This window comes from Arthrobacter woluwensis, assembly GCF_900105345.1.
GTDB lineage: Bacteria > Actinomycetota > Actinomycetes > Actinomycetales > Micrococcaceae > Arthrobacter_E > Arthrobacter_E woluwensis.
In genome coordinates, this window is the sequence record NZ_FNSN01000002.1 from 1 (window position 1) to 57,187 (window position 57,187).

At 63.5% G+C, this 57,187-nt stretch carries 56 protein-coding genes (1 of these 56 cut by a window edge); 22 read left to right on the forward strand and 34 right to left on the reverse strand.

The window, feature by feature from the left end; translation table 11 throughout:
* Window positions 1–129: 129 nt before the first annotated feature.
* The 5 genes from BLV63_RS00225 to BLV63_RS00245 form a co-directional block, all read right to left on the reverse strand.
* Window positions 130–924 (reverse strand): hypothetical protein, encoded by a 795-nt coding sequence (locus BLV63_RS00225; RefSeq protein ID WP_066217163.1) that lies wholly within the window; start codon window positions 922–924, stop codon window positions 130–132.
* Window positions 925–1,004: 80 nt separating this feature from the next.
* Window positions 1,005–1,643 (reverse strand): class F sortase, encoded by a 639-nt coding sequence (locus BLV63_RS18560; protein ID WP_074783855.1) that lies wholly within the window; start codon window positions 1,641–1,643, stop codon window positions 1,005–1,007.
* Entirely contained in the window at window positions 1,636–1,818 is a 183-nt protein-coding gene (locus tag BLV63_RS00235; protein ID WP_139244585.1) for a hypothetical protein, read from the reverse strand. The genes BLV63_RS18560 and BLV63_RS00235 overlap by 8 nt, the downstream gene beginning before the upstream one ends.
* A 73-nt stretch (window positions 1,819–1,891) precedes the next feature.
* Window positions 1,892–2,464 (reverse strand): hypothetical protein, encoded by a 573-nt coding sequence (locus tag BLV63_RS00240; protein WP_066217158.1) that lies wholly within the window; start codon window positions 2,462–2,464, stop codon window positions 1,892–1,894.
* A 265-nt stretch (window positions 2,465–2,729) separates the two neighbouring features.
* Window positions 2,730–4,988 (reverse strand): hypothetical protein, encoded by a 2,259-nt coding sequence (locus BLV63_RS00245; protein ID WP_157412739.1) that lies wholly within the window; start codon window positions 4,986–4,988, stop codon window positions 2,730–2,732.
* 149 nt (window positions 4,989–5,137) lie between these two features.
* On the opposite strand from BLV63_RS00245, the gene BLV63_RS00250 reads away from it, so the two are divergent.
* Window positions 5,138–5,518, forward strand: a complete 381-nt coding sequence (locus BLV63_RS00250) for a hypothetical protein (protein ID WP_139244587.1) — start codon at window positions 5,138–5,140, stop codon at window positions 5,516–5,518.
* 51 nt (window positions 5,519–5,569) lie between these two features.
* Here the strand turns inward: BLV63_RS00250 and BLV63_RS00255 are convergent, their stop codons facing one another.
* Both BLV63_RS00255 and BLV63_RS00260 read right to left on the reverse strand, forming a co-directional pair.
* Window positions 5,570–6,628: a hypothetical protein gene (locus tag BLV63_RS00255; protein WP_139244588.1), complete on the reverse strand. Its 1,059-nt coding sequence runs from the start codon at window positions 6,626–6,628 to the stop codon at window positions 5,570–5,572.
* Entirely contained in the window at window positions 6,618–7,349 is a 732-nt protein-coding gene (locus BLV63_RS00260) for an SDR family NAD(P)-dependent oxidoreductase (RefSeq protein ID WP_074783857.1), read from the reverse strand. Before BLV63_RS00260 ends, BLV63_RS00255 begins: the two co-directional genes overlap by 11 nt.
* 118 nt (window positions 7,350–7,467) lie before the next feature.
* On the opposite strand from BLV63_RS00260, the gene BLV63_RS00265 reads away from it, so the two are divergent.
* The 5 genes from BLV63_RS00265 (at window position 7,468) to BLV63_RS00285 (ending at window position 12,612) form a co-directional block, all read left to right on the forward strand.
* Window positions 7,468–7,713 carry a hypothetical protein gene (locus BLV63_RS00265; protein ID WP_139244589.1) on the forward strand — a complete coding sequence of 82 codons (246 nt, stop codon included), beginning with the start codon at window positions 7,468–7,470 and terminating at the stop codon, window positions 7,711–7,713.
* A gap of 4 nt (window positions 7,714–7,717) precedes the next feature.
* Complete coding sequence (locus BLV63_RS00270; protein WP_066217148.1) at window positions 7,718–8,452, forward strand: MBL fold metallo-hydrolase; 735 nt, start codon at window positions 7,718–7,720, stop codon at window positions 8,450–8,452.
* A gap of 1,414 nt (window positions 8,453–9,866) precedes the next feature.
* Complete coding sequence (locus tag BLV63_RS00275; RefSeq protein ID WP_254780405.1) at window positions 9,867–11,510, forward strand: hypothetical protein; 1,644 nt, start codon at window positions 9,867–9,869, stop codon at window positions 11,508–11,510.
* Between the two features lie 131 nt (window positions 11,511–11,641).
* The gene (locus BLV63_RS00280) at window positions 11,642–12,274 is read left to right on the forward strand and encodes a division plane positioning ATPase MipZ (RefSeq protein WP_066217144.1); all 633 of its coding nucleotides are present in this window, start codon (window positions 11,642–11,644) and stop codon (window positions 12,272–12,274) included.
* Window positions 12,274–12,612, forward strand: a complete 339-nt coding sequence (locus tag BLV63_RS00285) for a hypothetical protein (RefSeq protein WP_066217142.1) — start codon at window positions 12,274–12,276, stop codon at window positions 12,610–12,612. The genes BLV63_RS00280 and BLV63_RS00285 overlap by 1 nt, the downstream gene beginning before the upstream one ends.
* Window positions 12,613–12,742: 130 nt before the next feature.
* Here the strand turns inward: BLV63_RS00285 and BLV63_RS00290 are convergent, their stop codons facing one another.
* The 5 genes from BLV63_RS00290 to BLV63_RS00310 form a co-directional block, all read right to left on the reverse strand.
* Window positions 12,743–13,300, reverse strand: coding sequence for a hypothetical protein (locus BLV63_RS00290; protein WP_139244590.1), 558 nt, complete (start codon window positions 13,298–13,300; stop codon window positions 12,743–12,745).
* A 254-nt stretch (window positions 13,301–13,554) separates the two neighbouring features.
* Entirely contained in the window at window positions 13,555–14,250 is a 696-nt protein-coding gene (locus BLV63_RS00295; protein WP_066217138.1) for an SOS response-associated peptidase family protein, read from the reverse strand.
* 43 nt (window positions 14,251–14,293) lie between these two features.
* Complete coding sequence (locus BLV63_RS00300) at window positions 14,294–14,485, reverse strand: hypothetical protein (RefSeq protein WP_066217136.1); 192 nt, start codon at window positions 14,483–14,485, stop codon at window positions 14,294–14,296.
* 16 nt (window positions 14,486–14,501) lie between these two features.
* Window positions 14,502–15,797, reverse strand: a complete 1,296-nt coding sequence (locus BLV63_RS00305; protein WP_066217133.1) for a Y-family DNA polymerase — start codon at window positions 15,795–15,797, stop codon at window positions 14,502–14,504.
* Window positions 15,784–16,170, reverse strand: a complete 387-nt coding sequence (locus BLV63_RS00310) for a LexA family protein (protein WP_066217131.1) — start codon at window positions 16,168–16,170, stop codon at window positions 15,784–15,786. The genes BLV63_RS00305 and BLV63_RS00310 overlap by 14 nt, the downstream gene beginning before the upstream one ends.
* A 382-nt stretch (window positions 16,171–16,552) precedes the next feature.
* On the opposite strand from BLV63_RS00310, the gene BLV63_RS00315 reads away from it, so the two are divergent.
* The gene (locus tag BLV63_RS00315) at window positions 16,553–17,479 is read left to right on the forward strand and encodes a hypothetical protein (RefSeq protein ID WP_139244591.1); all 927 of its coding nucleotides are present in this window, start codon (window positions 16,553–16,555) and stop codon (window positions 17,477–17,479) included.
* Window positions 17,480–17,984: 505 nt separating this feature from the next.
* Here BLV63_RS00315 and BLV63_RS00325 read toward each other — a convergent pair.
* A complete protein-coding gene (locus BLV63_RS00325) occupies window positions 17,985–18,197 on the reverse strand; it encodes a hypothetical protein (RefSeq protein WP_066217125.1) in 213 nt (70 codons plus the stop codon).
* Window positions 18,198–18,322: 125 nt separating this feature from the next.
* On the opposite strand from BLV63_RS00325, the gene BLV63_RS00330 reads away from it, so the two are divergent.
* Window positions 18,323–18,811, forward strand: coding sequence for a hypothetical protein (locus BLV63_RS00330; RefSeq protein WP_066217123.1), 489 nt, complete (start codon window positions 18,323–18,325; stop codon window positions 18,809–18,811).
* A 38-nt stretch (window positions 18,812–18,849) separates the two neighbouring features.
* Window positions 18,850–19,083 (forward strand): hypothetical protein, encoded by a 234-nt coding sequence (locus BLV63_RS00335; protein WP_066217121.1) that lies wholly within the window; start codon window positions 18,850–18,852, stop codon window positions 19,081–19,083.
* A 26-nt stretch (window positions 19,084–19,109) separates the two neighbouring features.
* On the opposite strand, the gene BLV63_RS18040 is transcribed toward BLV63_RS00335, so the two are convergent.
* The gene (locus BLV63_RS18040; protein WP_066217119.1) at window positions 19,110–20,018 is read right to left on the reverse strand and encodes a TIR domain-containing protein; all 909 of its coding nucleotides are present in this window, start codon (window positions 20,016–20,018) and stop codon (window positions 19,110–19,112) included.
* Window positions 20,019–20,296: 278 nt separating this feature from the next.
* Here BLV63_RS18040 and BLV63_RS00345 point away from each other — a divergent pair, with 278 nt between their 5' ends.
* The 4 genes from BLV63_RS00345 to BLV63_RS00360 are packed head-to-tail and all read left to right on the forward strand — an operon-like array spanning window position 20,297 to window position 22,169.
* Entirely contained in the window at window positions 20,297–20,494 is a 198-nt protein-coding gene (locus BLV63_RS00345) for an antitoxin VbhA family protein (protein WP_074783859.1), read from the forward strand.
* A 28-nt stretch (window positions 20,495–20,522) separates the two neighbouring features.
* The gene (locus tag BLV63_RS00350; RefSeq protein WP_066217117.1) at window positions 20,523–20,714 is read left to right on the forward strand and encodes an antitoxin VbhA family protein; all 192 of its coding nucleotides are present in this window, start codon (window positions 20,523–20,525) and stop codon (window positions 20,712–20,714) included.
* Window positions 20,714–21,592 carry a Fic/DOC family protein gene (locus BLV63_RS00355; RefSeq protein WP_074783861.1) on the forward strand — a complete coding sequence of 293 codons (879 nt, stop codon included), beginning with the start codon at window positions 20,714–20,716 and terminating at the stop codon, window positions 21,590–21,592. Before BLV63_RS00350 ends, BLV63_RS00355 begins: the two co-directional genes overlap by 1 nt.
* Window positions 21,593–21,602: 10 nt before the next feature.
* Window positions 21,603–22,169, forward strand: coding sequence for a recombinase family protein (locus BLV63_RS00360; RefSeq protein ID WP_066217114.1), 567 nt, complete (start codon window positions 21,603–21,605; stop codon window positions 22,167–22,169).
* A gap of 500 nt (window positions 22,170–22,669) precedes the next feature.
* Here the strand turns inward: BLV63_RS00360 and BLV63_RS00365 are convergent, their stop codons facing one another.
* Window positions 22,670–23,524 carry an IS3 family transposase gene (locus tag BLV63_RS00365; protein WP_254780409.1) on the reverse strand — a complete coding sequence of 285 codons (855 nt, stop codon included), beginning with the start codon at window positions 23,522–23,524 and terminating at the stop codon, window positions 22,670–22,672.
* Between the two features lie 11 nt (window positions 23,525–23,535).
* Window positions 23,536–23,856, reverse strand: coding sequence for a helix-turn-helix domain-containing protein (locus BLV63_RS00370; RefSeq protein ID WP_169795538.1), 321 nt, complete (start codon window positions 23,854–23,856; stop codon window positions 23,536–23,538).
* Between the two features lie 598 nt (window positions 23,857–24,454).
* Between BLV63_RS00370 and nrdH the strand changes: the two genes are divergently transcribed.
* The 8 genes from nrdH (at window position 24,455) to BLV63_RS00415 (ending at window position 33,670) form a co-directional block, all read left to right on the forward strand.
* Window positions 24,455–24,700 (forward strand): glutaredoxin-like protein NrdH, encoded by a 246-nt coding sequence (nrdH, locus tag BLV63_RS00375; RefSeq protein WP_066217107.1) that lies wholly within the window; start codon window positions 24,455–24,457, stop codon window positions 24,698–24,700.
* 21 nt (window positions 24,701–24,721) lie between these two features.
* Window positions 24,722–25,051, forward strand: coding sequence for a hypothetical protein (locus tag BLV63_RS00380; RefSeq protein WP_066217105.1), 330 nt, complete (start codon window positions 24,722–24,724; stop codon window positions 25,049–25,051).
* 4 nt (window positions 25,052–25,055) lie between these two features.
* Window positions 25,056–25,442, forward strand: a complete 387-nt coding sequence (locus BLV63_RS00385; protein ID WP_066217104.1) for a hypothetical protein — start codon at window positions 25,056–25,058, stop codon at window positions 25,440–25,442.
* Window positions 25,443–25,583: 141 nt separating this feature from the next.
* Complete coding sequence (locus BLV63_RS00390; protein ID WP_066217101.1) at window positions 25,584–26,060, forward strand: hypothetical protein; 477 nt, start codon at window positions 25,584–25,586, stop codon at window positions 26,058–26,060.
* A 138-nt stretch (window positions 26,061–26,198) separates the two neighbouring features.
* Window positions 26,199–27,752, forward strand: coding sequence for a MinD/ParA family ATP-binding protein (locus BLV63_RS00400; RefSeq protein WP_066217099.1), 1,554 nt, complete (start codon window positions 26,199–26,201; stop codon window positions 27,750–27,752).
* Window positions 27,753–28,770: 1,018 nt separating this feature from the next.
* The gene (locus tag BLV63_RS00405) at window positions 28,771–29,457 is read left to right on the forward strand and encodes a hypothetical protein (RefSeq protein ID WP_066217237.1); all 687 of its coding nucleotides are present in this window, start codon (window positions 28,771–28,773) and stop codon (window positions 29,455–29,457) included.
* Window positions 29,454–33,152, forward strand: a complete 3,699-nt coding sequence (gene mobF / locus BLV63_RS00410; RefSeq protein ID WP_066217236.1) for a MobF family relaxase — start codon at window positions 29,454–29,456, stop codon at window positions 33,150–33,152. The genes BLV63_RS00405 and mobF overlap by 4 nt, the downstream gene beginning before the upstream one ends.
* A 77-nt stretch (window positions 33,153–33,229) precedes the next feature.
* Window positions 33,230–33,670, forward strand: a complete 441-nt coding sequence (locus tag BLV63_RS00415) for a hypothetical protein (protein ID WP_066217235.1) — start codon at window positions 33,230–33,232, stop codon at window positions 33,668–33,670.
* A 270-nt stretch (window positions 33,671–33,940) separates the two neighbouring features.
* Here BLV63_RS00415 and istB read toward each other — a convergent pair whose 3' ends face one another.
* Window positions 33,941–34,756, reverse strand: coding sequence for an IS21-like element helper ATPase IstB (gene istB / locus BLV63_RS00420; RefSeq protein ID WP_066217233.1), 816 nt, complete (start codon window positions 34,754–34,756; stop codon window positions 33,941–33,943).
* Window positions 34,753–36,432 (reverse strand): IS21 family transposase, encoded by a 1,680-nt coding sequence (istA, locus tag BLV63_RS00425; RefSeq protein ID WP_066217231.1) that lies wholly within the window; start codon window positions 36,430–36,432, stop codon window positions 34,753–34,755. The genes istB and istA overlap by 4 nt, the downstream gene beginning before the upstream one ends.
* Before the next feature lie 211 nt (window positions 36,433–36,643).
* Here istA and BLV63_RS00430 point away from each other — a divergent pair, with 211 nt between their 5' ends.
* Window positions 36,644–37,099 carry a hypothetical protein gene (locus tag BLV63_RS00430; protein ID WP_139244593.1) on the forward strand — a complete coding sequence of 152 codons (456 nt, stop codon included), beginning with the start codon at window positions 36,644–36,646 and terminating at the stop codon, window positions 37,097–37,099.
* Window positions 37,100–37,339: 240 nt separating this feature from the next.
* On the opposite strand, the gene BLV63_RS00435 is transcribed toward BLV63_RS00430, so the two are convergent.
* The 16 genes from BLV63_RS00435 to BLV63_RS00510 form a co-directional block, all read right to left on the reverse strand.
* Window positions 37,340–37,708 carry a hypothetical protein gene (locus tag BLV63_RS00435; protein ID WP_139244594.1) on the reverse strand — a complete coding sequence of 123 codons (369 nt, stop codon included), beginning with the start codon at window positions 37,706–37,708 and terminating at the stop codon, window positions 37,340–37,342.
* A gap of 65 nt (window positions 37,709–37,773) precedes the next feature.
* The gene (locus tag BLV63_RS00440; RefSeq protein ID WP_066217223.1) at window positions 37,774–38,145 is read right to left on the reverse strand and encodes a hypothetical protein; all 372 of its coding nucleotides are present in this window, start codon (window positions 38,143–38,145) and stop codon (window positions 37,774–37,776) included.
* 99 nt (window positions 38,146–38,244) lie between these two features.
* Entirely contained in the window at window positions 38,245–38,964 is a 720-nt protein-coding gene (locus tag BLV63_RS00445) for an ABC transporter permease (RefSeq protein WP_066217220.1), read from the reverse strand.
* Entirely contained in the window at window positions 38,961–39,842 is an 882-nt protein-coding gene (locus BLV63_RS00450) for an ABC transporter ATP-binding protein (protein WP_066217219.1), read from the reverse strand. The genes BLV63_RS00445 and BLV63_RS00450 overlap by 4 nt, the downstream gene beginning before the upstream one ends.
* Window positions 39,839–40,618 carry a SagB/ThcOx family dehydrogenase gene (locus BLV63_RS00455; protein WP_066217217.1) on the reverse strand — a complete coding sequence of 260 codons (780 nt, stop codon included), beginning with the start codon at window positions 40,616–40,618 and terminating at the stop codon, window positions 39,839–39,841. Before BLV63_RS00455 ends, BLV63_RS00450 begins: the two co-directional genes overlap by 4 nt.
* Before the next feature lie 47 nt (window positions 40,619–40,665).
* Window positions 40,666–41,901, reverse strand: coding sequence for a YcaO-like family protein (locus tag BLV63_RS00460; RefSeq protein ID WP_082724316.1), 1,236 nt, complete (start codon window positions 41,899–41,901; stop codon window positions 40,666–40,668).
* Entirely contained in the window at window positions 41,832–42,710 is an 879-nt protein-coding gene (locus BLV63_RS19100; protein ID WP_074783871.1) for a TOMM precursor leader peptide-binding protein, read from the reverse strand. The genes BLV63_RS00460 and BLV63_RS19100 overlap by 70 nt, the downstream gene beginning before the upstream one ends.
* A gap of 19 nt (window positions 42,711–42,729) precedes the next feature.
* The gene (locus tag BLV63_RS18565; protein WP_066217214.1) at window positions 42,730–42,924 is read right to left on the reverse strand and encodes a hypothetical protein; all 195 of its coding nucleotides are present in this window, start codon (window positions 42,922–42,924) and stop codon (window positions 42,730–42,732) included.
* A gap of 317 nt (window positions 42,925–43,241) precedes the next feature.
* A complete protein-coding gene (locus BLV63_RS00475) occupies window positions 43,242–43,829 on the reverse strand; it encodes a hypothetical protein (RefSeq protein WP_066217212.1) in 588 nt (195 codons plus the stop codon).
* 45 nt (window positions 43,830–43,874) lie between these two features.
* Window positions 43,875–44,486 carry a hypothetical protein gene (locus BLV63_RS00480; RefSeq protein ID WP_066217211.1) on the reverse strand — a complete coding sequence of 204 codons (612 nt, stop codon included), beginning with the start codon at window positions 44,484–44,486 and terminating at the stop codon, window positions 43,875–43,877.
* Window positions 44,483–45,307, reverse strand: a complete 825-nt coding sequence (locus BLV63_RS00485) for a CPBP family intramembrane glutamic endopeptidase (RefSeq protein ID WP_139244595.1) — start codon at window positions 45,305–45,307, stop codon at window positions 44,483–44,485. Before BLV63_RS00485 ends, BLV63_RS00480 begins: the two co-directional genes overlap by 4 nt.
* A gap of 8 nt (window positions 45,308–45,315) precedes the next feature.
* Window positions 45,316–46,242 (reverse strand): hypothetical protein, encoded by a 927-nt coding sequence (locus BLV63_RS00490; RefSeq protein WP_066217207.1) that lies wholly within the window; start codon window positions 46,240–46,242, stop codon window positions 45,316–45,318.
* A 164-nt stretch (window positions 46,243–46,406) separates the two neighbouring features.
* The gene (locus tag BLV63_RS00495) at window positions 46,407–46,964 is read right to left on the reverse strand and encodes a hypothetical protein (protein WP_066217204.1); all 558 of its coding nucleotides are present in this window, start codon (window positions 46,962–46,964) and stop codon (window positions 46,407–46,409) included.
* A gap of 43 nt (window positions 46,965–47,007) precedes the next feature.
* Entirely contained in the window at window positions 47,008–47,538 is a 531-nt protein-coding gene (locus BLV63_RS00500) for a hypothetical protein (RefSeq protein ID WP_139244596.1), read from the reverse strand.
* A gap of 6 nt (window positions 47,539–47,544) precedes the next feature.
* On the reverse strand, window positions 47,545–49,635 hold the full coding sequence (locus tag BLV63_RS00505) for a hypothetical protein (protein ID WP_066217200.1): 2,091 nt from the start codon (window positions 49,633–49,635) through the stop codon (window positions 47,545–47,547).
* A gap of 134 nt (window positions 49,636–49,769) precedes the next feature.
* Window positions 49,770–57,187 carry the 3' portion of a helicase-like domain-containing protein gene (locus BLV63_RS00510; RefSeq protein WP_169795540.1) on the reverse strand. Its footprint extends 250 nt past the window's final position, so the window shows 7,418 of its 7,668 coding nt (coding positions 251–7,668); its start codon lies beyond the right edge, outside the window; its stop codon occupies window positions 49,770–49,772.

Sequence of the window (57,187 nt, forward strand, 5' to 3'; positions counted from 1 at the left end):
GGCCTGGACAGCATCCACCTGCTGCTCCCGGAAGGGAGTCTGCGCGACTGCCACACATGAGCTTCCACCGTGTTTTCCTCCTCCTCCTTGCTTGGTGATCAATGACCGGGATTTGCAACACCTGCGGGCTTAGGGGCAGGAGTAGACGGTCAGGGTGCCGGAGCGTCCATTGACCTGGCCGTCGAGGGCGAAGGTGCCGGCGATCTTCATCCCGGCCCGCTGGTACCCGACCACCCCGGGGTGGATCACGTACCCTTCTGCGCCGTCCAGGGTGCTGCCCCAGGCCGAGGCGACCTGGACGCACCCGCCCGTGAAGGGCACGAATCCAGGAGCTCCCAGCCCCATCCGGGCCGCATTGATCGAAGAGAGCGTCTGCGGCGGGTAATGGTTCTCCTGAACCGGCGGCTGCGGCGCCGGAACGGGCGCCGGCGCCGGGGCAGGCTTAGGCGCCGCGGGCTTGGGAGCGGGCGCCGCGGGCGCCGGTGCCGGAACCCAGCCGCCACCGTTGGAACCACTGGTACCGGAGCCTCCGCTACTGCCCTGGGCCGGTGCGCCGGCCTGCGGGATCTGCCCCTCAGCGGTTCCGGTGTCAGGCTGCGACTGCGACGTCGCCGACCCGGCGGCCGGGGCCTGGGCCGCGGATGCCGTGCTCTTCGGGGCGGGCTTGGCCTTCGCTTTGGCCGCGACCGGCTTCTTCGTCGCGGTGGGCTTCGGGGACGGTGACGCCGTCGTGGTCGACGGCGTGGCCACCGGGGCCTGCGATGTCGCCACCGCGGCCGGTTCGGCCGTGGGCTGGTTGGTGGCCACGAGGATCCCGGCGATCGCCCCTGCGATCACCACGGCGGGGATACCGAATGTCACGATCCTCTTGGCGCGGCGGCTGGGCTGCGGTTCCGTTTCTGGGGTTTCTGCCTGGTGCTCCATGGTGAACCTTCCTCCAAAGGTGTTGAGTGAGTGAATCTGTTAGGCCGGGACGGCGGTGATGACGGTGTTGTCCCGGTAGTTCAGGGACCCGTCCGGCAGGGTGATGACCGGTCCCCCGCAGGTGGCCAGGGCCAGGGTGCGGGGGCCGGTGGTGATGAACAGCCCAGTGGGAGCTTGGTCTTGGTGTAGGTGGCGAGGCTTGTCACCCGCCACGAGCGCAAAGCTCCGTCGGCGTCGACCGTGAACACGGCCGCGCCGGGAGCGACGCCGGAGATCTCCGATATCGGGGCCAGGGACCCGTCGGCGTGGTCGACGTGCCCGGCCAAGAACGTGGTCCCCTGCATGGCGGTCAACGGGGAGGTGCTCTTCAGCCAGGCGATCTCCGGGGCTTCCGGGATCACCATGCGCCCCGCGCCCGGGCCGGTGGTGCCGGTCGGCATGAACGGCAGCTCCAAGCCCAGCGACGGGATGCTCACTGTGTTCTTCCCGGGCTTGTTCGCCGGGGCCTTGATCGGCGTCAACGCCGCGCCGGCCGCAACCGTGAACGGTGCCGCCGGTTCGGGGCGGGCCGCCTCTGCAGGGGCCGTGGCCGTCAGGTACGAGTACGCGCCGACGACGGTGCCGACGAGGCCGCCCCCAAGCAGCAGGAGACCGAGAACGCTACGCCGCGACGTCGTTGTCGAGCGGTTCAGGTGCCGGGGAGCGTGCCCGTTACTCATGCTCAGCCCCCAGCTCGGGGACCACATTCAGTCGCCCTGCAATGAGGGCGAGGGCTGACCCGACGAGCTGCAGGACGGCGCCGGCCAGGACCATGCTGAGCAGATAGATGGCGTCGGTGAAGCCCAAGAAGAGGCCTGCGAGACTAACGATGCCGGCGATGACGCTGAAGGTCATTGAAACAATGCAGACAGCCTGGTGAACGCTGGGTGTGACAGTCAATTGCTTTCCTCCTGGTGTGCGGAGCTTGTTAGTCGAGTTCCCACTGGGGTTGTGAATCATCGAAGCGCCAGGCATCCGCAAAGCCGTGTGCGGTGAAGATCGCCTCGACCTCCCGGGCGATCCGAGCGTCTGTGAGCTGCTGGTTGGTGGTGAGACCGAAAGAGGACACAGCGACTTCGATTCGGGCATCGGCAGAGACGAACAGGAACACATCCAGCCAAGGAGCCAGACCTTCACGGGTGCCCCAGTCCCACAGTTGCGTGTACATCGCAGCGTGCTCGGGCTTCCCCCAGACCAATCCCTCCGGGTGCTCCGAGACTAGGGCCGGCCAGTTGATCGGGTCCCAGTACCGGGCGAACTGCGGCCACCCAGCCTCCACACCCCGGATCGGGAACCCTCGAACCGCGGCCAGGAACCAGCCCGGCAAGGGGCTGGACTCGGGCAGAAAGTACGGGCCGTTGTGGAAACCTGTCACGTCCTCCCACAGCCGCTCGGCCAGTCTCAGAGCCGGTACGCTGAACGCCTCAACATAATCCGTGGACTGGTACAGGTACCCCGTCTGCCTCAGCCGGGCAAGCTCAATACTTGTTGCTTCAGTCATGAGGTCCCTCCTTTTTCTGTGGTGGTCATCTGTTGTGATCGGTGGTTTAAGGACGCTTCTATGTCTGTCAACTGGGGATTGGTGTCGCATGGAGGGTGTTCAGTAGGTTCGGGTGCGGAGCGCCTGGAGTGTGGTGCGTGATCTGCCTGGCGTCCGCACCCGGTGTTGGGGGTGGGGAGTCGTTGAAGGGGGTGAAGGAACGCGGGGAGAGTGTTGGTCGAGGGGGCCTCCCCGCGCTCCTTCATGAGCCGATCAGCAGGGAGGACTACTTATCGGCCGTCTTGCGGCGGCGTGCCATGATCAGCACGCCGGTGAGGGCAGCCAGCACGCCCGCGCCGATACCGGCGGCCGGGCCTGCGAGGTTGCTGGTCGGTTCGGCCTGGGCGTGGCCGGTGGGGACCTCGGGCTGCGTCACGACGCTGGCCGGGACCACGGGCTTGGGCGCGTTCGGCAGGACCGGCTTCTCCGGGGTGACGGGCTTGTTCGGGGCGAAACCGATCACGATCTCGTCCTTCTCACCGCACTTACCGGTGTGGAGGATGCTCTCGGTGGCCTTGCCGTCCTTGTCGGTCACGGTGACCTTCAAGGTCTCGACATAGCCGTAGGTGCCCTCGTGCTTGATCTCGTGGCTCGGGTACGTGATGTTCCCGGGACCGGTGACCTTCTGCCATTGGGAGGTGTAGGACGGGTTCAGGCACACGGCCTGAGCGGAACCGTCCGTGGAGTTGTCGAACTTGAACTGATCGACCTTGGTCTCCACGACCACGCCCTCACCCGAAGGCACGGTGCCGGAGAGGACGCCGGTGTCGTGGGCGGTGACCGGCACGGTGCCGTTCTCGGAGGCCTTGGTGACGATCGTGGGCTTGGTCAGCTTCACGGTCTCGTTGGGCAGCTGGTGCTTGCCCGTCCAGCCGGTGGTGGTGGCTGTGGGGGCCACGGTCTCCTGCCAGTAGAGGCAGCCCTCGCCCTTGTTCTCTTCCCAGACCTTGATCACCAGATCCCACGGGACCGAAAGTCCCGGGGTGGTCCAGGTGCCGTTGCCCTTGACGTCGGTCTTGACGGTGCCGACGAGCTGCGCGTCCGCCGGGGCCTTGTCGGTACCGGCAGCGTCAGCCTTGCACTGGGCCGTCAGGTACAGGTTTGAGACCACGGTCAGGGTCTGGCCCTGGTAGTTGCCGGACACGCTCACGGAGTCGGTGACGACGCCGTTCTTGATGTCCGCGGCCTTGGTGACGACCTGCGGGGTGAACTTCTGCAGGGTCTCTTCGCCGTCGGCGTTGAAGGGTGCCTTCCAGTCCCCGATGAAGAACTCCTGCTGATCGGCAGGCTGGTTCTTCTTCGTGAAGGACGCGACCGGGTAGTACCAGCCGGCCTTGTCGGACTTCTTGTCCGCGGTGACGGTGATGTCGCCGGCCTTGGTAGCAGTGCCCTGACCCTTCGCGAACGGGGTCGCACCGGCCGGGACGGTAGCGATGTTCTTCTGCTCCACCTTCGTGGGCGAGTAGTACCAGGTCACGTCGAACTTCGCAGTCACTCCGGGGATCCAGGGGCTCCCGGCGGCGGCCGAGACGTGCAGGACGTCAGTCAGGGTCTCCCCTGCCTTGACCTCGACCACGGCGGTGGAGGTCGCCTGCGGCTGGAAGGACACGGTGGCCTGGACGTCGGCCGAGACTCCCCGGACCTTCGTCACGCCCGGGGAGGCGAGCTGCTTCTGCTTGCCCGGCTGGGAGTAGGTCTCCAACCAGCCGGCCACGAGGTTCTGAGTTTCCTCAGTCACCACGACCGGGCCGGTCTGGGTGGCGTGCCACGCCGGGGAAGACCCCGCCGCGCCCGTCCAGACATTCTTCCCGGTCGAGTCGAACACCGCACCACCGGAGAGGGTGAGGGTCACCTGCGCGGCGACCGTGCCGGTGGCCGAGTTGACCTGGGTGTTCTCCACGGTGCCGGACTTCGCATCCGAGAGCACCAGCTGGGGCTTGACGTTGTACTTGCCCGTGTGACCGGCCGAGGCCGCCCACATCTGATCCGCCAGCGCCTTCGTCGCAGCACCCTCAGGGGTCTGGGCGAGGTAGGTCAGGATCGGGTCCTGGTTGCCCTCGTAGTAGATGTGGCTGGCATACGCCTTAGCCGCATCGTTCTCCGACGTCGAGGCATAGTTCGCGAAGATCCAGGCCATACGGGCCGCGCCCTGCGAACTGTCCTGGCCCCTGCTCCAGGTACCCGAGGCATCGAACGGCACCCCGAACTCACCGCAGAACGTCCGGACGTTGTTCAACCAGTAGGAGCCCAGCACGACGTTCGTGACCGAGGCCCCTCCCCCACTGCCGTTGTAAATCTGGCCCGTCGCTGCATTCTGATCACCATTCGGCAGCGACGCGCCCGGGGCCGGGTTGTTGTAGCTGGACACCGCGGCATTCGCCGCCGGCGCCACCCCCACCAATGCGACACCCGAGAGGACCGCCGCAGCGGCCACCCCCGACATCACACGCCGTGCCCCCAAACGAGGCTTGCTTTGGACTTTCAAGGCTTCTCCTTGGTCGAGCGTTCGGACTCCAGTCGGAGTCTTCATGGGCTGCGAGGCAGCTCCACCGCGTACCCTACCTATATCTAGACGCATAATCAATAAACAGATGTGCGTAGATTGTCTATGTACCCGTCCAGGAAGAGTATGCCGTGTCTGCTAAGTTCTCAGATGTGCCAAAGATCGTCCCCCCTAGTCATGACTCGTGGTCAGCCGAAGCTGAGACCGCGATGGCGCTGCTGTCCACGGGCTTGAGAGTCAGTGTCATGGCTTATCTGAACTCTGCTGAAGGACGCGAGGGTGTCACGAAGGCGATGATCGCGGACGCGACTGGAGTCTCGATGGGGACGATCAACGCGACGCTGATCGAAGCAGAAAAACGCGGTCTGCTGACGGTGAAGGTCGATCGGGTCCCCAGTCAGGGAGGCGTCAATCGGTACTACCTTGACCATGAAAAATATGAATCCGCCGTCCAGGCATGGCTAGATTTCGCGCTAGGCAAGGGATTCACCGACGAGAATTTCCGTCGATAAAGCAACAAAGAGGGGCGGACAGCAACTGCTGTCCGCCCCTCTTTCATGCTCTCAGGCATCTGGTCGCAGGTGAGCCATGATGAATTGCTCTCCTGGGCCAACGTTCGTCAGACGGATCCAGCGGAACCGGAATGGTTTCCAGTCTCCGTTGTCCCCCAACATGAATGCTGGGTCGAGGACGCCTTCCGCGCCGACCTTAGATCCCGCCTGGAGCTCCTGGAAAGACTCAGGTGCCATAACGTCCGCCAGAGACGGCGTCGTTGGACGTTTTAACCCGAAAGTGGCCCAGTTGTCGATAGGGAAGTACAGGTCCCACGTCTTGCTGTCGATTCGGATGAAGAGGCTGTCCTCCGCGGCCAGGCTGGCCGCTCTCTGATAGAGGTCCCCTGTGAGAGTGTCGGTGACGGGCCGGATGATCGGAGTTCCCTTGCGAGCTTCCCGAGCGATCCCCCGTAGCCAGAAGAACGATGACTCATCCGGATCATCAGCTGTCCATCCGGAGAATTCCAGCTGCTTCTCCCGAGACCGGCCACCGCCTGGAAAGATGTAGTACTTGACCAGGAACCTGGTGTCTCGAATGTCCATCCCATCGCGAATCGCACCTTCAAAAACATCTCGGCCTCTCGGCGAAATACTCTGGTTCATCCACTGAGCGATGCTCCCCACCGGCTGGGCGTTCTCATACAAAGCGAACATCCCGGCATCCCACGATTGTTCAAGGAGCCGCTTGGTGTCAGTCTCGACCTTCCACTCAACAACCCCTACTTCCGGGCGGGGTGGTAGTGGCGCGGAAGGATCGGTGATGATACCCATGATCCCCACCGTCGTTCCGGAGATCGGGGCAAGGATTGGATCCACCTTGACGCGGACAGTACCTCCTTCCCATGTGGAAGTCGTATCCAACGGCTCTCGGTTCTCACGGACCTTCTTGGCGGCCTTGATCAGGAGAGCGGCCCCCACCTTGTCCAAGCTGCTTCTGAGGGATTCGCCCCCAAAGTACTGGTCACCGATACTGAGAAGGCCCAGTGGGCTATCGGGAACGCCGTCAGCCACTATCCACTTTCCATGCGTGGCGTGGTACTGCCGGTTGCTTCCCGATTCAGTAGCCATAACCACCGCCTCCTGAGACAGGAACGGAGGCCCCGGAGAGGTACGTAAACTGTGAGACTCCGAAAACAACGTCTGCGATCTCCGCTGGAGTCGCTGGGCGCCCGATAGGGGTGTCTTTGAGCAGAGCTGCTTTCTGTTCATCGTTCAAGGCGTCGTACATCGCCGTATCCGTCGGACCCGGGGCGACGGCATTGGCCCTGATCTTGCGCCCGATCCACTCCTTCGAGAAGGAGCGGACGAAGCCCTCAAGCCCAGCCTTCGCGGCCGTGTAGTTCGTCTGACCAGGCACACCGAAGCGTGCGCTCATGCTCGTCACGAACGTCAGCGAACCGCCCTTCTGCTTCAACATGGGCCTGAGCATCGCCTGCGCAAAGAGCATAGGCGCCACCAGATTTGTCTCAAGTACTGCCCGAATGTCCTCCTCTCTCATTCGGAGCAGGAGGTTATCGCGGGTGATACCCGCGTTGAAGACTGCATGGGAGATTGCGCCTCCCAACAGTTCGGTTGCAGTTTCTACAACCTTTTTGATTGATTCACCATCCGCAGTTCCCTCCGGACTCAGGAGATCTGTCGTGATGGCCAGGGCTCCGTCGGGCACCTCTCCCGACCTCGTCGTCGCTGCGACGGTGAACCCTTCTGACAGGAACTTCTCAGTAATCGCCGCGCCGATTCCTCTGCTGGCCCCCACAACCAGAACCGTTCGGCCGACTTGACTACTCACTGTTTCCCCAATCTGTTACTCTGGCGGCGCTTGTTCTGCCGCTTGAATCCAAGCGGTGGTTCCAGTCCGACCCGCGATGGCGGTCGGGCTGTCCGCTCTTGACCCAAGAGTAAACGACATGACTGAAGTACACGGAACGACCAAGCTCTACACCAAAGACGCAGCAGGGCTCCTACGACATCTCGCCACAACCTGCCCCCACACTGAAGACGAGCTCCGACAAGACATCGAAGCCACCGGTGAAGACGGGCTCAAAGCGGCATTCAACACCTTGCTAGCCGCGGGGATCATCGCAGTCGGCGCCGGCGGCTACCTCGTCATCAACCCGCACCCCCTGCTCAGCCTGGCCGGACTGGGAGCGTAGCCGGATGCCCGAAAATACGAGCCCATCCGTCACCACCGTCCTCCCCGGGTTCGACGTAGTGGAGGGCACCGCGTCGAACTGGGTCATCGTGAGAAATCCCGACTCTCCGGACTGGCTACTCATCGACGGCGGATACCCAGGTGACGCGGACACTGTAAAGAGCAGCCTGGCTCAGCTCGGCTGCGCTCCCGAGCACTGCAAGGGCATTCTGGTCACACACGGGCACGTCGACCACATCGGGGGCATCTCCTGGCTCGCGAACGAGTTCGACGTGCCCGTGTGGTGCCACGAAGAGGAAGTATCCAACCTGCGAGGGCCAAAACGAGAGCAGGTGACCCTCGGAGAGGTACTCCTTCGAATTGCCCGCCCACGCGTGCTCAGGTGGCTCCGCAACATTGTGAAACACGGCGCTCTGGGCGACATCTCCCTCGAGCCGACAGACACCTTCGTTGACTCCGAGGTCCTGGCGCTGCCGCGATCACCGCAAGCAATCCACGTTCCCGGCCACACCTCCGGCTCAGCCGCCTACCTCTTCGTCACCGACAACGGGAAGATCCTGGTCTCCGGAGACGCGCTCGTCACCGACCATGAGCTCCTACCCCGCACAGGGCTCGCTAGGACCCTGCCGAAGTTCTTTGCGCACAACCATCGGCGAGCCAAAGAGAGCCTGAAACGCCTCAAAGACCTCAACGCCGACATCGTGATTCCGGGCCACGGGGGCGTGGTCTGGAACCGATGACGAACCTCTCCCCCGCGGCGTCGGAATCAGCGCCACGCCCCACTTCCCCAGAAACGGTGAACAGATGAGCTGGATCAAAAACGTAACCGCCCGGATCCGCCCGGCTACCCAAGGGTTACCCGCAGTCCCGGAACCACAGGCTTGGGCCAGCCCCGCGCAGATTCGCACGATGCGCGCGAAAGCTGCTGCCGCTGACCCTCACGAAGTAGCAGCCGATCATCCCGAGCTGTTCACAGCCTGGACAGCTGGGACCTTGCGTCCCTGGCGTTGCGCAGCGGCGCTCAATAAGGCCCGGGCGACCGGGGAATGGGTCTCAGAAGCCTGTGGCGCACATGGCCTCGAGGCCGGCTACTGGACAGCTGGGCGCCTCTACCCCACATGGGAGAACATCGTCCGGCTGGCGGCACTAACCGGCGTACCGCTCGCTAGTCTCATGGCGGACGACGACAGAGGCGTCAATTTCGTTGGGTGCGGTCAGGCGGCCTTCCTACGAGACATAGAAACCCGCTACCTCCCCCAACTCGTAACCGGAACTGTCGCGAATCACCCTGCGCCAATGAGCACGAGCGAGGCCGACTCGATCGTCCGAGATGCGTACCACGAGTTCATCTCACCGATTCTCCGGGCCCTTGATCGAGATGTCCCCAAGTCATGAGGGATCGATAGACCAATTGAGGTCGAAGTTAGGGTAGCGGGCGACACGCCGACGGACATGGCTGGTTTTAAACAAAACTCGGTGAAGGATGGACCTATGGCTGAGTTGAAGCGCACCGGACGGCCGAGGGCCGCTGCTGGCACCCGCGTACGCGACTTTCGCACTGTAGCTGTCCAGTTGCCCCCGGCGTACGAAGAAAAACTCGAGAAGATCGCAGAGATCACCGGCACCCGTGCTGGACGCTGGACAACCGACCGTGTCCTGGAGCTCCTTGATCTTATCGACCTGGAAGCTTTGGCCGCAGCCAACCCTCACCAAACCGCAGCTGTGCAACACACATCGAGAGGGGCGCTGCGAGTGGCCTCGTAATGACGAAGGCCCCGGCACGAATGCCGGGGCCTATCGAAGTCTCCCGTTACCGATTCAAGTTTGGCGACTAAGCGGTAACGGTATCGAAACCCTCCCTTGCGGGTGGGTCCCTTTGTAGTTCCCTCGACCAAGAAAGAAACTATGTCTAGTGTACCTACCGGTACCGACAGTGCAAGCACTGATATCGCAGTTGCGGCTACACCGTTACCAACTCCAGAGCAGCTGTGGGTTCTGGCTCCCCTGATTGCAGGTACTCCCAAGTACCGCGCCGGCTTCTGGCGGGGGCCGAAGTTCGAGTACCCGGAGTCCGAGACTCGCCCCCTCGGCGCCCGGCGGCCGGCACGCCCGGCTGCGGTCATGCTCCAAGGACCTGACGGGACCGTCGCAACCTTGGCTCTGGATCTGGATACCTCGAAGGCGTCCCAGGCCGTGGTCGACGCTGACGCGCAGCTGCTCCGTACCCTCCTGACAACCAAGGGGTTGCTGTTCGTGGAGGACTACTCCCCCACCTCCGGCGGCCGGCACTTCTACATCCCTTTGCAGGAACGCATGGACGGCGCCGAGGCCCGCGAACTCGTCGAGGCGATCGGACGTCGCTGCCCGAGCCTGGATGCCGGCCCTCACCAGACCGGCGCCCACGGCTGCATCCGCGTTCCCGGATCCGAACACAAGCGCGGTGGCCACCAGGTCCTCGTCGGCTCCCTGAACACTGCCTACCACTATCTGAAGGTCAGAAACCCAGCCGTCGGGATCCGCGCGCTCCAACGCGCCTTCGCTCCCGAGCTGCACCGCGGCGCCGAGGAAGCACGCCGGCGGGAGACCGCGACTCGGTTGATGACCGCTGAGGTGTCGAGCGCGGCCGCCGGTCACAGCACCGCCCTCCCGGCCGCCGGCGCCTTGTCTCCGCTGCGCCTGCTCGCCAGGAGCGGCCTGTACGACACGGCGCGATACCCCAGTGACTCCGAGGCCCGCATGGCGGTCCTGAACCACCTCGCCGGATCCGGATGGTCCTACACCGACGTCCTGGCCGGCCTCGAGGACCAGTGCAAGGGCCTACCGGGCCTTTACGGCTCTGAGAAGCGCCTGACCAGGCTCCTGCCCACCGAATGGGCCAAAGCCGTGGCGTGGACGTCCGAGAAGAACGCCGGACAAGCACGCCGGCAGAAGCATGGTCATAAATGCAACACAAGCAAGCCGGTAACCACGGGGGGGGCATTAACCTCCGACAGCGAAAAGTCATCCGAAGCGATCCGTCACTTACTCAACGACGTCGAGAACGTCATTGAGAGCTCCGTGGACGACAGGCTGGCCCGACAAGGCCGTGAAGGAACTTCCCTTCGGCTGCTCCTGCGCGCGGTCATTGGTTTCTGCAGAGCCCAAGAGACCCAGGTGATCGACGTCGGAGTGAGAAGCTTGGCCACTGCGATGGGCAAAAGCCACGTCACGATCGCACGACTGCTGCACCGGCTCGCGGCTACCAGCGACGGAGTCCTGACTAAGGTCGCGGACGGCCGCGGGAAGAACGCTGATTTGTACGTGGTGGATCTGCCTGAGAAGCACCAAGAGCTCGCCACCAGCCTCTCGTGGCGCCGCGGCCGATCCTATGGCGTGAGGCCTGTCTTCCGAGTGCTCGGGGACCACGCAGCACTCGTTTTCGAGGCGATTGAGCGCGCCCGCTACTCCCCCACCACCGCCGACCTCATCCGGACCACCAGGATCTCTGCAGGCACAGTCCGCCAAGCCTTGGACACCATGACCGGGCTCGGCATGATCCACCGCCGGGCAGACATGAGCTGGGCCATTACCCACACGACGAACCTTAGGCGCCTGGCCATACAGCTCGGAGCTGACGTTGACGTCGCCGAACAGATCCGGCTCTATCGTCTCCAACGGCGCCGCTGGCACGACTGGTTGGCCCGCCACGACCCCGAAAACGGAGACCTCTCCCCCACCGACCTCTATGACCATGAGAAAGATGAATACTGGCTCCCCCCAGCCGACGATCTCCGGCCAGCATTCTGGGCCGCGGCGTAGAGATAGTTTCCCACAGCTAGCATAATGCTAGCAGTGCGCTAGTATTATGCTAGCGAATAAGTATCGAAGCACTAGCAAAGTACTAGCATGTTGCTATTGCATTGCTACTGTTTCGATAGTAGTTTGATAGCATGATCATCGTCATTGGAAGCGAAAAGGGCGGCGTCGGCAAGTCGACCACCGTCACCAACCTCTCAGTTGAGCTCGCTAACCGCGGCTGGAATGTCGCCGTGGTGGACGCGGATCGTCAACGGTCGACCGCACGATGGGGTGAGGACCGGGAAGAGCAGGGCCACGAGCCGCGGATCTTCGTGGTTGAGAAGCTGAACAGCTTGCACGAGACCCTTAAGGAACTCGACAGCAATTACGACGTCGTTCTGGTCGACGTCGCCGGCAAGGACTCCAAGGAGATGCGCACGGCCATGACGGCAGCTCACCAGCTGCTCGTTTTGACCCAGTCAAGCCAATTCGACCTCGACACCCTCGCCACGGTTGACCGCCTCATCGAGGCCGCACGGGACTTCAACCCCGGCCTGCGCGTGCGCGGCATGCTCACCCGAGTGCCCACCAACGCCTGGGAGACGGAGAGCGACGACGCCCGCGAATACCTCAAAGACTTCCCCGCAATCGAACCGATGCGGACGGTCCTGTATGAGCGCAAGGCGTACCGAGACGTCGTGGGGGAGGGGCTTGGGGTTGTCGAATGGAAGAACGCGAAGGCCAAGAACGAGATCCGCAACCTGGCCGAGGAGCTGATGAGCTGATGGCACTCAAGAAGCGCGGCAGCGCCCTTTCGGAACGTGAACGAAGCGAGGCGATCGAAGCCTTCGGTGATGCAGCCGAACCACAACTAGCGGCAGTGAAGGCGGCTACCGTCGAAAAGTCGGGACCACCCGTCGTCCGACCTCGCGCGACCCCAGGGCGCGCCGACGGACGATCCAAGCCCGACGCCCGCACAATGCTGCTCAGGTTCGACGACGACCCGGCCCTCATGCAGTTGCTCGTGGAAGTAGCCCAACTCGAAGGGCGTATGAAGCATCCCATGGCGCTCCGAGCGCTCCGCATCGGGCTAGAGCAGGTCCGCGACTCCTACGACGGTTAGTAGCAATTTGCTAGCAAAGTGCTACTTTTGCGCTACCAAATTGGTAGTGATTTGATAGCACTTTGCTAGTGCGGTTATCCTCACGGCCACGGCCCCACACCTCCAGCGGGGGTGTGGGGCTTTTAACGCCTTATCCCATCAGCGCTTTGAAGCGCTCTTTGAAGGCGGCCTCGATGATGGCGGATGCTGCACTCATCGAGGCGTGGCCAGGATCTGCGGCGACCGTGAGCTCGACAAGGGCAGGATGGAAGCTTTGTCGGAGCTCCTTGCCAAACAAGGAGTTGCCGCACCTGGCGAATGATGTGTCTGGCCCCATCGGCTCGCGGCTCAGAAGAACTTCCAACGGGGTTCCGGTCAGGGCGGCGAGTCGGACGGTGTTCTCCCAGGACGGGTAGAGGTGGCCGGCCTCCCACAGATCGACCTCGGGTTCAGCGGCACCGCACGCAGCGTCTACCCATGCGCCTTCAGCCTGGACGGCGTCCAGGACCAGAGTGCACCGGCGGGGGAGTAGCGCGCCGGCCTTCCATTCCTCGAACAACTCAGGACGCTCCTGACGCACCCGGTCGGGGTCGACCTCAGCGGCGCGTGCTTGCATCTGTTCGATCGCTTTGGGTCCAGCTTTCCTCACCACAAAGCCCACACCGGCCTTCTGACGCGCCCCAAAAATCGTCCTTAACCAATTCGCCATGCCAGAACCCTATCGCCCCTCAAATCCCCAGCCATAGCCAGTCGACTACGACGGCCGGCGAGGATCCGCGCACGTGTCGGGACGGACACCCGGCCGCCCGCACGAAGGGACCACCCTTACTCGTTGTCCTCCCGGCCACAGCTGCGGTGGCGGTCAGGACTTGGCCCTCTTCGCGGCAGCGCGTTCCTTCGGACTGAGGGCTGGCGTGAACTGCTCGGTGTCGATGATGTGCTGCATTTCCGGATCCGGAGCGATCAACTCAGGATCCGAGAGGCGCCGGCCGAGCTTCGCCGGGCTGTTGTAGTCCCTGGAGATCGCATGGAACTGCAGCCGCTCTGTCTCGGTGCGCGAGAAGTCTTGGAGCGCGGCCAGCAGCTCCTTCCAGGGGTCCTTCTCGCCCTTGCCCGGGTCGGGCCGGCACCGATCGTCAAGAAGTCCTGACGCAGATCCTCCGGGATGAAAATCGGCTGCCTGGTGTGGACCTCGCCGGCGGCGAGGGAGGCATCCATCGTCACTATCACGAACCCCTCGTCGGGGTCGACAAGGCCGGCCGCAGTCAGCAGCGGGGCGCCGTCGTCATGGATGAACACCGGAACCTTGAAACCCTTACGTGGTTCCACGAATTCAACGTATCCACTCATCGGAATCAAGGCCGTATGCCCGCCCCGGTACAGCTCACGCCAGCGCTGGACCCTGAAAACCGAGTCCGCGCGGGCGTTGATCGACATCACTTCCGGCTTCTGGAACACGGCGCCCTTGATACCCCACGGCGTCAGGGACAGCTCCCGGGCGGCACCGTCGGAGTCTCCGCCGGCGGCGGTCAGCGCTGGAGCTGAGAAACCCCGCACAAAGCTGTACGTGGGCCTCCACCGGTCCGCTTCGACAAATGTTGCGTCTAGTTCGTCTTCCAGCTGCTGGGCCGTGAACCCGCGTCCGTATCGCCCGCACATGCCTCAGAGCCTATGCCTGCCCCGTAGGGCCAGGAAAGGCCCCTCAGGATCCCGTGCGGGGATCCTTGGAGGTGTTGCTGGTGCGGATGGAGATCACCACGGAGCCGGACGGCACGGCCGCCCGGGCGGCCTCCAGCGCCGAGGAGTAGTCGGGCCCTTCGCCCTCGACGTACTGGAAGACCTCGGGGGAGGCCTCCCGGCCTTCCTGGTCCTTAATCGTAAGCCACACCTGCATGGTCTCTATTCTCCCTTCAGCTGGCCTTCACGACGGCGAGCTCGTCCCAATGCGTGGTGGCTCTCGGTGTGAGCATGTCGCGTTTCATTCGCCAGGCTGGTCCCGGTCTCATGCCGGCCCAGCCGAGCCCTACGGCCTCGGTGCCGTGGCGTTTCTGGATCTTGTCGACAAGATCAGCGATCCCGCGTTCCTCGTGGACGAACCGGAACGGTTCTAGAGCGCCTTGCCCGGTGGCCGGGCGCAGGTCGGTGAGCATCACGCCGGCGCGAACGAACTTCGCCCTGGGCTGGATCCTGGACAGGAGCCGGTGCGCGGCCCGGGTGAGCTCCACTGGGTCCGATGTTGGCGCCGGCAGCGGCACCGTGACCGAGGGCCACTGCACCGGAGCGGACGCGAACGGAGACGTCCCCGCCCAGGCCGTGAGGACCTTCGCGACCTGCTCGTGCTTGACCAGGCGCGCCGCGGCCTGGGAAGCGTAGACGGAGAGGACCTGGCGCATGTCCTTGGTTGTGGTCACCGGATCCGAGAACGACCGGCTGAAGATCAACTGGTCCTTGCCCTTGCGCTCCTCCTCGAGCTGCACGGCCTGCACCCCCTGCAGATCCAGCACGGTCCGCATCACCACCACATTGAACCGCTCCCGGATCCTCACCGGGTTCGCTGCGGCCAGGTCGCCGGCGGTGTAGATTCCGAGGGCGTTCATGCGCTTCTCCAGCCGCCCGGCCACGCCCCAGAGCTGGGAGACGGGCAGGCGTTCGAGCAGCTGCTCACGCCAGCGCGGGGGAGTGTCCTGCCAGACACACACGCCACCGAACGTGGCCGACTTTTTGGCCCATTTGTTCGCCAGCTTCGCCAGCGTGAGCGTCGGTGCGATTCCCACGCACACGGGGACGCCGACCAGGCGGCGGACCTCGTCCTTCACCTGCCGGCCGAACGCTTCTAGGTCCTGTTCCGCAGCGCGTTTCCCGAGTAGGAGAAACGCCTCGTCGATGCTGTATTGGCTCGTGGGAGCGTGTCTGTTCAGGACCTCCATGCAGCGCTGGCTCAAACTCCCATACAGTTCGTAATTGCTGGAAACGGCGGCCAGGCCGATCTTCTGAGCGATCGGGCGCAGCTGGAACCAGGGCGTGCCCAGCTCGATCCCGCGAGCCTTCGCCAAGGCATCCGCAGCCACCACACACCCGTCATTGTTGGACAGCACCGCCAACGGCACGCCCTCCAGCTGAGGCGAGAGAACCCGCTCGAAGCTCGCATAGGCACTGTTGACGTCAACGTGCGCGTAGAGGGCCGGGTGGGGGTCAACGGGGGACACTGAGGACCCTCCGGTTCCCGAGCTGGTGCAGGACCACCGGCGCCACACCGAAGATCGACAGCTCACGATCGGGTGTCACCGGGATCGCCGGAACCCCGGGAGAAGCGGACTGCAGAAGCACTAGACCAGGTCGCGGGACGATCAAGCGCTTCATCATGAACTCACCGTCGAGGGCGGCCACGACGATGTCCCTGTGAGCCGGACGGAGAGAGCGGTCGACTACCAGGACGTCGTCATCAGAGATCCCTGCCGCCTCCATCGCCTCGCCCCTGACCCGCATGAAATGCGTCGCCGCAGGATCCCGCACCAGGATCCGACCGATGGTGTGATCCCCATGAAAGTAGTCCTGGCTGGGCAGAGGGAAGACGCTCATGCGGTGCTCCAATAATCGAAACTTAGTTCTAACGTTCCGCCTATCTGCCCCACATGACCGAACGTAGATTCGATTCTACGCGGCGCGGTCTGACATCGAATCACCCAGCCCGGCCCCACTCGGTCGCGCCCAACGACAGTGGATGGGGACCCAATTCCCGAGCGGAGGCACCGCGCGGCGGCGACGCCCCCAGGAACCCGCAGGGTTCTGGTGCGACGGCAACTAGACCCGGAGTGGGAACGTGCCGTCCCTTAGGCTGGGCGGCACGTTCCTGTCCGCTTCGCGGCTGACAGTTCAGCCGACGATAATGTTCGCGAACGTCTTGACCGTGAATATCCATAGAATGCCTCGCACGCCGCCACCACCTACTGAGGGAGAAAGCATGAGCACAGAGAAGCAACCGGGCCAGACGTATCGTGCCGTGTGCCATCAGCACCCGGAGCTGGACTTTCCTGTCCGCGCGGACCGCATCGATGCAGTCGAAGACAAGAACTCGCATCTGCGGCAGCCTGGAAGTCACCACGTCGCCGTTCTCACTGTTGATCTTCCCCCGTCTGAGGTTGAGGGTTTCCCTCCGGCGGGGTACGCTCGTCAACTTTTTAGCGAGCTGGAGCGGTACCTGCATCCAGAGCCTAGACTCCATGACGGTGGTGAACCAGCCTCGCATCCTGTGCTGGAGTGGAGCCCTATAGGGATTGTTCCCACCTTCACTGACGGCAAGTCGTACTCGTGGATCATCGATGGGCGGATCCACTTGGAGGCCAGCAGGAACATGCCCTACGAGGCGTGGGCGGAATTCGAAAGCCCAAGATCGCGTAACCGGGCGAGGTATTTGGCGACCTTCGCGCCCTGTGCCAACCGAGAGCCGTGGTTCGAGATCTGGCGACTCTCGGAACCCGATGCGGCGGGGAATCGCACCGCCAGCAAACTGGATTCCGCGGTGGCAGGGAGAGCCGTTTCCACCACTGGTGGGTCCGCGGGGCTACTTGAATTTTGGGACCGTGAAGCACGCTCGCCGCTGATCATCATGCTGCAGGCTCGGGAGCAGGCGCGATCAGATGCACGGGCTGAAGCTGACCGGCAGGCACGATCGGCGGATCCGCTGATCGATGTCGTGGACCGGCTCGCAGAGGCAGCGACCGATTACGCTGCTGCGGCGGAAGTAAACGATGAGGAGGTTCTGGGTAGTGAAGCTCAGCGCATTCGGAAACTCATTGGCGAAATCTCCCCTGGAGATCTCGCCGAAGTCCTCTTTCGAATCACGGTCAGTTACGGCGAAACGTGCATGCTGATCCCCGAGGATGACTGAATTAGTCCGCCGTTCCTGACCCAAGCTCCCTAATCGGTCGTTTGCGGCCACCGCTCCATCGCTGCTGGTCGCCGCTGTCATGAAGTCCAGGCGGCAGCCCACTCGTCGAGGTCGCTGATCCAGAGCCGAAGGGGTTGATTAGCCATGACGATGGGGCTAAGGCCCCCATCCTGTCTCACAGCCGCTTCGATGTCCTCCCTCGTAATGCCGAGGTGACGAACTCGCTTCGCAGCATCTTCCAAGGTGACGCTTACTACCGGGTGGTGCATCGTGGGTCCTCTCGATACGTGGAGCCATCAGTGTGGCAGCCGTAGGCGCGCGATTTCAGGACCTCACGGACCACCCGCGACAGGGCGACCCCACTTTGTTCTCGTTTATGAGGGCTTGCCGAGGTAAAGAATTGCCCGGTCTGAATTGTCCGCCCGGGCGCGTCGTTATCGGTCGAATGCGTGGTGGCCGTCAGGATCTCCTGACGGCCACCACGCATAGGGGTTTCGGCTAAGTGTTAGCGGATCCCGAATTCGGTGGACTCGCTCTCCGGGGCCCGGTACCGCGCCTCGGTTTCGACCCGGTGCCCATCTTCGCAGGTGCGGACCTCAATCACGCCATCCTCAGTCAGGTCGCCGGGGCCAAGATCGACCTGGCACTTGCATCCTTCGCACCATTCCAGCACCCAGCGCTTCAAGTGTCCGCCGTAGTTTGACTCGATGTTGTTCATTGCAGACCTCCTCGTCCCTACTCCTTGGAACCATTATCGGGACGACACTATCGGTCTATGAAGCCGCTTCGGACAATAGCTATTGTTGCCACCAGCGACAACACCTGTTGTCGAAAGGACTGGTCATGGCCGAGGAAGTGCCCGTAGCTCACGCGTTTGCCGGGGGAGAGATTGACTGGCGCAAGTGGGGCAGGGGGTGGGAGGCGGCGGACCTGCCGGAGGGGACGCATCAGCAGTGGCAGGCGGTCATGCGCTACCGGACTCAGCTTCCCGATGACGCCGTGGTCCTGGCCCGTCATGGTTGGACTCCACAGGATGTCGTGGCCGCGCGGACAGACTGGTTCGGGCGCTTCCCGGAGATGTTGCGGGGCGGAGTGAAGGAGCTGTATCGAACGGAGGAAGAGGCTGTGGCCTGGGCGTTGCTGGCGGATGAGACTGCCAAGTATCACGAGAGTCAGCGGCGTTTGGTCTTGGGAGAGCGGGCGCAGTTCATCTCGGATTTGGCGGAGCGTCTGCCGGCGGGCCGGCGGTGGTCGCAGGCCCGAGTGGCGGAGTTGCTGGGATTGAAGAAGCAGCGGGTACAGGCGATCCTCAAACGAAAGTCGCTGGACTGAACCGCGCCGTGATCGATCGATTCAGACAGGACCTGCGAATGAGCGATGACCTGGTATTCCAAGCTCGCCGGGACTATGGCGAGCTGATAGCGAAGATCGTGGTGTGGCCGAAGGGTCTCGGGATCGACGTGCACCTCATCGGCGGAAACGTCGTCCAGCTTTACCCTGGCGGGCGTAAGCACCTGCTCGAACAACCGACCGGGCACGTGAAGTTTCGTCGCGGCCTGGCCGCGTTGCGTGGCTCGGTCCGCCGCTTGCTGAGGCGTTCATAAACGGTCGTTTCTGACTCATTGCGGGGTCAGAACTTCACGGTGAACCCAAGTTTGGCAAGTTCCTTACCGAGGCTGAGTTCCCACTGGTCCTTTCCGATGTACACCAGTCCTTTGATATCTCCGGGCAGCTCCACCCCGAAGTTCATCACGATGACATTCTGTCGACGGAGCTTCCCGCAAAAGTACCCAAGCTCAAAAACAACGTTCTGACGAGCTCGTTCCTCCGAGACGCCGGGGGTGCGTTTGGCATGAGCTATGTCGTCGGGGGTCATGAGGACGACCGCGCAGGCTGCATCAGCTGAGTACGACTCGAACTTCTCAATCAACGTCAGGCCCGAATTGAGTTGTTGACTCAGGATGATTGGTTTGACTTCAGCATGTTCGATGATCCAGTGCGCGACTTCATACTTGAGCGCTTCATTGTGTCCGTGCACCAGGAAGATCTCTCTCGGAACCTCATTCGGCTTCCGTTCGCCGCGTTCCAGTTTTGCTGGCACTAGGGCCTCTCTCGTGTTGGGCGAGGACTTAGGCGCTTGATCTGTTGCCGGGGAAGGCGTGATAGCCGGGAAGGCCGAGAGTTTGAAGTTCTCATCTAGCGCGAATCCTGCGGACTCTATTGCTTCGCGTAGGCTGTTCCACGCTGTTCCCTCGCCGATCGGACCCTCGGAATACCGGCCCATGGCGTGCTTTCGCAGCGCTTCAAGTAAGCCCCGCATGAGTCTCTCCGCTTGCTTGTCGTTTGCTCTCGTGAAGGCGTCGATGATCTTCTGTTCCTTGGTCATGCCCTCAGGCTGAGCAAGCCCGGCCGCAGTGATCTTGCGATCAATAGCGGAATGGTTCGGTCCGGCGCCCTGCTCCCAGAACTCGGCAAAGGCGTCTACTAGTAGCGCGCCGAGAGTGTTTGTCGTGGGGCCATCGTCAAGGGTAAAACTCATTTGTCCATTATTCACGGGTCCGGGAGTCTCGTGGTTCATATTCGAGGTCTTCGCCCGACAACCTGCGACTCGCATGTTTGGCCGGGGGTGTGAGTTCGAGTCGAGCCGTAATCGTTCGTTTCTGGCGCACCGGTTCCCTCCGCGCCGAAGGGCGCGCCAAGCGGCCCGAGTAATGCGTCAGAAACGTGCGTCATTCAGACTTTGCGTCAGAACATTGAATCTATCGTTTTTGACTCATTTTTGATAGAATGGAGTGTCGAGCAACGAGAGGGCATCGCATGCACACTCCGGGCATTACCGAGGGTGAACGGCGGCGCCGGATCGCGGAAGCACGCCATAGTGTGGAGATGGAAGGTCTCACTGTGAGTGCCGCTGGCCTGGCGGATGCTGAAGAGTATGTTGCTGGCGGCATTGACTCGGACGAGCTGGTAGCTCGAGCTCGTGCCCGCTATGGGCTTGGCGGAGTCGCTGAATAGACTTAGAGGCAAGGAAAGGGGTTCGGCTATGGCACGCACGTTGGCCACGACCAAGGAGCAGGTCGAGGAACGCATGGCTTTTGCCGATGCGGGCCTGGCCCTGGCTGGGCATGCTCTGACGGATCCGCGACTGCGCGAACTCTCGCGCCGCGTCGCCGCCCACGAGATCACCGCTGAGGAAGCTATCCGACAGGGACGCGAACTGATCCAGCACCCGTAATGACCACCTCGAGCTACCGTGCCTGGGATGACTACTTCATCCCGGGCACGGATACGTTAAGGAACAAGTTCACCACGGCGGAGGCACCCTACGGGGAACCGGACAAGAACCGGCTGGAGCTCCTGGAGACCTTGGCGACTCACGCCCGCATGGTCGAGCTCGCAGAGCACCCGATCGAGGGCGCCTTCGATTACGAGCACCTCAAAGCAATCCACCACCACCTGTTCCAGGACGTCTACGACTGGGCCGGCACCGAGCGTGAGGTGCCTGTGGGGGAGTGGATGACTAAGAGCGGCCCCGATGTGGTGCACTACGCCCCCGGAGATCTCCGCGCACCTGAAGTCGCTTATGCCTACTACCCGGCCGGGGAACCACTGGCCAGCGCCGCGGCGCAACAGTTCCGGCAGCTGGAATCCAAAGACTTCCTGCGCGGCCTGGATCACGGATCGTTCACGGTGGAGCTCGCGGAGATCTGGGGCGAGCTGAACGTGGTGCACCCCTTCCGGGAAGGTAACACCCGAACCCAGTTCGTGTTCTTCGCCCAGCTGGCCGAGAACGCCGGGTACCGCCTGGATGCCGGCGCGTTCGTGCCCGGGGCGCCGCTTCGAGATGAGTTCGTGTGGGCGCGGTTCTACAGCCAGGCCACCGGAAGCAACGACCGCTTGGCCGAAGTCCTCCTGAAGGGCACCACGGCGATCACGCCGGCGCCGCTGGATCCAGAGCTGCAGAAGATGCGGGATCTGGCCCGGCTCTCGTTCCCCAAGACGCCGGCCTGGAACAAGCCTGCCGGCCACGAGATCTCAGACAGTGGACCGGCCCCGGAGAGCCGGTCGACCGAGCGGGGCCTTGAAGGCCCCGGGCAGGGGAGGACACGATGAGGAGCACACCATGGCGTTGATCGGTCTGGTGCGGGTCAGCGCCGACGCACAGGACACCCGTCGTCAGCACGATGTCCTGGATCCGATCTGCTGGCGGGTCTTTGAGGAAAAGGTGTCCGGCAAGCTCGCCGTCGAGGACCGGCCCGGTCTGGTCGCCGCGCTGGCGGAGCTGCGCGAGGGTGACATGCTCGCCGTCGTGGAGGTCGACCGGCTCTCCCGCAACCTCCTGGAGGGTCTGATCATGCTGCAGGAGCTCTTCGCCCGCGGCGTGCGAGTGAAGGTCCTGGAGGGCATCGCCGCTGGCGAGCACACCGAACGTAGCTTCCTGCTGGACATGGCCCTGGCCCTGGCCGAGGACCGGCGCCGCGACATCTCCCGCAAGACCCGCGACGGCCTGGCCGCCGCCGCTCGGCGCGGCCGCAAGGGCGGCCGGCCTTCCGTCATCACCACAGACCGGCAGGACCAGGCCCGGCAGATGCGAGAGGCCGGCCTGAGCTACCGCCGTATTGGAGAAGCCCTCGGCATCAGCGACGCCTCCGTGCGCCGGGCGATCGGGCAGGAGCAGCCGGCGAGCTAGCCGGCGGTCCCCTCGGCGCCGGCTAGCTCGCCGTCCGCGACGGCGCCCTAAGGTGTCGCCACCTGGTGCGCGCGACGCGTCCACCACGTCGCGACACGACAGATCCGGCGGAAACGTCGGCGCCGGATCCACGCGACACGTAGCGTGCGGCCGCCAGCGACACGTCCGGGCGCCCTGGCTGAGGTTCGCCGGCAGGGGAGCCAGCTTTCGGTGGAGATCTCGCCGGCCGCTACGGCGCCCCGGCTCCGACCAGGAGCCCGGCCCGCCGGCAGGCCCCTGCCTCCAAAGAGCCGGCGCCTGCTCGACAGGTCCTTGTCGGAGACCCCGCCTACACTGGATCCTGGCGGCACCACCTACCCCCCAAGAGACGGTGCCGCCACCAAAGATTTCTCCTATGGTTGGAAGATACTGAAGGAAACGTGATTTGTGGTGAATTAACGACCTTCACTGAAATGCCCTCGGAAATAACTGAACTGGTCCCCGAAAGTTGGACTGGTTATTTAGATTCTAGGGGTAAGGGTCTGAGCCCGGTATTGCACCGGGCTCAGGCCCTTTCTGGTGGTTGAGATGCGTTCTGTGTTGTACCAGTGGATGTAGTCATTGATTGGTTTGGTCAGTTCCGCAGGGCTAGTGAAGGTTGTCCCGTGGAACATCTCAGTTTTGAGCTGCCCAAAGAAGTTCTCCATGACGGAGTTGTCGTAGCAGTTGCCTTTGCGAGACATGGACTGTTTGGCGCCCACTGAAGCGAGGGCCGTCTGCCAGGCTCGACTTTGGTACTGGACGCCTTGGTCGGAATGCACGAGCAGATCCTTGCTTGTCGGCACGACCTGTAGAGCTTTCCTGAGGGGTCTGAGCGTCAGCGCAAGCGAAGGCGATGTTGCCATCGCGTGGGCCACGATCGAGCGATCGAATAGATCTAGGATGGGCGAGAGGTAGACCTTCTGGTTTCCGACTGCGAACTCAGTGATGTCAGTAACCCACTTCTGGTTCGGGGCGTCAGCACTGAACTCTCGGTTCAGATGGTTCGGGGCAACGTTCCCAACTTGGCCCTTCCAGGAGAGGTGCGGACGACGTCTTCGTACTTTGCAGAACAGCCCGAGAGCTCGCATGAGCTTCAGCACCGTCTTCTTCGCCACGGCCCAGCCCCGACGCATCAGAACCGCATGGATGCGCCGATGCCCATACCTGCCATGTGCTTGGGAGAATGCGCTCCTGATCGCGTCCTTGAGCTCCGCATCCGGATCCGGCAACGCCAGACGGGCTTGGTGGTAGAAGAACGTTGAGCGCGCCAGCCCAGAAGCTTCCAACAGGGAAGACAACGATAGTTCCGGGTGCTCGGCCTTGAGAGAGGCCACGACCTGCGCTTTCAGCCGTGATTTGGTCCTCTCAAGGCCCGCAATTTTCCCAAGTAGGCGACCTTTGCCCGCAACTGAGCATTCTCGTGCCGAAGCTGCTCGAGCTCTGATAGAGCAGGCCGATCCGGATCCTTCGGCGGCCGGCCTCGCCGCTTCATCCCCAACCCGTCCTCACCTTCGGCACGATACTGCCGGAGCCACTTACCAATCATCACCGTGCCCGGGATCTTGAACTCCGCCGCCAGGTCCGCCTTAGACTCGCCGGCAAGAACCCGGCTAACCACCTCGAGCTTGACCTCGAACGGATATGACTGATTCTTCGTCAGACGCACTAGAGCTCCTCTGCCGTTGACCCTCCAACGACGATACAGATCTCGCACGGGACTCAGGGGGATCCCGAGCCGCGAAGCAGTGCTCGTATACGACGCCCCTTCCTCGAACATCGTCACCGCTTGTTCACGCTGCATGACTGTCAGCGAGCTATCAATCCGCATAGAAACCACTCCCCAGACCTTGAACCGAATTTCACAGTCCAAGTTCTGGGGAGCAGTTCAAACAATTTCCGAGGGCATTTCTTTGCCCACTACATACGCCAGAACGCAAAGGTGTAGGCTGCACCTTCCAGCGCATCAAAAATCGGCTTAAGACAAGGCACTGCGCAGGAGCCGGCCACAGCGAGAGCCTCAAGAACCAAAGGATCCCGAGCGGCTTCGCATGCGCTTCATTCCGAGAACTCCCAGCTGCTGCGCCATGCGGTGCGGAGCTGACGGCCTCACCTAACGTGCACAATAATTCCCGAAAAATACCTTAAAAATTACCTCAGGAATGGAAGAAAAGTGTTCCAATTATGGCGGTATTCCGGTAGAATTAAAGCATCAGGAAGAGCAGTTGAGAACACCAAAGAATATACGCAACGAAGGACTGATTCCCATGACTTTCGCTCTTTACACCAAGGCCAACTGCGTTCAGTGCGACGCCACCAAGAGGGCGCTGGAGAAGAAGGGTCTCGTTGAAGGCGTCGACTACCAGGCCGTGCACGTCGACCAGGACGCCGCCGCGCTGGAACAGCTCAAGGAGCTCGGCTTCCTCCAGGCCCCCGTCGTGATCACCGAGACCGATTCCTGGTCCGGGTTCCGCCCCGACAAGATCGCCGCCCTGGCCCCCATCGCCGCCTAAGCCCGCGAAAGGACCCCGATCATGGACACCACCACCGCCCTCACGATCGAGGACGTCGACCAGCTGGTCCGCATCGTCGCCGAGCTCCTGCCGATCCCCACCGCCCTGGATGCCGACATGGACTACGGAGCGTTGCAGATCTACCTGGGGGAGGAGACCGACGAATCCACCGGACGGCCCTTCACTCGGGCCGGGATCGACCCCGAAGACCCGACCACCGTGTGGTGGCTCGACTTCGAGGCCGGGGGACGCCAGAAGTTCTCCACCCTCGACGCGACCGCCTCTCCGCAGGAGGTCGCCGAGTGGATCACGGCCAATGCCGAGATCCCCGTCCAGGCCAAGGCCGTGTAGGGCGATGGGCACCATGATCTACGACGACGCCGCCTGGTTCGAAGCTACCGAGATCCCGCCCATCGCCGGACACGAAACCAACCCCGCAGCCCCCGAGATCCACGCCTTGGCCACGGCGGCCGCGCAGCTGCACGAAGCTCGCTACTGGTCCACTGTCCAGCCCGGCGCCCGTGGCGCCTACCTCACCGCCCTGGCCAACGTCGCCCAGGAGCTCGCCTGGCACCTCGACCAGGTCCATGCCCTCCTTCCCGCCGGCGTGCAGGCCTACCGGGCCGCCACCGGCACTGCCGCGACCGGCCTGGCCGGCGCCCAACCACCCACCGCGACGCTGCTGCTCACCGCAGCCCTGCAAGAAGTCATCAACGACGGAATAGAGCAAAGCGGGACGTGAGAAAATCGCTGTGACAAGAGGGGCAGGTGTTCAGTTTTGAACACCTGCCCCTCTTGTGTGTCAGGCGTGCCGACACGTGGGGGAGAGGGGCTGGTGGGAACACTCAATGTTCCCGTCGCCGATCACTCCCAGGAGGTTCCCTTGGCCAGTTCAGTCATTTCGATCAAGTACAAGTGCGGTCACACGCAGAACACGGATCTGTCCGCGGTCCCGGCTGGGAAGCGGAAGGCCCACGCCTACGGCCTGGGTAAGCACCGGGTTTGTTTGCGCTGTTTCAAGGCTGGCAATGATGCCGAGCGCCAGGCGTTCCTGGAGAAGAAGAACGCCGAGACCCTGGCCGAGTCTGAGGTCTTTGAGGAGACTCACCAGCTGCCGCCTCTTGTCGGTGGGGTCAAACAGGTCTCGTGGGCCACCCGGATCCGGTACGAGCTCTTCTCATCGGCGTTGGAAGAACTCGCCGAGGATGACTTCGCCGCCCTGCTGCAGGAGGCACAGAGCGTAACGCGTGCCGGGTGGTGGATCGATAACAACGACATGGACGTCGAGGATCTGCTCGAGTTCGTCTCCACGGCAGGAGATGCGGGGAGGCCGCGTGAAGAATCCGAAAACCCGTTCTGAGACGGCCGCCTACACCCGCTACGGGGTCCCGACAGTTCCCAGCCCTAACGGTAGGACCACCGTGATCTGGCCTGACATTCCGCAGCCCGTGGTACGGGCCGCGACCATCCCAGCTACTTCCAACGAAAGCGAAAACTCGTGAGCACACACCTGCTCAGGGCCTCCATGATGACCCTGACCGATACCCACGGCACGGAACTCCAAGCCACCACCTCCAAAGAGCTCGGCGAACTCCTGGCCGAGCTTGAGCAGTCCGCCGGCGCCGGCGGACTGCTCGTGGACCTGACCGGTTCGATGGTCCCTGACAGCGACGGTCCCTTTCCCCTGACCCCCGCGCAGCAGGGGACCACCGCCAAGCCGACCCGGCTGCAGCTGCACCTGGCAGATTGGGTCCTGGACGATGGCACGCGCGTCGACCGGCTGGAAACTGCCCTCGCGATCGCCAGGTCTGTTCCTGGTTCCACCCATCTGACGGTCATGAACCCCCGCGCCGAGAACGGGTTCACCACGGTGGAGATCCCCGAGCTCGTAGTAGTTGGCCCCCGCAGGGGCACCAGCCCTGCCCTCACTGAAAGCGCTCACTCGCGGCCAGTCGCAGAGCATGCCCCTGAGTCGGTAGTTCTGCATAGCACTCCTGAGGAGGCAGTGGCAGCTGCGCAAGAGGATCAGCTCGTGTTCGTCGCTCCCGGATCCGCCACGGGTTCCCCGGAGAGGGACCCTGAGCTGTTCTACGTGCTGGGTCGGGGGTTCTCGCTGGACCCGTTCCTGGATGATTCGCCGGCTACGCAGGGCCTTCCGGCGTTCTGGAACCGTTTGGATAAGGGCAGCCGGGGCCCGGGACCCGTCGAAGCCGCGGCTCGTCGTGAAGCAGCAGAGCTTGCCGTGTGCGAGATGATCATCCGTCAGGCCACCTGGCCCAGCGGCGCAGCAGCGTGGACGACAGCGAACAAGAAGGGAAACTCGGCCAAGACCCCGGCAACGATTGCCGTAGGCGGGAAGATCGCCTCGGTGCGCGGCGGGGGAGTGGCGCTGGTGGAAGCCTCGGATGACCCCGGCCAGCTCGCAGGACGCTCCGAGGGTGAGCAGCGCCGCGGCATCGGCGAGCTCATCCTGTCCGCCCCAACCATCGGCACGAAAGCACAGCTGGAAGGCTTCGCCGTCCCCCAGACGTCCTTTGCTCACACCTTCGGATCCTCGGCGTCCCGCCGGGCACCGCTGGACCAGGGGAGCGTCCGGCAAATGGCGGAGCTGGTCGACCAGTACTACAGCCTGAGGGCCATGGACTCCGGGAACGTCTACACGAGCTCAGCATTCACCGGCGCCATGGAAACCTCCGACGCGCTGCTGGTTCCGATGATGAACGCTACCGACTCGATGGGGGAGGCAGTGGAACTGTTCGACTACCTGCGCCAGCACCCGGATCCTCACTTCCAGAACCTGGCCGAAAAGGCCATCGTCGTGCGGGTCTCTGACGGACGCCCGGAGGTCAAGGTCGAACGACTGGTCAAGGACTTCCAGCACCGCACCGGGATCAGCGAGGACCGGATGTTCGTCCTGCCCTTCGACGCGCACCTGGCAGAGCGGGGTCCCATCACCCTGGCCAAGCTCTCTCCGGCCACCCACGCAGCGCTCCTGCGGATCTCCGCTGCACTGATCCTGCAACTGCAGGACGCCACCGATTCACGAACCTGACCACACCGCACCACATGGAGGGTGGGTAGCAGATCGGCTGCTACCCACCCTCCTTTCATGTCCCCGGCCACTACGGGGCCGGTCACGGCCCACGGTGGTCAGGGGGCGGGGCATCGGAGAGTTGAGAAGGGTGGCTGGCTTCTTAACCGGTCAGGGTGCTCGCCTCACTGGGCGGTTCAGTGGCCGTCCCGACTCGTGCGGGCTCGTTCACCGGCTGTCGTGCTCGCCTGGCTGTGTGCAGGTTCTCAGGCACGGCTTCGCCACGGACAGCAGCGGATGGGCTGTCCCTCATGGTCAGCCCCACAGGCTCTGTGGTGGTGGACGTCCTGGCACCGGGGGTGCTGCTGTGCTCACCTGAGGATTCCACGCTCACCTCATCCGAAACGACGGCCAGATCGCCCACGCTGCGCGCGGCCAACCTGACCGGAAAATTATGGCCACCGGTCACGAGGGCGGTCACGGCCATGACCGCGGCCACGGGTCACCAGGACACTCCGGTGACCGCACCCCGGCAAGATCTGGCCACCGGCCACCCCCATGGCCAACCTCTTTGGCCGGCCACTGGCCGGCTGGCCACCATGGCCACCACCACGCCCCGGGTCAACCGCGCCACGGATCGCTCAGCGGCCCAGACGGGGCATCCCTCGACTGGCCGTGCACCTTCCGTGTCGCTGGTTCCCTGCACCGCGTCCTTCGGTGCCGGGGGCAGCTCCCGCAGCAACCCCAGGACACCGGTTCGGCTCGATGAGCTGCACGGTGTCTCCGGTACGACACCGTGGTTCCAACGTCACTCAACCACCCACCAATCACCCCACTCAACCACCCACAACACCCACCACTCCAAGCCCTAAGAAACACCTCAAACCACCACCCCTAAAACCCCACCACCAAGCCCCAAGAAACACCTACCCCCAAAAGCACCAAAAACCTCTCACACGTCTGGCACCAAGGTGCACCTGACGGGGGACAAATCGGACCACAGACATACGCCGGCCTACCCCGTCAGGGAAGACCAGGCATGAGCGAGAACAACGCCGCCAGCGTGAAGGCAGGCCGGTGTGGCAAATGCCTGGGCCCCCTCCCTGAAGGGGCCCGGAGCACGCAGAAGTACTGCACACCTCAGTGCAGGGCCACCGCGAAGAAGCGCCGCCAGCGAGGCCAGCTCGAAGCCGACGTGCCGGAGAAGGCCCTGGCTGCAGCAATCCACCGGACCGCCACCTCAGTCCGGCAGCTCGACGCGATCGAGGGACGACTGCGCCGCAACCTGAACAGCCGGCAGGAACTGGCCGCCAAGATCCGGCAGCTCGAGACGGCCCTGGAAGCTGAACGGACACACGCGGCCAAGGTCATCGAGGAGCAAGCGGCCAAGACCGCGAACATGCGTGGCCAGATGGCCGCGGCCGCCCAGGGGGCGGCCACACTCGTGGCCACCCAACAGGAGCTCGAGAAGCTGCGTGACCGCCTGGCCGCCGGGAACAACGCCTACACCAAAGTGGTGGCCGAGAATGACCGGCTCCGGGCCGAACTGAAATCCAGGGCGGCCAGGGAACAACAGCTCGCCCGACTCGTGCACACCGGGACCGTGCTGGCCCGGGCGCTGGCTCGGACAACTCGCGGGGGCGTGACGGGCCTGGCCCCCGAGGAACGAACCGCTCTGGCCAGTTGGGCCGCCTATGCGAAGAAGAGAAACGAGAAGAAGCGATGACCGTTTCCATCGGACGGATCAGTATCGACTACTACCTGGAACAGGCCGCCGGCGACGGCGCCCAGACCGGGACCCGGGATCTGAGCGCCTACTACACCGAGTCCCAAGCCCCAGCAGGGCGGTGGAGAGGCAAGGGCCTGGTCGACGTCCACCTGGAACAGGGCGCTGTGGTGGAGAAGATCCACGCCAAACGCCTCTACGAAGAACTCATCGACCCGATGACCCTTCAGCCACTGGGACGTCGACCGATCAAAGAGCAGAAGGCCGGCGCTGATACGAAGACCCCGGCCGGTGCGCCGGCGAAACCCGAGCGCAAACCTGTTGCCGGTTTTGACCTGACGTTCTCACCGCCCAAAAGCATTTCCGCGCTCTGGGCCCTGGCCGACACCCACACCCAAGCCGAGCTGTACCGGGCGCACCGGGAAGCGATGGACGAAGTTCTGAACTGGGCCGAGGACAACGTGATCCAGACACGGGCCGGACACGGGGGAGTGGCGAAGGTCGCCGCCACCGGGATGATCGCCTCCGAGTTCGATCACTGGGACTCCCGCGCCGGGGACCCGCAGCTCCACACCCACGTGGTGATCGCCAACCGGGTCAAACGCGTCTCCGACGGCGGGTGGGGGACCCTGGACTCCTACACCCTGCACCGCAACGTCGTAGCCCTGTCAGAGATGTACAACTCTCGCCTCTTCGACCGGGTGGGCGCCCGGGTCGGGGCCGTGGCCGAACTGCGGCTCAAAGACCCCGAGACCGGCTCAGAATTCGAAACGATCGCCCAAGCGATCGAGGGACTGAACTTCCTGGACGAGGATCCCCGACAGGCCCGTGTGGAGCTGGCCGGAGTACCGCAGATTCTCCTGGAGGAATTCAGCACCCGCATCTCCGAGATCAACCGGCTCACCGAGGAACGCAAAGCCCAGTACCTCGAAGCGACCGGGCGGGAACCGACCGCGGCCATGGTCCTGAAGTGGAGGGGAGAGGCGACCCTGGCCTCCCGGGAACCCAAGGACAAAGACCGCCCGCTGTCCCTGCCCGAGAAAATGGCCGGCTGGCGGGAGCGAGCCCTGAACATTGGGGTGAATCCCTCCGACATGGTCCGGGAAGCCGTCGGCCGTGACGTCACCTTCCTCACAGCAGCAGACCTCACCCCGGACCTGACGCGTCGGCTCGCCGGTCTCGTGCTGCAGGACGCGGCACAGCGGCGCACGACCTTCACCCGGGCGAACCTGATCGCCTCCACCGAACGACTCCTGCGCGGGGTGCGCGTGAACGCGATGGAAGAACGGATCAAGCTGCAGGAACTGATCGTCACCGATGCCACCGAGCAGGCGGTGTCCCTCACACCGGCCCGGATGGGACAGCCAGAAGGGGAGGATGCGTTCCTGATCAAGGACAGCACCAGCGTGTTCCAAACCCCCACGCTCTACACCGCCCAGGAAACCCTGGACACCGAGCAGTACCTGATCAGCCGCCTCCACGCAGAAGCCCACGGGATCGCCGAGGCTCACGAGCTCCTGACCGAGTTCCGGACCAAGGGCGGCCACGCGCTCTCCGGGGACCAGCACCAGGCCGCCGCGGCGGTCCTGTCCTCCAACCGGGCGGTCGATGCGATCATCGGCCCTGCCGGCACCGGAAAGACCACAACCATGCGCGCAGTCAGAGAAGCGTGGGAGAGCGTTCACGGCCGCGTCGTGGGCCTGGCCCCCTCCGCCGTTGCCGCAGCCGTGCTCGCTGAAGAACTCGACACCGGGTGTGAGAACGTCGCCAAATGGCTCTACGAGACCATCGGAGAAGGAGCCCTCCGCCGGATGAAGCGCGTCACCGAGCTGGAAGAGCGCCTGGCCCGCGCCGAAACCCGCGCCGGACGCAAAGGCTCCCGCGCCGCGACCCGGGCTGAGCTGGAGCATCTACGTGGGCGACTGGCCCAGGAGTGCGCTGAACAGGCGAAGTTCACCCTCCGCGACGGTGACCTGTTGATCCTGGACGAGGCCTCCATGATCAGCACCGCGGACCTGCTGTACCTGAACCGGCAGGCCGAAGCGGCCGGGGCGAAGATCCTCATGGTCGGGGACCCTGCCCAGCTGGAATCCGTGGACGCCGGCGGGTTCCTCGGATGGATGGAACGCCATGAGGAAGCGGCCTGGCTCGATACCGTGTGGCGGTTCACCAACGACTGGGAAGGCACCGCGTCCCTGAAACTGCGCAGCGGAGACCTGGATGTTATCAAGACCTACCAGGAAGCCGGCCGCATCATCCCCTGCGGCGACGGCGGCGCATCCGAACAGGCCTACCGGGCCTGGGCACGCGACACAGCACAGGATCTCACCCGCTCCTTGCTCATCGCCGGCGACAACCTCACCGTCAAGGAGCTCAATCAACGCGCCCAGCAAGACCTCGTCGCAGAAGGCCGCGTCGACGTCGAAAACACCGTGCCCCTGCGGACAGGGTTCGCCGGCGTCGGAGATCTCCTACTGGCGCGAACGAACAACCGCAGAATCATCGATGAGACCGGCCACTTCGTCAAAAACGGCACCCGCCTTTTCGTCACCACCATCCAGCCCGACGGCGCCGTCACCGCCACCCGCTCCGACACCGGCGCCGCCCTGACCCTGGACGCCACCTACCTGGCCGAAGCCGTCGAACTCGGGTACGCGTGCACCGCACACCGAAGCCAAGGCGTCACCGTGGCCACCGCCCACACCGTCGTCACCCCAGGCCAGCCCCGGGAACAGTTCTACGTCGCCATGACCCGCGGCAGGAACAACAACACCGCCTACGTGGCCCTGCGCGAGGAAGAACCAGACTCCCCGGACACCTGGGGCATGATGCACACCATCCAGTCCGAAAGCGCCGGTGAAATCATCGCCGGGATCCTCCGCAACGCCACCGCCGAGAAAACCGCCCACGAAGTGCGCGAGGCAGAACACGGCTACGCCAACGACCTCGGCCGGATCCTCCACGAACTCGACTACACCGGCCACGCAGCCCGCGCCACCGCAGCCGCGCACTGGGTCCACACCCACCTGCCAGAACAAGCCTCCGAACTGCTCAACCACCCCGACTGGCCCGACCTCATCACCGCCGACATCGCCACAGCAATCCCGGACGGGCCGCCGAACCCGGGACCATCCATCGCCCAACTGGCCGCCGCCGTCCGCAACCACACGGCATCACCAGTGACAGGCGAGAATCGCATCCTCACCGCACTGTCCTCCTTCCCCCCGATGACCGAAGAGCAGCAGCGCGTCAAAGACCTCCTGCAGCACAAAGCCGAAGAACGCCTCACCGTACTTACCCACGAAACCCTCACCGAACGGCCCACCTGGTGGGAAGCGGCCGAAGAAACCCTCGGCGCCGAGGAAGCCCGTCGACGCCTCCCAGAGCTCCTGGCCTGGCGAGCAGTCGCGGAAGTCGACACCACCACTCCCTGGGGACCACCACCGCGGCCCAACAGCTACGCACACCGCTTCTACACCCACATCAAAGACAGCATTCCCGTCCCCAGCCACACCGAGGATGATGCCTGGGAGAACATCGACGAGATCACCCGCCGCACCGACGAAACCCTGGCAGACGTTGCGGCCACTAACGCTGAGATTGATGCGATCCTCGGCTGGGACGACGCACCAGAGGACCCTGCCAGCACCCAGGCTCCAGAGGCCCCAGAGCAGGACTCAGTCAGTTGGGACTAGGCCGGGAAGCCCGTTGCGATCAAAAGGTCTCGGATTAGGGTGTGAACACAACGGGACACTCACGAAGAGGAGCTGTAGTGAGCCAAATCGCACTGAATATCGCAGGATACGAGCAGCAGAGCTACTGGGGGCATGAAGAGGGAGCCCCCATCATGTTCGCGCAGCTGTGGCGCAACGGGAGCACCCAGGATGAGCCGGAGATCTGGATCAAGGAGAACAACGTCAGCGCCTTCGTTACTGAACTTGCCTCAGCGGTAGACCCAGCCATGACGTTCGAAGACGTCTTTTTCCTCCTCGTGGAGGATGAGTACTTTCCCAAACCCCTCGAGCTGCCCTTCGGCGCCTACGTCGCCCAATGCCGCAAGGTGGGGTTCCTGAACCGGGCCCTCCGGTCAACGGTTCCCTGGGTCCGGTTCGAGGCAGAAAACAGCCCCTACCTGCCCGATGCGGCATTGCCCGCCGAACCCGAAGTCCCACAGGCCAAAGGCTGGCTCGCGAGACTCTTTAGCCGGCGCTGAGCCCGTGTGTGGAGTTTTGGCGGCGTTCCAAGGACCAAACAGTTAGCCCGGAGTGCAAAAATCCCAGGGGCTGACGGCATTCCTGGTTCCGTGGGTGCGATCCGAGATCACGCTGAGGGATGAATTCCTGCAAGAGCGCTCGGTAGGCTTGGAGGACTGTGAAAAATTCCGCCACACCTCCGCCCCAGAGCGAGGCTCGCTACTTTCTGACTATGTCAACCTGACTGGAGCCCACGATGACGGCTTGAACGGTGCCCGTCTGGGTGTGGGTTAGGTGGTTTGGTTGGCGAGGGTTTGGGCGAGTCGGTAGGAGTCGGTTCCTGTTTCGATGATGGTGCCGTGGAAGGTGAGTCTGTCGACGATCGCGGCGCAGAGGCGGGGGTCTGTGAAGGTGCGGGTCCAGCCGGAGAAGGATTGGTTGGAGGCGATCGCGATGGAGTTCTTTTCTTCCCGTTCGGTGAGGACTTGGAAGAGGAGCTCGGCTCCTCGTCGGTCTAGTTCCATGTAGCCGAGTTCGTCGATCAGTAGTAGGTCGACGCGGCCGTAGCGGGCGATGGTCTTGGCGAGTTGTTTCTCGTCGGAGGCTTCGACGAGCTCGTTCACGAGCCGGGTGGCTAGGGTGTAGCGGACTCGGAAGCCCTTCTCGGCCGCGGCGGTTCCCAGGCCGATGAGGAGGTGGGATTTACCGGTGCCGGAGTCTCCGATGAGGCAGAGGGGCTGGCCTTTGCGGATCCAGTCCCCGGTGGCCAGGGTGTGGATCGTGGCGGGGTTGATGTTCGGGTTCGCGTCGAAGTCGAAGTCACCGAGCCATTTATCCCGGGGGAAGCCGGCTGCTTTCACACGCCGGATGGATGAGCGTCGGTCGCGGTCATCGCATTCTGCCAGGAGGAGTTCGGCGAGGAAGCCCTGATACGACAGTTGTTCTTTGCCGGCCACGGTGAGGGCCTCATCGAGCACGGCCCGGATCGTGGGCAGACGCAGTCGTCGGCAGGCCTGGTCAACGGCCGCGATCGCGGCTTGTTCACTCATCCCGCGCCGCCGGCGCAGCGTCGTAGTCACGGGTGTCGCTGGTGGGGTGGGGCTCATGAGATGTTCTCCTTTGACAGGGGGTCAGGATTAGATGCGGTGGTTCGTTTGGCCAGGAGCTCGTCATAGGCGCCCACGGTGGGTAGGGGCCGCTTATCTGGTGGTAGGCCGGCGATCACTGCGGCGGGGTCCGTGAGCCGGCGTTGTGTCAGGCTGACAACTTGGTGCTCGACAGGTTTGGAGTGCGCAGCGGGATGACGGTCCGAACTGGACCCACCTTGGCCGTTCTCGGCGGCATGCCGTCGGGCCTCGACCGCGACAACGTCGGCGCTGACCGCCCCGACGGTGAGAGCGGCCAGGATCCCGGCCTGAATATCCCCGGCGCCCAGGACCCGATGCAGGAGCAGCACATCGATCAGTTCCCTCGTGCCCTCAGCGTCACCGTTGACTTTCCGGGACGCCGCCCAGAAAGCCTCGTGAGCGCTAGTGAACACCCCTTGTTCCCGGGCGCGCGCCAAGGCCGTGGACCCCGGAAACGCCCCAGGTTTTATCCTGAGCACTTCCAAATAGTGGTCCAACTGGACCGACTGGCCAGTCCGAGCGGCGATGCGTTCATGACGGGCCACGATAGTGCGCCCATCGAAGACCACAAGCTCCGAAGCCCGCAGAGAAACCCGGAGTTTCCGGCCGATGAACCGTGCCGGGACGGAGTACTTCACCATCCGCACCGTCACCATCGCCGAGCGATCCACCCTCGGGGTCAGCACCAGGCCCGGGTCAAAGGTCTCTGCCGGCAACGGGGCAAGTAAGGACCGCTCGATGGCGTAGTCCTGGCCGATGGTGCGGATCCGGTCCCCGATCCGCCGCCCCTCGTCCTGCTCTTCCCAGACCCGGATTCTGGCATTGAGCTCGTCCAAGGAATCCACGACTGGCATGGGTGAGAGATGGTTACGGCGGAACCACCCCACCTCACCTTCGACCCCGCCCTTTTCGTGAGCACCGGTGATCCCGGGCTGGCAGTAGAACGCGTCGAAACCATAGTGAGAGCGGAACAGCACCCAGCGCTCGTTCTCGACCCTGGCCCGTCGCTCACCGAACAGCACGGAGGTCACCGCTGCGGTGAGGTTGTCGTAGCGGATATGACGGGTCGGGACCCCGCCCAGTACGGTGAACGCTTCGATGTGTCCTTCCAGGAACGCTTCCTGCGCCTGGGTCGGGTAGACCCGGTGGATCGCTTTGCCCGAGTGCGAGAGCCGGTAAACGAACATGTGGCACTTCGTCTTCACCCCGGCCAGGATCACCCAGACCTCACCGAAATCAACCTCGGCCTCCGCGCCCGGGGCATGCTCCTGAGGGACAAATACTTCCACCCGCCGACCAGCCTGCAGATCGATCTGCGCCCGCCGGACACGCACGTAATCCCGGACCGTGGAATACGACAACGCCTCCGCGGCATGTTCCTCGATGAGCCGGGCCAGGATCCGTCGAGCCGTGTGACGCTGCTTCCGCGGAGCCCTCGTATCCTCCAGGAGCATCGCATCGATCGCAGCCTTGAACGGCTCCAAACGAGGCGAAACCCGCTCGGGGGTCTTCCGTGGCGGTGGAACCGGAGAAACCAACGCTTTCCGCACGGTCTTCCGGGCCACTTGATACCGTCGCGCGAGCTCACGAATTGAGGCACCCTCAACCCGGGCATCTCGTCTGATCTGCGCGAACAACTCCACCTTGGACTCCATCCAGCCCTCCCGAACGCCGTTCCCTACATGATGGGAACCACGCTCACAGGTGGGTACCGTTCAAGCCGTCATCACACCCGGCATGTCGGCGAAGTGGGTACCACGCAAGCCGTCACGGTGGGCTCCGATCAGACTGTCAGAACCATACTTTCCGCGTTGCCACGTGTTCGTTGACGAGAGCAAGTCAGGGGCCTACTAAATGGTGGCGTCTGTGACGGCGGCTGGCGACGTGGGTCAGACCCGCGAGGCCATCCGGAAACTGCGGATGCCAGGCCAGCGGAGGGTTCACTTCAAGAGCGAACGGGACGCGGTGAAGAAGGCTTTCATCGCGGAAGTGCGTCGACTGCTGCTCTCCGCAGTCATCTACGTCTGCCAGACCAAGGAAGCTGAGGCGCGCGGCCTGGTGCTGACGACGTTGCTCGAGGAGCTACATCGCAGTGAGGCGGGGATGCTGGTGCTGGAACGCGACGAATCGCTCATGAAGCACGACAAGCACCTCATCGTTCAGCACTCCGGCCACCGGAAGGATGACTTCACCTACCGGCTGATGGCACCTCAGGACGAACCGCTCCTGTGGGTCAGTGACGGCCTGGCCTGGTGCTGGCAACGAGGGGGAGAGTGGAAGACCCTCGTCCGTGACATGGTCACCGAGGTGCTGGTTTCTTAAATGCCGCAGGCCTGGGTCGTACAACCGTCCGGAAGACTACCAAGCCTACTTCGCAGAGCTACTGCTCCTTGCGTTCACAATTTTATGTAAGTGCCATAGCAAATACAACTTCGCCGATTCTTAGGCTCAGCCCTATTCCTGACTCTTACTCGCATCTTTGACGAACAATTCTTCCCATGATCCGTCCGTGGACGCCGGGGAGTTCGGCTAGTTTACGCCCCCTACGGCTTCCGGGCTTGGCTACGCCGGCCCCTCGGATTCCTGCGGCAGACCTACGCGCCGGCGTTTGTAAGGCGGATAGGTCATTGCCCCCTTGAAGTGGGATTTCTGTACCTCCAGTGCCTCCCGAGGCCAGTCTCGGATTAAGGCCACGCGATCGCTCCAGCCTTCCAGCGCGGGCGCGGCGCCGATGACCTGACTGACCCTCCCGGGCGTCAGGGACACCGCTTCGGCTATCACCGCCTGGGAAACGCCGACTCGGTGGGTATCGCGGATCCCGGAGTCCACCAGATCCTCAAGCATGTTGACCAACCCCCGCGCTGCATGCAGTAAGGCCGCGGCGTCGTGAAGGGCCTGGAGGCTTTGTTGCTGCACCCGTTCGTTGTTCATGCGAAAAGTTTAGTCGGCTAAAGACAAGCCTTCAAGGCTTATCTTTAGCCAACTAATGATTGGCCTTACTCGCGCGTCCAGTCCAGTCCGTCGGGGGTGAACGCCGCGCCCTTGATGGTCATGTAGCGGAAGTTGTTGCGGGCGCCGCGCTTGCGGGGGATTGGCGATTTGCGTCCCACCCAGGCGAGCATCGGATGTCCTGGGGCGAGTCTGCTCAGGTCCAGGACCGCTTTGTTGTTCACGTTCGGATCTCGCCGCCAGCCTTCGATCTCGTAGATGCCTTCGATGATGCCGGCTTCTTCGGCTAGGGCGAAGTCGCCATGCTCGGCCAGGGAGGCGTCCGAGCAGGTCCACCAGCGACTGGTGCGGAGGATCCGCGCCTCGCCCACGGTGTGTCCCGGGATGTTTTTGTGTGGTGAGAGGTAGAAGAGAATCATGAGATTAAGGCTACACCTATGCGCCAATTAGCCTATGGATAATTGCCGATAATTGAGATTACGTAAGTCCATGGAAACTCGAGAGCGCCCGCCGAGTCGCTAACGATACTGTGTTTGCTCCACTCGGCGGTAGCCCCAGATGGCGAAGAACGCACACACTACGAAGTAGCCGGCGAGGATGATCAATGCCAGGACATCCAGGCGCCCGACGAGCGAGTTGCTGATCAGATCAGCCCATGCGCCCGTCGGACTGAAGGTGTGGATGGGTTGGAACGCACCAAAGTCGACCGGCCCAAACAGGCCACCAACGAAGGCAAGCGGGAAGTAGATCAGGTTGGTGATGGGTACAGCCCCACGTGCCGGAAGCCAGTACCCAAGGGCGAGCCCGAGGCCGCCGTGGACCAAACCACCGATGCAGAGTCCGCCAATGGCGAAGAGGAGCGGTCCGGCGCTGACACTGAATAGCGCACCGTTGACCGCTCCGACAACCAGCAGCGGCAGTGAGAAAAGTGCTGAGAAGAAGAGTCCAGCCATGAGCTGCGAACTCACTCTGACCCTCGACGGCACAGGCAAGGTGAGTAGGTAGAGGTTCCACGGATCGTTGCGAGTTGCCGCGACACCGACTCCGAACTGGAACATCATCGTTCCGAGTACGGAGAAGGCCATGTAGCTGAACAGGATCTGAGCTGCCGGAGCATCGGCCCTGATCCCCAGCATGAGGTAGAACGCCGTAGGCAAAGCGATGAGGGGAAGGAAGAACGACGGGAGACGGAACAGTTCAAGGACCTGGATACGGACGTATTCGAAGATGAACTTCATGCCAGTTCCTCCTGGAGGATGGAGCTCACGGCGTCTTCCAGAGACGACTGCTTGACATTGAGCCGGGGGTCGGGAAGAGCATCCAGCAAAACCCGGCTCGCCATGTCGGGTTGGTCAGTGACAAGTTGGAACCTGTTTGCGCCAACGGACTCGATCGCCCCGAGTGAAAGAACATGTTCGGGCACTGGCTGCAGCGACGTAAAAGTGAGATGGTAAACCCCGAGACGCTGCTGCACAGAGTCGATGTCGTCGGTGAGGATGTTCTTTCCGTCCTTCATCAAGGTGATCGTGTCAGCGGTCGCTTCGACTTCGGCATAGTCGTGCGACGCCATGATCACACAGCGACCTTCGCTCTTCTGTTGAAGGATGATATTGCGAACTTGGGCCCGCCCCTCGATATCGAGCCCGGCAAGAGGCTCATCCAAGATGATCACCGGTGCGTTGCAGATGATCGCAGCGCCAATCCCGAGACGCCGGAGCTGCCCTCCGGACAACCCGCCGCACTGCTGATCCATCAACCCTTCAAGCGAGATCAGGTCGTGAACCGCGGAGAAGTCGAGCGGATCGGGGTAATGGATCGAGATGAAGTGCAGCACTTCTCGAACCTTCAGGGTCGGGGGGAACATGACTGCCTGTGGGACACAGCTAACCATCCGTGTCTGCGGGCCGCCCCTGACCACCTTCTGGTCGAACACGAAAGCTCCCCCACCGCTCGGCGCCCTGACTCCGGTCAGGATGTTGAGTGCAGTGGATTTTCCAGCACCGTTCGGACCGAGCAAGCAGTGAACGCCCGCACCCAGCTCCAGCGAGAAGTCATCGAGCCCCCGTTTGCCCCGGTAGTCCTTTGAGACGTTCTTCCAAGAGACCATCGCGCTCATTCAACAACCTCATCACTCGCTTGGCTACTTCCGAAAGCAACACTGTACACAACTGATTGCTCCACCCCGTCAAGGCAGAGCAGGTCGTCAACCTGCTTGTCAATAAAGCCCCCGACGGGACAGGACGCCACGTTCTCTTCGAGCGCATACATGATCATCGCTTGTGCGATATGTCCCGCCTCAATCAAGGCAAATCTGTACGCCCGCTGTCCATACTTGATTCGTTGACGTACAAAGCTCCCGACGAAGAAGACGTGGAAGGCCGAGTTGTCGGCAAGGTTCTGGAAGACCAAGCACTCTTGGAGAAAGCTCCGGGGATCCTTATCGACCGCCAGGCGATGCAGACTCGCCTCGTAGGGATCGAGTGCATACACACCTGCAGTAAGTCCCTCGACATTGTTCACGCAGAGGTAGATGTCGATCGGATAGAGCGCCCCTGCGGAAGGTGCACCTCTGCCATAGGCCTCTGTGATGCACGCCGACTCGTTCAGGATGCGGCTGAACGAGTCGAAGGTAACGGCGTTCTGCCCGAACCCCGGCGCCGAATGACGCCTCCTCAGCAGGTCTCCAAGTGGCGTCGCGTCACCAGCAGAAGCTAGCGGGTATACCTCGCTCGAAATGTAGTGAGGGTGGGCACGACCCAGCTGTTCCAGAGCATCGGGATCGGTGGCGAGTTCATACGAGTATGGACCAGTGGCTGAACTGCTCATCCACATGCTCAGCTTCGATGCAACGTGGAACGTTTCTGCCGGGTCGTCAAATGGCGGCGGAGTCATCAGCCATTGTCTTTGCACGGTCGGAGGCCTCTCGGGTCCGTAGGATGTCAGGGGAACGGGTGAGGCGCGAGATTCACGGCGCCGGGGTGTTGCCTCATATGCGGTTCGTCGACATCGAGGGTCGCCGCCTGAGGGCTCAAAGCCCGCACGACGTGCCACCCCTGTGCTACGACGTCGGTTGAACGGACATCGCCGAGATACACCTGCCATCCCGAATCTTCAACTGCCCGCAGGGTATGGAAGAGCGGCGAGACGCCGTCACGGATGAACTCCAGTTCGGACACCGCGGGCCCATCATCGATGAACTCGTTTAGGCCACGGTTCTCGATGCGCGCGTGGAACGCGATATGCCCCTCGAGCGACGTGACAGATGAATCGTCGGGCGCGTCGCCCTTCGCACTCAGTCCCCAGTTGTAAGTCTGCACTGATTCGGTGAATGCAGCGGCCATGGCATTGCGGACGTCAGGTTTGGACGAGCAGCCGACCGCCAGCCCCACCTTGTCCGACCGAGCACAGGAGAGAATAACGGGAACGCCTCCGACTCCCTCGAATCTGACGAGGGTGACCTCTACGTCGAGGAGCCGGAGTTGCCGGCAGATGTCCTTTAGCCTGGGAGAGAAGCTTTCGGGGATGTGCGTCGGTAGGCGCAGAGTAACACCACCACGCTTGCCGTACCACGCCCTCATGAACGCGTCCCGTTCGATGAGTTCAAATACAGCAGATCGCGCAGCCGCTCCGTACGTTCGGCCCGCCCCCAGCCCATTGGACGTGACTGTGCACCATCTCTGGCGGTCAGCCGGATTCAGATAGACCAAATCTGCTGGGACTCCCGCCGCCGAGTGGTCAATCGCTCGATGCACTTTGACGTAGGGGATGTCAGGAACGCTCGATGGGTGAACGTACGGAAAGCCGTCCGCTGCATATTGCGCGTCCGTGAAGGGAACGAACCGGCTTGCAGGGATGATCGGGCAGTCGAGAGAAGTGACACGGTCCGGCACATAGCCGGCGGAATACCGCTCGACAAACTCGCCCGTCGCAGATCCATACAGCTGATCGGAATCCGCCCCGAAGCCGCATGAACTCTGCTCCGGCAGGCACGCCCCGATGAACGCGGGAAACGACGGGCTCCGGTCGACCAGCGCCTGCGCACGGATCGCCCCAGGCGGAATCCGAAGCGGTTCAATCCCGGGAATCAACCCAAAGTCGGGGCCAACTACTCCGCTTCGGAGGGGGCTGGGTCGAGCCACGGATAGCTGGTCGAAGATCTCGCGGTCTTTGAACATGAGGGACACCGCGGCACACTCCAAACACGAGAGTTGTAAAGAGTCAGAGACTCAGGATTAAAGACAGCGCACGACCCGATGAGTTCGTGGGCCTCGTGATAGAAAGCCCTCTCAATGAGCCTGGCGGCGAGCTGCACGCCGAGGTCCACGTCACGGACTGACATGGGACCTGGGGCCGCAGAGCCGTGGTAACGCAAATACTCGTCCGGCCAGTCGGTGCTTGCAGCTCTGCGAATTACCAAACACTCGAAGCATGCGGTTGTTCCTGGTAGTACGGCCGGACCGACAAAGAGCTTGGCGCCGTCGAATGGGACGACGGGAACATGGCAGATGTTGCTTGCCCAGAGCGACCTGCAAACTTCGACAGCATCGGGGATGGTCGATCGGATTACGAGCACCGGAACAGTGGACTCACCATCACCTACATCGACGATCTGGAAGGACCCAAACGCCCTGAGATCCTCCCGGACTCGTACTTCCAAGTCACTCGGCACATCAAGTCGAACCCGAACCGGATCCGCGGCGGTCCACCCACGGGGCAGCCCGGGAAGTCGATCCCCCGCAGCGTTGTGGAATCTCACAACACCTGCCGACCGCAGCGAGTTCAAGAGGCGTTCCTGCCCGCTAAGGCCAGGAACGCCCCTCGTCACCTCATCGAGAGTGCGCGGTTTGCTGAGGAAACCGAACAGCTCCTTTGCAAGCTCTTGGTGCTGCCGAAAGCGAACGATCGAGCTTCCCAAGACCAGGACGAAAGAGTCCTCAAAATCGGCCTGGCGGACGCCCTCCGCGATGACGTAGGTGGAACTCACTGAGATCTCGCCCCTGAACCTACTGCTGCTTGGGGTTCTTGGGACGCCCGCTCGAGGAGCAAGACGACGAGACAGTGATGACCGGGCCGCCGTCCATCTTGGCAGGGGTCGCGATCGCGCCACTGATCTCGAAATCGAGTTCCTGCAGGATAGCGGGCATCTGCCACCCGGGGGCGGTCTCGACGACCGGCTCTGCAGTCAGAATAGTGCTCACTGATGTCCTCCAAATTGGTCTTGTAGACTTCCACGCACCTCCCGGCGGGAGATGTAAGTCACGCTAAAAACGATGGACGAAAATTGTCAAGTCATCCGATCGTGTTAGCTCTTACAAGCTGACTTTCCGAGCCAGAAGCTCTTTCAGCTCATCGTTCGTGCCGCCATCACCCGCGCCCCAGAAGCAACGCCGATAATTGTCGTTATGTAAGGTAAATATGTCCTCGCCCCGCCGGGGTCGCGTCGGAACGGCTCATCGAAGCTGCCATACCACTGCGTTCTACGTCAGTTTGGATGAGACAAGCTGCGGCTCGTCCCTCACCCCCGGTCGACCACACGCGCCGATCCTCGCAGTCCATGCAGGAGGGCCAGAGCGTTGTCCCGTTGCATGACAGGTCCCTGGATCGCGGCGGCATCGATCTCCAACAGGTACCGGGCACGTTTGTCGCTGAGGTTCAGCCATTGATCCTTATCTGTTGGCTGGTCGAGGAAGACAAATGCGGCCTTCTTCGGGAGCTTCCAGGGCCGTGACCGGTACTTCACCCGCGCTGGCCATCTCGTCTTCTCGATGTCCAGGTGGACGCGCCCCGTGGCGCGGACTTGCTGGACGAGCTCCTCACTGGAGGTCAGGTGCCAGACCTTCTCCCCCAGTTGCAGCTCGGCCGCGTCATGGACGGCGTGGTAGCCCAGCACGAAGGCCCGGGCGATCGAGTAGAAGTAGAGCACCGCGGCGAAAAGGACCACGAGCCACAGTGCCCTGCCCGCGAGGTCGTGGGCCGTGACGTACAGCGGAGACGCGATGAGAAACGCCAGAGCCACGGCGCCTATCGCGCTGAGAGCGGCCTCTGCGATCCAGATACGGAGTTGCCGGTCCCGGCGGCGGGATTCGTCTGTCATCTGGTCCATATTCTGACTGTAAGGCCGGCGTGTGACATCCTCGCCGGCGGAGCTTCACCGTCGACTCGAGGCATCTTCAGGCGCTGCCTGTCGTTCACGAGAGACTTGAACGGAGCCGGGGAAGCGGTAGGTCTTGCCGATGACAAAGCCCCACCGGTCTCGGTACAGCTCGGCCACGCGCCGGTTCGTGGCCCGTGTGACCAGCTTGGCGCCAGTCTCATCGGCGTAGTCGACCACGCTCTGCAGGAGCTCTGTTGCTGTCCCGGACCTGACGGGCCGGGCGGAAGCGTTGTTCGGTTCCCATCCCCCGGGGATCTTCTTGGCCGTGACGACGGCGCGACCGCCGGGCTGCGCCCAGATCCTTCGACTCCGACTGACCGAATTGAATACGATCGTTCCGATCGGCACCAGCACGATCAACAGCAACATGAGCGCTACTCCTGCCACGAGCGTCACTGTCGCGATCACCCACTCCCCCAGCAAGAGGGCGAGAACGACGCCGCCTGCCAGGATCCCGTAGGACACCCAGCTGGCAGAATTCCGAGACAGGGAGTAGCAGGAGGCTGTGACGATCGTCAGCCAGGCCGCTGGCATATCCCGGAGCTGCAGAATCGGAGGCCCAGTAACCTCCGCAGTGCCGTGTGCGTTGTTCAGTGCCTTGATCATGCGAACGCCACGAATGCGTTGTAGAAGCCGTGCATCAGAATGGCCGGGAGTAGGGATCGGTAGCGCAACGCCAGCCAGGTCAGCCCCACGGCACCGAAGCCCGCACTGGCGACGTTGGAACCGTTGGCGAACGCGTGCAGGCCCGCGAACGTGACCACGGAGACGGCAATGACGGCCCAGAGCACGACGTGCCGCACCCAGGGCCGGACACTTCGGTGCGCGAAGTCCGTACCGAGCAGGTAGGCCACGAACAGGATCGGGCCGCGGGACATCACTTCCTCAAGCACGGGGGCGTGGAGCAGGTTGTAGAGGAACTTGACCGGAACGGTGGCGTTATCCGTGACGACAATTCGGGGGTCTTCGTCGGCCGGCACCCATCCCGGCCCCAGGGGAAGGTGGGCGAGCCAGTGGTTCACCAGGAGCATCACGACCACCAGGCCGGCGACCGGCAAGACCATCTGGCCGAGATCCCGGAGGGTGTAGCTACGCCAACCTAAGGCGCGGACCACCCTGAGGAAGAGGAGCCGGAACCGACGGGCGAAAGTCTTGAGCATGCCCCGCATCGTGTCGGCGGCGGTGCCGGGCAGGCTCATCATGAGCACGAACGCTGCCCCAAGGCCCACGACGGCGTACTCGGTCCCGAGAAGCAGGTTTCCGAGTGGTGATTCGTGACCCTGCGGCTGCACTCCCGGAAGCGCGGCCGCGATCGCGGGGAAGATGTAGGCCAGGCCGAACAGCACCACCAGCGTCGTGAACCCTGCGGCGACGTAGGCGGCCCGATAAAGGTAGGGCCGGTACTTGGTCCGGTTCGTTCGAGTCACCGCGGAAGTCATCGGCCGCCTCCCGGACGGAGGTATGTGTTGGTGTAGGCGTCCAGGACGAGAGCCAGGCTGTTGCGCTCGTTCTGACGCCTCTCCAGGGGGGAGAAGAGCTTCAAAGCCTCTTCCGAGGTTTTGATGTGATCACCGAGCAGCCAGACTTCGCGGATCCGGTTCTTCTTCGCCAGCCAGACGAAGGTTTCGCCGGTGGCGCTGGACCAGGTGCAGCGCCACTCTCCGCACCGCGGGCCGCCGTGCCAATCGTCGTCGCCGTCCCGGCGCCAGTGATCTCCGAACAGCGTTCCTTCAGGGAGATCTGGGCGCCAGGATCCCTTACGAGCAGGGTTTTCTTCGAGGAAATCGTCCATGCGGTAGCGAAGGAATCCGCGCTGGGTCACGTCCCGCGCGGCGTGTTCCTTATCCGTCGCCCGTGCCTGACCCTGCGTCGACGTCGTGGCGAACATGTCATCCAACCAGGCGCTGACCCGTCGCAGCTCGTCCTCGAGGACGTGCAGCGATTCCGTTTGCCGAAAGACCCGATCCTGCAGCGCAGATCGCTGGCTCTCGTATGCGTCCAGCTCCTTCTTCTCTGGGAGCCGGTTCTCGGTCAAGCGCCCCTTCAACCGTGTGAACGCGTTCTTTTCGTGAGCCTGTTCGTGCTCCTGCAACGCCTCGTCGTGTGCGGCGGCCGCTTCGTCGATCTGGTCCTCAATTCGCTGCAGCCGCCGCTTGGTCTCTTCCAGACTGTCGCGGGCGTTGGCGACCTCATCGGTAAGAGCGCGTTCGTAGGGAACGTAGGCTTTGTGCTCAGGCAAGCTGGCATCGGGAACCGATACGTAGGGGATGCCGGTGAAGGCGCGCAGCCGGTTGCGCTCCGCCAGCGCGCCTTCTTCGCGTGCGTTCTCGATCGCCTCTGCGATCTCTTGATCTGTTGCCACAGCGGGAGTCCTAACTTATTGGGTGAGGGATGGCTGGTATGTCGGTGAGCGCGACCGGATCAGCTGGCGAGCCGCACGATACCTGTGACCACCGACAGAAAAAAGTCAAGTGCCCAGCCCCGGATACCGGGGCTGGGCACTTCGAGCACTCAACCTGGCTGGGCCTAGCCTGCGGGCACTTCAGCCCTGATGGCTTTCCGCACCTGGACGCCGTCGACGACGTCAGGAGAAGGTTTTGCCCGTTCGAGGACCTGGATCTCGACGGTGTTGAGTGCCTTGTCGAAAGTTGCGGAGGTCGGCCAGTCGGACCACCGGCAAATATCCATGAGACGGCTGAAAACCAAGTAGGCATGGAACCCGGTCCGGGAGGGCCATGCGGCCGTTCTTGCCGCCCAGGCGGCCCGGTAGCCAAGGGTGTCCCGTAGAGGGTGGTGAAGGCCGATGACGAGGTCCTCGTGCTGGTGTCCGTTGCCGCTCAGGGCGTTGTGCGCATCGCACCACACTGAGCTGAGGTGAGACTCCGTCTCAGCGAGGGCTTTGACGATCCCCGGCCGCGGACGAGATCCGCGCCCTTCGAGCGTGTCCACCGTGACTTCGGGCAGCGAGGAGATCTGCACCGCGATCTCCGATTGACCGGCGTAGATGGCCGCAGTAGGGATCGCGCTGCGTACAAGCCAATCGACCAGGGAGCTACGGCCGATCGTGAACTGTGCTTCCGTCATGATTCCTCCTCAGCTGGTGGCTCTACGTGTGCTCGCGCCATGCTCACGGGAACGAGACCTCGGGGTACGGGATCTCTGGCCGGCGGTGAGCTCCACGGTGCTCTCTTCTTCGCGTGCAGGGGTTTCCGTACCCTTCCGGGTCCCAGGCCTGGCACATTAGCGCCAGCACCTGATCGACTGCGGAGGATCGAGCCTGCCCAGCTTCCTTACGTTCGCACCTACTCGCGATATAACGCTCCACAGCGCGCGTGTAGCCCGGGCTGGTTGAGCTGTCGATATCTGGGAGCCCGTGGTGCGGACCAGTGTGCCCAGCTGCGAGTTGGCACTCCACATCGATCTCTACCGGCTCGAACGCAGGATCAGACTCGTCATAATCCACGATGGTTGTCCACTCGCCGCAGGTGAAGGTCGCCAGAGCTGCCGAGGCTTCCTGCACCTTCTGTATGGCGGACTTGACGGTCACGGCGTGTTCCTCCGCGACCTGAAACAACCGTTCGTACTCCGCCTCACGGGAAGCCGACCGGAGCATCAGTAGGTTCCTCAGCATCATCTTCCTCCTCAGTTTCCATTCCATGTGCGATCAGCTCGGGCTGTGGCGCTGGGTTGTCCCTTTGAGGTGCGGCGCCGGCTGCGGGGTGTTGGCTTCCAGCTCTGTGACCTTGACGGGTGCCGGGTAGACCTTGCCGTCGCTGATCATGGTCAGTGGTGGCTCGGTGTTGTCTTTGTCGGAGATGAAGAAGGTTGTCTCGGAGGCTCCTTTGACGGAGACGATGGTGTCACCGTTTTCATCGATACCCTTGCCGGTTCTCTGGACGAGCTCGTTGTGGGCTCGTCCGTCGATGTCGTACCCGTTGAAATGGGCCTGGCCCTTGCCTAGTGCTTCGATGGGTTGCTGGTACACGATGGGTGGGGCGACCCGCCCGACGCTCTGATGTGCCTCTCCAAGGTCTCCGGTGGGCTGCGCACTGTCCGCTGTCGTCCGCAGCCAGGCGTACCGGCCTTGGGAGGCGAGCAGCAGCATCGTTCCTTGGTTATCGGGTTCGGGCGCCGCGTGCACGAATTCCATGGACCGGTAGATGCCCGGCGTCGAGTTGAGCCCTTCCAGGGTGGCCGGCACCCCCACAATGTTGATGACTTGTCCGGGTTTCAGCTCGCTGATCCGGGTCCCGGTGGGGCCATCCGTGTCGGCTCGGGGTTGGGTGGGCGCTTCCCACTGATGCATGTTGGGGTGGATTCCCGCATCGACCGCTGCGTCAAACGCCATTTCCGCGGCATCAGCTTGTGCCGCTTCGGCGTTCATGCGTTCCAGAAGCGCTGGAACTCCAAGCTGTTCAAGGATCGCCTGCTGGGCAATCCTTGCCCCGTCCACCCGCATCAAGGCCTCTTCCACCAGATCCGCCGCAGGGATCCCCGCTGTATAGAGGTCTTCGGCACCTTGCCCGCTGTAGACGAAGTACCCCCCGCGCCCGGGTCCAGTCGAGACCGTTACGCCCCGATCCGGATACGACTCTTGGACTGCCGTGTTCACTGCACTGACCGCTTCCTCGAGCACCGCAGACCGGGCAACCTCGGCCAAATAGTCATAGTCCCAATCAGAGACGTTCGCCAGCAGGTCCCGCACGGATGCATGAACCAACGACGTCAACCGCTCCTCCCCCAACCCTGTCGATGGGACATACGCGGCTCCCTCGTCATCGTGAGCCTCGATAGCCTCAGCGAAAGATCGATTCTCAGACTCGGGACGGGTCCGGACCACATGCTCCTCCCACGGGCTCAGAGTTGACCTTGCGGACTGGTTCTGGAGGGGTTCGTCTGCGCCGAGGGTCTGCTCTCGTAGCGCGGGTAGAAGCGTTTCGGCCCCGGGGCCGTTCCTCCGTTCGCTGTTAGCATCACCGAGGTAGCTCTCCAGTCGATCTTTGAACCTGAATCTCTCGTCATCGAATGCGCGCTGCAGATCACCGTCCGCTTCGAGCACCGAAAGGAAGGGAGCTGGAAGGCGTGGGATGTCGTCCCACTGCTCTGCAGGTAGGGCCTGGCGCAGGTTTCGGAGGAAGAAGCGTTCTTCTCGCAGCAGTGCTATGAGTCCCTCAGCACGTGCGTTTCGGGCCTCCCGGTAGTTGCCGAGTACACCTCCGGTGAGTGCGGTCGGCAAATCATGCAGGGCCGCTACCAGAGTGGTACTCCGTCGAGCCTGATTGCGCTCGAGTGAGAGGGCCCGGGCATGCTCCAGGCTATGAACCGCGGCTCGAAGAAACGCTGCGTCCGAGCGGGCCATCTCCTTCTCAGCCTCGGTTGCGGGCACCCACTCCCAGCGAGCTCCGTCCTCATCGTTGACGATCCGTTCGCCGTCAACGAGATCTAGATGCTCGGCTACCAGGTCGATGAAATCCTCCCGGTCGATCACCTGCAGGACATCGCCCTCTGCCGCGATGATCGCGTCGAGGGCCAAGGGTGGGCGTGGATCGGGGTCGACGCTTGTACCGCGTGCTCGGTCGTAGACCTGATCTGACCACTGGAGGTATTCGGCTCTGACTGCCCTGGCGGCTTCCAACCGGGCGCGGTTGGCTTCTTCGTGGTGCCCCTCAACACCGAGTGTCAGCGCTGTGAGATCGCTGGCCTTGGCTTGCTGCAGGGTCACCGGCGGCACCGGGTACGGGGTGGAAACAGCCATGGGATTCTCCAATCATTCTCAGGTGGTGATACCCGGTGTTCCCTGCCCAGGAGCTGAGTGTCGCTGACATACAGGAAGGACCGCGGTACGAGCTGTGATGCTTGTGCCGCGGTCCTTCCCTGGCGATGCCGGTATCAGGACGGTTCAGGTCCTGACGCCGGCGATGTCACGGTTTCCAGTCCGTGTTCCCACTCGGGACTGTGCCCGGGGTTGGGGACCTCCTCGGCTCGGCCTTCGGTCATGGTGGTGACCCGGAATCCGTCGTTGAATCTCTCCTGCAACCGCACCACGCCCTGGCCGGTGTCAACGTGGATCTCCAACCCTGTCTCGGTCTGAGCGCGGTGTGTGAGGTTCCCGGTTGCGTCGCCAATGGTCTTGATGAACGATGACGCCGTTTCGGCCTGGATCCCCTGGGCATGGATCCGGGTTCCCAGGGCGAGCTCCGTGACCGGCACTTCCCGGAACACTGGTGGCGTCGCGTGGACAGCTGGGGCCGGCCCCGTCCCGGTCACCAGCACAGCATCCATGTTCCGGGCAGCGACCCATTGAAGCCGTCCCTTTTCCTTCAGCAGCAGGAAGCGCTCCGCGCCGCTGCGTCCCGGAGTGGTTGCGGCCACCACGGCGTTGGCGGCACTCACCCGTCTCTGATTCCCCAGGGTCACGGGTGTGACCGTGCCGGTGATCCGCGACCCGACCGGGACGTCCTGAACCCGGCGGCCGACACGGGTATCGAGCAGTTCCTCCACCTGGGACACGTCTGCCCCGGTGGAGGCGGCCCAGGCCAAGACCTCTTGCTGGGTCGCGGCCGTGAGGCCTCCGGCGATCGGGGTCACCTCGAAGGAACGCAGCACCCCGTGGGTCTTGACCTCGCAGTGAACTCCCCTGCCGGCGCCGGAGCTTTCGACCCGGGCGTAGAAGGCGGGGAACTGCGTCAGTGGTGTAGCCCCGTGCCAGTCGGCCTGGCGGATGTGAACCTCATCAGGGCTGATCCTTACCCAGTCGCCTTGCTGCACGACCGCGGTCGGGAGTTTCCCGTCGATGCTGGCCCGGTCCAAGACGATGCCGGCCTGACCGGCGCCGCGGAGCAGTTGCCGGACCTTACTGGCACGGGTTGCTTCCTTCCACGGTCGGGGTAGGTACCAGAGCTGCTGGCGTGCGGAGTATTTGAAGCTGTTGCTCTTCAGCAGCTCGATCAGACGCTCCTGCCCGCGCTCGACGTCCTCGACGCTGGTCCCCTCAGCCGAATGCAGAACCCGTCCCACGGCTGAGCCCTTCCCCGGCTGGGCAGCTGCCGGCGCCGGAGGAACCGGGTCTTCGATCCTGGTTGGCGAGAGCCGGGGAAAGTCCTCCGTGCCGCTGGTTGCTTCTTCGGGCAGAAACCGGGGCCGTTCTGGCTCTTCGGCTTGCCGAGGCGTCTTCGGAGTGATGGCGTTGGCCTCGGGTTCCATTCCGACCAGGTCCAAGGGTTGCTCCGGCAACTCCCCGGGCCAGATGACCGCATCGTCGTACAGGACCGCGGTAAATTCTTCGATGCCGTCCACGGTCTGCAGGCGGAGCATGGCGTGAGAATCACTGACCTTGATGTCCTGCAGCCGGCCCAGTCCCAGGTGCTGTTCTCCCCAGCGGCGAGAATTGCCCCGCGATCCGAGGACCGCAACCCACTGACCCAGCGCTTCGGGAAGATTCTGCACCCGTGTGGTGGTCACGCCCGGCTCCGCCAGCCGGGCTGTTTCTGCCAGGCTCAACGCCCCGTAGCGGCGGGCATGGATCGTCAGAGTCTGATCCTGCCGGCGCTTGACGTCCCTGACTTCGCCCTGCGGATCCAGATACCGGATCCCGCTCATCGTCTGGTTCGACACGGAAACGATACTGACGCGCTCTCGCGAAGCTGCCCGGGGGTTTAGCTCATGCTCACTGACCAGATCCCCCGGCCGCAGCGAGCCGATGTCCGCTCCGAGCCCATCCCCGGTCCAGACCTTCTCCACTTCCTCCGTGGTGAGGTATCGGCCTGGCCGGACTTGGCCCCGACTCCCCGCTTGGCGATAAGCGCCCGTTTCCGGGTCAGCCCAGTACGATCCGTGACGGCCCAGGCGCAGCACGTCACCGCGCCGCGCGGCTTGGGTATCTTCAATGAGCACATCCCCCGGCAGCAGGACCGTTGAAGGCCCCTGCGCATCGACCTTCTTCGGGGCGTGCACGAGCACGTTGGGCAGGGCCGAAAAGTGGCGAGGCACCCGGTGCTCTGACCCGTCGCCACTGGTGATCGTCAGGGTGTTCCCCGTCAGCGCTGTGACCGTGCCCGTGATCGTCACTTCCGGGTCGCCGTACCGGGCCACGGAACCATTGCGGATCTCGGGGGCGTGCACGGTGATGAGCTGCCCCTGGGTCACCGAGTGCATGGTTTCCAGGGACTTCTGCGGATCCTTGGCGGCAGCCACCAACTGCTGCTCGAACTCGTTGAGCGAGTCCAGGCGCCGGGAGATCAGCTCCACCGCCTCGTAGCCGGCGACCTCGGCACGGTTCTCCGGCCCGTCGGTTGCCGTGACTCCGCTGAGCTCTACCCGCCCGTGCTGTGTGCTGGTGACCGTGAAGAACTTGCTCCCCTGTCCGGGCACCTTCGTCACGACGTCCCCGACGCGCAGTTCCCTCCCCCGCGCTTTGCTGTCCCCGAAGATCTCTTGCAGCACTTCGTGTTCCACCTCGGCCTGGACCGGCTCAGCCTCCTCTTCTGCCCTTTGCAGGCCCATGTCATCCATCAGGTCGCGGATCTGCTGCTGGATATTCAGAAGCTCTTCGGCACGGTCGAACGGGGTGTTCTCCCGCTGCGCGTGCTGTTCCCGGTCAGCTTCGATCGTGGGCCGGCTCAGCGTCGCTTTCGTCAGTCGTTCCGGGATAGCGGCCAGAAGGTTCTCTACCCGCTGCATCAAACCCCTGGCCGTGGTCTCCCGCAGTTGTTTGGCATCGATGCTCAGCATCAGAGCGTCAGTGCCTCCCAGGCGGAGCTCGTAGCCGCGACTGGTGGCCCGCACGCTCACCTCAAGTCCGCCCACGCTTGCCGTTTCGGTGCTCCACGGACCGACGGCATTGGGGACCTGTACAGCACGGTGCAGGATGCCCAACAACGCCTTCCCGGCCTCGACGCGGTTGGTGAACGGCACGGCGCCCACCGTGGCGTTGAACAACTCTCCTTCCGTGGGCCGTGCCTGATGCCGGGCACGCTCCAGCAAAGGGACCTGCGTGTCCAGGACAGAGAGTTTCGCCTCGGCCAGGCCGCGATCGATCTTCGCCCGACGAGTTCCGTCAGCCCACGAGCCTTGCAGTGTTTCCAGCTTCGCCGCCTGCATCTGCAAGGTGGCCAGCTGTTCCAGCCGAGGATCCCCCGACAGGGCGGCCGCGGCCTGGGAAGCGGTCAGCTCGAGGTCACCGAAGCCGTCTTCGAGCTTGCGCACCCCCTTGGAGTGTTTCAGGGTGTTGATGAACCCGGCCTTGTGCGCCACGAGGTCCCACATGTAGACATCGAAGGTCTCCGAGACCGCGTAGATCAGCACCTCCACCTCGGCGTTCTGATTACCGTGGCGCAGCCCGCGGCCTTCGCGCTGTTCTAAGTAGTCGGGCCGGAAGGGCACGTCGACGTGGTGGATGGCCACCACCCGGTCCTGCACGTTCGTGCCGGTGCCCATCTTCTCCGTAGAGCCGATCAGCACCCTGACCTGCCCGGCCCGGCAGGCTCGGAACAGGTCCTGTCGTTCTTCATCACTGCGAGCTTCATGGATGAACCGGATCGTTGATTCCTCCATCCCCAGGCTTACGCACTGGGACCGGATCTCGTCATACATGCTGAACCGGCCCTCCAGGTTCGGGGTGGCCCGGTCGCAGAAGACGATCTGCAGGGACCCGGTGGGCTCTCCCACCCCCTGGTAGACGATGTGGCTGTTCTCGGCGTCGATGCGCTGGATTTGCTCGGCAACCTGAGCGGCGCGGCCGCCGTCGGGATCCGCCGGCAGACCCCGAAGCCGCGGGTCTAACGCGACCATCCGGCCATCGCCGGTGATCTTGGGCATGTTGTCCTCGCGTGGATCGACCGATCCCAGCCGCTTGGCCCTGGCCCCCAGCTCGACCACATAGTCTCGCACCTCCTCGCTGGGTTCACGCTTGAGCAGGTGCCGCTCCCCTCCCTTGAGGTCGGGCAGGACGATGCCGAGGTCCTGGGTGGTGACGGTATCGGTGAATGGGTCAGAGAGTGCCTGCAGCTCGGGCAGGTTGATGTAGGTGGTGATTTTCTCCACCTGGTCGAACCCTCCGCCGGCGGGAGAGATCCGCAGGATGGTGGAACGTTCGGTGAACTGCCCAGCCCAGGCGTTGACGTCCGCAACCCCAGCCCCGGCCAGCAGATCCGGGCGCAGGTAGTGCTGCATGACCCACCACTCGGCGATGCTGTTCGCCACCGGTGTACCGGTGGCAAACGTCGCCACCGCGGGAAGGAAGGTGCTGCTGTATCGCCCGTCGGCCTTGGCCTGCTCGATCTTGTGCTCCCGCAGGGCGCGGAGCTTGTAGTCAAGGTCCTGCGCCCTCAACGAGCCCGTGCAGGCCAGTTCGTAGGAGTCCGAGGCCCGGAACAGGTTCTTGAACAGGTGCGCCTCATCCACGAAGAGGTAATCGATCCCGGTGTCCTCCCACACCAGCCCCTGATCCTTACCGGCCAGGGTTTTCGCGTGGCGTTCCTCCAGGACCTTGATCTGGCGCTGCAGGCGCTTCTGGGTGACCTTGTCACTGGGGTCGGCCTCGGCGTTGGCCGCCTTCACGGCCTCGATTTCCTCCCGCAACCACTCGGCGCTGCGCACCGGGTCGATCTGAATCGAGGTGAACACGGTCTGCGGCATGATCACCGCGTCCCACTCCCCCATGCCGGCGGCCGCGATCCATGCCTGCCGATCGGCGGCATTCAACCCCGTCGGGATCGCCAGAACCTCAGCCATCGGGTACCAGGAGGTGAACTCGGCCGCGACCTGATCCACCAGGTGGTTCGGGACGATGATCGCCGGCTTTGTCGCAATTCCGGTGCGCCGCAGTTCCATGGCCGCCATGCACATGGTTCCGGTCTTCCCGGCTCCGACGACGTGATCGAGCAAGGTGGTGGGTTCGGCCAGGATCCTGGCCACCGCCGCCCGCTGATAGGGGCGCGGGGTGATCGCGTCGTTGAGTCCAGGTAGTGCCATGACCTCGCCCATGCCGGTGTAATCGGCGCGGATCACCGAATTGAACATCTCGTTATACCGGGCCATGACCGTCTCGGCCCGGCCCGGCTCAGAGAGCACCCAGGCCCCGAAATCATCAGCGATCCGTGCGGCCTTGTCCCGGGCTTCCACGGTCGCTTTGGCGTCCTTGACGTAGCGTTTACTGCCGTCAGGGTTGGTGACGGCCCGCCGGACCACCACGGAACGGGAGTTCATGATGGATTCGAGCAGCTGCGTCGGGGTCCGGTCCCCGGTACCGAACTGGTACCGAACACTCGGGGAGAACTGGGCGCCGGAGGTCTTGACCTCCCAGGAGTCTTCGGTGTTCAACCGGATCGTGGCCAGCACCCCGAACCGTTCGGAGACGTACTGTTCGTAGGTGCCGGCCTCGATGTAGCGGCCACCGGGCTTGATTACTACTTCCCCGGCACTGACCGGAGCCGGGATGACCGCCTCCAACGCGGTCACGTTCACCTGGAACCGGGTGTCGGTTTCGGCCTTCTGGCGGGCCACGTCCAGCTTCTGGCGCACGTTCCCTGCCAGATAGGCCTGTCGAGGAACCAGCTCCCCGGTTTCTGGGTCGTCAAAGACCAGGTCTCCGAGTGCATCCCGGGCCAGTGCGGGGTCGACGTCCAGGAGCTCCGCGATGCGGTCCAGGCTCAGGACACGGTTTTCGTCCAGCGCGATCGCCACCGCGTCCGCCGGCGATTCCGCGGTCCGCCCGCCACCAGTCTTCGTGCGGATGTCGGCGGAGAACAAGGGCCGTTTACTCGCCGTCTGTTCCTGCTCATCGAAGTTCTCCAGGCTCATCAGCAGGCCCCGGGACGGGTCCTGCCTGAGGAAGGTGAGGTGTTCGCGGCGCTTGGTCAGGGGCTGCTCATCCCGGACTTCCTGTCCCCATTCGGCCAGCAGCTCCTCTGCCACCTCGACCTGGGACGGCTCGATCTCACCATCCTGGGGAAGGCTCGCCCGCCACTGGGCCTCCTTCTCCCCCACCATCAGAGCCAGCGCTTTGGCCCCGATGTTCGATCGCTGCAGCGTGAAGCGGTTGATCGGCCCATAGGCGGACACGTACACGTCATAGGCCAGGTTCAAGGCCTGACGCGCTGCGTCTCGCTCAGCGCTGGTGGCCTCGGGCCGGCGCTGGACCGCCATAAGATCCACCGCGGCGTCCCGGACTTTCAGCAAGGCCCTGGCCTCGACGTGGTTGGCCTTCTTCACCGTCACCGGCGCCCACCCTGTGGGGGTCAGCTGCTCGAAGCCGGTCCCTTCCTCGCGGGCGCGGACGGTACCGATCCGGCCGTTCCCGTTCGAGACCAGAGTGTGCAAACCAGGGGCGGTATCGACCACGGCGGTCGGCTCATACGGGGCGTACCCGAGACCGTTCTCCGCGGCTACGCCGAGTTGCCGTTCCAGTTCCTGACGGACCGACTGGGCCAGGTCACGGTCCTGCACCGGCTGAACGGTCACTTCGTCACCGAATCGGCCGGAGGTGATGCGCATCTGCCCCAGGACCGCTTCCGGGTGGTCGACGAACCAGCGGTTGATCCGTACGACCTCGGTGTCCTCAGTATCGGCGCGCTCCACCGCCGTGCCCTCACGCTGCACCCAGGTCTGTAGCTGTTCCGGGGATGCCGTGGCACCATTCTCGCGGCGCCGGAACACCAACACGTCAGCGGAGACATCCGTGCCGGCTGTTTCCTTGAAGGCCCCTTGCGGGAGACGGACGGCGGCGACCAGGTCACCGTACTTGCCGATCTGCCGGCGAGCCACCTCACCTGCGGCGTCCAGGGTGAAGGTACTGGTGATCACCGCAACGTAGCCGCCCGGGGCGGTCAGCCGGAGCGATTTGGCGATGAAGTGGTTGTGGATCGAGAGCCGGGCCGTGTTGTGCAGCGGATCATGCACCACGAAATCTCCGAACGGCACATTGCCGATCACCGCGTTCAAAGATCCTTCCGGGATCCTCGTGTTCTGGAACCCTCCGGCTTCGATACGCGCCTGCGGCTGTAGGCGGGAGGCGATCGAGGCCGTGACAGGGTCCAGCTCGACACCAATCATCTGCGCCGATTCCGGGGCCAGGCCAATGAACACCCCGGCCCCGCAACCCGGTTCCAAGACCGGACCGCCGGAGAAACCTGCCGTGGCCAGGGCCTCCCACATGGCCTTGGCCACCGCCGGGTCCGTGTAATGGGCGTTCAGGGTCGTCGCGGCCGCGGCGTCGACCGCCTCAGGTCCGAACAGGTCCTCTAACGATTCCCTGACCTGTTCGGCCTCGGGGTGTGCCGGGTCGAACACTTCCGCCACCGCGCCCCAGG

Bases quoted from the DNA above. Each gene is read 5' to 3' on its own strand.
- BLV63_RS00345 (WP_074783859.1), top strand. From the start codon at position 20,297: ATGCACACTCCGGGCATTACCGAGGGTGAACGGCGGCGCCGGATCGCG.
- BLV63_RS00240 (WP_066217158.1), bottom strand. From the start codon at position 2,464: ATGACTGAAGCAACAAGTATTGAGCTTGCCCGGCTGAGGCAGACGGGG.
- BLV63_RS00495 (WP_066217204.1), bottom strand. From the start codon at position 46,964: ATGACGGAAGCACAGTTCACGATCGGCCGTAGCTCCCTGGTCGATTGG.
- BLV63_RS00315 (WP_139244591.1), top strand. From the start codon at position 16,553: ATGAGCACAGAGAAGCAACCGGGCCAGACGTATCGTGCCGTGTGCCAT.
- BLV63_RS00385 (WP_066217104.1), top strand. From the start codon at position 25,056: ATGGGCACCATGATCTACGACGACGCCGCCTGGTTCGAAGCTACCGAG.
- BLV63_RS00280 (WP_066217144.1), top strand. From the start codon at position 11,642: ATGATCATCGTCATTGGAAGCGAAAAGGGCGGCGTCGGCAAGTCGACC.
- BLV63_RS00480 (WP_066217211.1), bottom strand. From the start codon at position 44,486: ATGATCAAGGCACTGAACAACGCACACGGCACTGCGGAGGTTACTGGG.
- BLV63_RS00285 (WP_066217142.1), top strand. From the start codon at position 12,274: ATGGCACTCAAGAAGCGCGGCAGCGCCCTTTCGGAACGTGAACGAAGC.
- BLV63_RS00235 (WP_139244585.1), bottom strand. From the start codon at position 1,818: ATGACCTTCAGCGTCATCGCCGGCATCGTTAGTCTCGCAGGCCTCTTC.
- mobF (WP_066217236.1), top strand. From the start codon at position 29,454: ATGACCGTTTCCATCGGACGGATCAGTATCGACTACTACCTGGAACAG.
- BLV63_RS00475 (WP_066217212.1), bottom strand. From the start codon at position 43,829: ATGGACCAGATGACAGACGAATCCCGCCGCCGGGACCGGCAACTCCGT.
- BLV63_RS00455 (WP_066217217.1), bottom strand. From the start codon at position 40,618: ATGACTCCGCCGCCATTTGACGACCCGGCAGAAACGTTCCACGTTGCA.
- BLV63_RS18560 (WP_074783855.1), bottom strand. From the start codon at position 1,643: ATGAGTAACGGGCACGCTCCCCGGCACCTGAACCGCTCGACAACGACG.
- istB (WP_066217233.1), bottom strand. From the start codon at position 34,756: ATGAGCCCCACCCCACCAGCGACACCCGTGACTACGACGCTGCGCCGG.
- BLV63_RS00350 (WP_066217117.1), top strand. From the start codon at position 20,523: ATGGCACGCACGTTGGCCACGACCAAGGAGCAGGTCGAGGAACGCATG.
- nrdH (WP_066217107.1), top strand. From the start codon at position 24,455: ATGACTTTCGCTCTTTACACCAAGGCCAACTGCGTTCAGTGCGACGCC.
- BLV63_RS00450 (WP_066217219.1), bottom strand. From the start codon at position 39,842: ATGAGCGCGATGGTCTCTTGGAAGAACGTCTCAAAGGACTACCGGGGC.
- BLV63_RS00295 (WP_066217138.1), bottom strand. From the start codon at position 14,250: ATGTGCGGGCGATACGGACGCGGGTTCACGGCCCAGCAGCTGGAAGAC.
- BLV63_RS00460 (WP_082724316.1), bottom strand. From the start codon at position 41,901: ATGTTCAAAGACCGCGAGATCTTCGACCAGCTATCCGTGGCTCGACCC.
- BLV63_RS00505 (WP_066217200.1), bottom strand. From the start codon at position 49,635: ATGGCTGTTTCCACCCCGTACCCGGTGCCGCCGGTGACCCTGCAGCAA.
- BLV63_RS00300 (WP_066217136.1), bottom strand. From the start codon at position 14,485: ATGCAGGTGTGGCTTACGATTAAGGACCAGGAAGGCCGGGAGGCCTCC.
- BLV63_RS00440 (WP_066217223.1), bottom strand. From the start codon at position 38,145: ATGATTCTCTTCTACCTCTCACCACACAAAAACATCCCGGGACACACC.
- BLV63_RS00330 (WP_066217123.1), top strand. From the start codon at position 18,323: ATGGCCGAGGAAGTGCCCGTAGCTCACGCGTTTGCCGGGGGAGAGATT.
- BLV63_RS00435 (WP_139244594.1), bottom strand. From the start codon at position 37,708: ATGAACAACGAACGGGTGCAGCAACAAAGCCTCCAGGCCCTTCACGAC.
- BLV63_RS00405 (WP_066217237.1), top strand. From the start codon at position 28,771: ATGAGCGAGAACAACGCCGCCAGCGTGAAGGCAGGCCGGTGTGGCAAA.
- BLV63_RS00335 (WP_066217121.1), top strand. From the start codon at position 18,850: ATGAGCGATGACCTGGTATTCCAAGCTCGCCGGGACTATGGCGAGCTG.
- BLV63_RS00445 (WP_066217220.1), bottom strand. From the start codon at position 38,964: ATGAAGTTCATCTTCGAATACGTCCGTATCCAGGTCCTTGAACTGTTC.
- BLV63_RS00290 (WP_139244590.1), bottom strand. From the start codon at position 13,300: ATGGCGAATTGGTTAAGGACGATTTTTGGGGCGCGTCAGAAGGCCGGT.
- istA (WP_066217231.1), bottom strand. From the start codon at position 36,432: ATGGAGTCCAAGGTGGAGTTGTTCGCGCAGATCAGACGAGATGCCCGG.
- BLV63_RS00325 (WP_066217125.1), bottom strand. From the start codon at position 18,197: ATGAACAACATCGAGTCAAACTACGGCGGACACTTGAAGCGCTGGGTG.
- BLV63_RS18040 (WP_066217119.1), bottom strand. From the start codon at position 20,018: ATGAGTTTTACCCTTGACGATGGCCCCACGACAAACACTCTCGGCGCG.
- BLV63_RS00310 (WP_066217131.1), bottom strand. From the start codon at position 16,170: ATGAGCGTCTTCCCTCTGCCCAGCCAGGACTACTTTCATGGGGATCAC.
- BLV63_RS00255 (WP_139244588.1), bottom strand. From the start codon at position 6,628: ATGGCTACTGAATCGGGAAGCAACCGGCAGTACCACGCCACGCATGGA.
- BLV63_RS00500 (WP_139244596.1), bottom strand. From the start codon at position 47,538: ATGGAATGGAAACTGAGGAGGAAGATGATGCTGAGGAACCTACTGATG.
- BLV63_RS00360 (WP_066217114.1), top strand. From the start codon at position 21,603: ATGGCGTTGATCGGTCTGGTGCGGGTCAGCGCCGACGCACAGGACACC.
- BLV63_RS00270 (WP_066217148.1), top strand. From the start codon at position 7,718: ATGCCCGAAAATACGAGCCCATCCGTCACCACCGTCCTCCCCGGGTTC.
- BLV63_RS00380 (WP_066217105.1), top strand. From the start codon at position 24,722: ATGGACACCACCACCGCCCTCACGATCGAGGACGTCGACCAGCTGGTC.
- BLV63_RS00265 (WP_139244589.1), top strand. From the start codon at position 7,468: ATGACTGAAGTACACGGAACGACCAAGCTCTACACCAAAGACGCAGCA.
- BLV63_RS00355 (WP_074783861.1), top strand. From the start codon at position 20,714: ATGACCACCTCGAGCTACCGTGCCTGGGATGACTACTTCATCCCGGGC.
- BLV63_RS00225 (WP_066217163.1), bottom strand. From the start codon at position 924: ATGGAGCACCAGGCAGAAACCCCAGAAACGGAACCGCAGCCCAGCCGC.